This is a genomic window from Hymenobacter duratus (assembly GCF_014698995.1).
Classification (GTDB): domain Bacteria; phylum Bacteroidota; class Bacteroidia; order Cytophagales; family Hymenobacteraceae; genus Hymenobacter; species Hymenobacter duratus.
Genome location: NZ_JACWZZ010000002.1, coordinates 114939 through 172609 on the forward strand (window position 1 = coordinate 114939; position 57671 = coordinate 172609).

At 58.3% G+C, this 57671-nt stretch carries 45 protein-coding genes (2 of these 45 cut by a window edge); 22 read left to right on the plus strand and 23 right to left on the minus strand.

Annotated features, from left to right (window positions below; genetic code table 11):
- The 3 genes from IC231_RS08420 to IC231_RS08430 form a co-directional block, all read right to left on the minus strand.
- Positions 1-105, minus strand: the 5' end (the start) of a protein-coding gene (locus IC231_RS08420) for a bifunctional nuclease domain-containing protein (RefSeq protein ID WP_190784096.1). Its footprint begins 525 nt before the window's first position; only the first 105 of its 630 coding nucleotides appear in the window; it begins with the start codon at positions 103-105; the stop codon falls past the left edge of the window.
- Between the two features lie 97 nt (positions 106-202).
- A complete protein-coding gene (locus IC231_RS08425; protein ID WP_190784097.1) occupies positions 203-1180 on the minus strand; it encodes an electron transfer flavoprotein subunit alpha/FixB family protein in 978 nt (325 codons plus the stop codon).
- Between the two features lie 123 nt (positions 1181-1303).
- Positions 1304-2044 carry an electron transfer flavoprotein subunit beta/FixA family protein gene (locus IC231_RS08430; protein WP_073282728.1) on the minus strand — a complete coding sequence of 247 codons (741 nt, stop codon included), beginning with the start codon at positions 2042-2044 and terminating at the stop codon, positions 1304-1306.
- A gap of 77 nt (positions 2045-2121) precedes the next feature.
- Here IC231_RS08430 and IC231_RS08435 point away from each other — a divergent pair, with 77 nt between their 5' ends.
- The 8 genes from IC231_RS08435 to IC231_RS08470 all read left to right on the plus strand — a co-directional run bounded on the left by IC231_RS08435 (position 2122) and on the right by IC231_RS08470 (position 13900).
- Complete coding sequence (locus tag IC231_RS08435; protein ID WP_190784098.1) at positions 2122-2460, plus strand: tetratricopeptide repeat protein; 339 nt, start codon at positions 2122-2124, stop codon at positions 2458-2460.
- Positions 2461-2514: 54 nt separating this feature from the next.
- Positions 2515-3192, plus strand: coding sequence for a response regulator (locus IC231_RS08440; protein WP_190784099.1), 678 nt, complete (start codon positions 2515-2517; stop codon positions 3190-3192).
- A 52-nt stretch (positions 3193-3244) separates the two neighbouring features.
- Entirely contained in the window at positions 3245-4600 is a 1356-nt protein-coding gene (locus IC231_RS08445) for a sensor histidine kinase (RefSeq protein ID WP_190784100.1), read from the plus strand.
- A gap of 126 nt (positions 4601-4726) precedes the next feature.
- Positions 4727-6004: a TolC family protein gene (locus tag IC231_RS08450; RefSeq protein ID WP_190784101.1), complete on the plus strand. Its 1278-nt coding sequence runs from the start codon at positions 4727-4729 to the stop codon at positions 6002-6004.
- Positions 6005-6057: 53 nt separating this feature from the next.
- Positions 6058-7152, plus strand: a complete 1095-nt coding sequence (locus IC231_RS08455; RefSeq protein ID WP_211538961.1) for an efflux RND transporter periplasmic adaptor subunit — start codon at positions 6058-6060, stop codon at positions 7150-7152.
- 146 nt (positions 7153-7298) lie between these two features.
- Entirely contained in the window at positions 7299-10457 is a 3159-nt protein-coding gene (locus IC231_RS08460) for an efflux RND transporter permease subunit (RefSeq protein WP_190784103.1), read from the plus strand.
- A gap of 142 nt (positions 10458-10599) precedes the next feature.
- Entirely contained in the window at positions 10600-11454 is an 855-nt protein-coding gene (locus IC231_RS08465) for a transporter (RefSeq protein WP_190784104.1), read from the plus strand.
- 409 nt (positions 11455-11863) lie between these two features.
- On the plus strand, positions 11864-13900 hold the full coding sequence (locus IC231_RS08470) for a tetratricopeptide repeat-containing sensor histidine kinase (RefSeq protein WP_190784105.1): 2037 nt from the start codon (positions 11864-11866) through the stop codon (positions 13898-13900).
- Positions 13901-13907: 7 nt separating this feature from the next.
- Here IC231_RS08470 and IC231_RS08475 read toward each other — a convergent pair whose 3' ends face one another.
- The gene (locus IC231_RS08475) at positions 13908-15263 is read right to left on the minus strand and encodes a M20/M25/M40 family metallo-hydrolase (RefSeq protein WP_190784106.1); all 1356 of its coding nucleotides are present in this window, start codon (positions 15261-15263) and stop codon (positions 13908-13910) included.
- Positions 15264-15356: 93 nt separating this feature from the next.
- On the opposite strand from IC231_RS08475, the gene IC231_RS08480 reads away from it, so the two are divergent.
- Positions 15357-15833, plus strand: coding sequence for an META domain-containing protein (locus IC231_RS08480; protein ID WP_190784107.1), 477 nt, complete (start codon positions 15357-15359; stop codon positions 15831-15833).
- 75 nt (positions 15834-15908) lie between these two features.
- On the opposite strand, the gene IC231_RS08485 is transcribed toward IC231_RS08480, so the two are convergent.
- Positions 15909-19358, minus strand: coding sequence for a pyruvate carboxylase (locus tag IC231_RS08485; protein WP_190784108.1), 3450 nt, complete (start codon positions 19356-19358; stop codon positions 15909-15911).
- A gap of 291 nt (positions 19359-19649) precedes the next feature.
- Entirely contained in the window at positions 19650-20945 is a 1296-nt protein-coding gene (locus IC231_RS08490) for an OmpA family protein (RefSeq protein ID WP_190784109.1), read from the minus strand.
- Positions 20946-21201: 256 nt separating this feature from the next.
- Between IC231_RS08490 and IC231_RS08495 the strand changes: the two genes are divergently transcribed.
- The 6 genes from IC231_RS08495 (at position 21202) to IC231_RS08520 (ending at position 27083) form a co-directional block, all read left to right on the plus strand.
- On the plus strand, positions 21202-21915 hold the full coding sequence (locus IC231_RS08495) for an SDR family NAD(P)-dependent oxidoreductase (protein WP_190784110.1): 714 nt from the start codon (positions 21202-21204) through the stop codon (positions 21913-21915).
- Positions 21916-21963: 48 nt separating this feature from the next.
- The gene (locus tag IC231_RS08500) at positions 21964-23274 is read left to right on the plus strand and encodes a cryptochrome/photolyase family protein (protein WP_190784111.1); all 1311 of its coding nucleotides are present in this window, start codon (positions 21964-21966) and stop codon (positions 23272-23274) included.
- Between the two features lie 93 nt (positions 23275-23367).
- Complete coding sequence (locus IC231_RS08505) at positions 23368-24036, plus strand: TetR/AcrR family transcriptional regulator (protein ID WP_190784112.1); 669 nt, start codon at positions 23368-23370, stop codon at positions 24034-24036.
- A gap of 129 nt (positions 24037-24165) precedes the next feature.
- Positions 24166-25473, plus strand: a complete 1308-nt coding sequence (locus tag IC231_RS08510; protein WP_190784113.1) for an ABC1 kinase family protein — start codon at positions 24166-24168, stop codon at positions 25471-25473.
- Positions 25474-25589: 116 nt separating this feature from the next.
- Complete coding sequence (locus IC231_RS08515) at positions 25590-26447, plus strand: dienelactone hydrolase family protein (protein WP_190784114.1); 858 nt, start codon at positions 25590-25592, stop codon at positions 26445-26447.
- 147 nt (positions 26448-26594) lie between these two features.
- A complete protein-coding gene (locus tag IC231_RS08520; protein WP_190784115.1) occupies positions 26595-27083 on the plus strand; it encodes an Mpo1 family 2-hydroxy fatty acid dioxygenase in 489 nt (162 codons plus the stop codon).
- Between the two features lie 41 nt (positions 27084-27124).
- Here the strand turns inward: IC231_RS08520 and phhA are convergent, their stop codons facing one another.
- The 15 genes from phhA to IC231_RS08595 all read right to left on the minus strand — a co-directional run bounded on the left by phhA (position 27125) and on the right by IC231_RS08595 (position 41912).
- Entirely contained in the window at positions 27125-27880 is a 756-nt protein-coding gene (gene phhA, locus IC231_RS08525) for a phenylalanine 4-monooxygenase (protein WP_190784116.1), read from the minus strand.
- Between the two features lie 83 nt (positions 27881-27963).
- Positions 27964-28233: a hypothetical protein gene (locus IC231_RS08530; RefSeq protein WP_190784117.1), complete on the minus strand. Its 270-nt coding sequence runs from the start codon at positions 28231-28233 to the stop codon at positions 27964-27966.
- 45 nt (positions 28234-28278) lie between these two features.
- Positions 28279-29016, minus strand: coding sequence for a phenylalanine 4-monooxygenase (locus IC231_RS08535; protein WP_190784118.1), 738 nt, complete (start codon positions 29014-29016; stop codon positions 28279-28281).
- Positions 29017-29332: 316 nt separating this feature from the next.
- Positions 29333-30367 (minus strand): DoxX family protein, encoded by a 1035-nt coding sequence (locus IC231_RS08540; RefSeq protein ID WP_190784119.1) that lies wholly within the window; start codon positions 30365-30367, stop codon positions 29333-29335.
- 36 nt (positions 30368-30403) lie between these two features.
- Positions 30404-30793 (minus strand): hypothetical protein, encoded by a 390-nt coding sequence (locus IC231_RS08545; protein ID WP_190784120.1) that lies wholly within the window; start codon positions 30791-30793, stop codon positions 30404-30406.
- 117 nt (positions 30794-30910) lie between these two features.
- Positions 30911-32257 carry a helix-turn-helix domain-containing protein gene (locus IC231_RS08550; RefSeq protein WP_190784121.1) on the minus strand — a complete coding sequence of 449 codons (1347 nt, stop codon included), beginning with the start codon at positions 32255-32257 and terminating at the stop codon, positions 30911-30913.
- Between the two features lie 130 nt (positions 32258-32387).
- Positions 32388-33401, minus strand: a complete 1014-nt coding sequence (gene aroF / locus IC231_RS08555; RefSeq protein ID WP_190784122.1) for a 3-deoxy-7-phosphoheptulonate synthase — start codon at positions 33399-33401, stop codon at positions 32388-32390.
- A 54-nt stretch (positions 33402-33455) separates the two neighbouring features.
- A complete protein-coding gene (trpA, locus tag IC231_RS08560; protein ID WP_190784123.1) occupies positions 33456-34235 on the minus strand; it encodes a tryptophan synthase subunit alpha in 780 nt (259 codons plus the stop codon).
- A 43-nt stretch (positions 34236-34278) separates the two neighbouring features.
- Positions 34279-35475: a tryptophan synthase subunit beta gene (gene trpB / locus IC231_RS08565; protein WP_190784124.1), complete on the minus strand. Its 1197-nt coding sequence runs from the start codon at positions 35473-35475 to the stop codon at positions 34279-34281.
- A gap of 82 nt (positions 35476-35557) precedes the next feature.
- Positions 35558-36223: a phosphoribosylanthranilate isomerase gene (locus IC231_RS08570; protein WP_190784125.1), complete on the minus strand. Its 666-nt coding sequence runs from the start codon at positions 36221-36223 to the stop codon at positions 35558-35560.
- A gap of 11 nt (positions 36224-36234) precedes the next feature.
- Positions 36235-37047, minus strand: a complete 813-nt coding sequence (gene trpC / locus IC231_RS08575; protein ID WP_190784126.1) for an indole-3-glycerol phosphate synthase TrpC — start codon at positions 37045-37047, stop codon at positions 36235-36237.
- A 40-nt stretch (positions 37048-37087) separates the two neighbouring features.
- Positions 37088-38080 (minus strand): anthranilate phosphoribosyltransferase, encoded by a 993-nt coding sequence (gene trpD / locus IC231_RS08580; RefSeq protein WP_190784127.1) that lies wholly within the window; start codon positions 38078-38080, stop codon positions 37088-37090.
- An 84-nt stretch (positions 38081-38164) separates the two neighbouring features.
- Positions 38165-38731 (minus strand): anthranilate synthase component II, encoded by a 567-nt coding sequence (locus IC231_RS08585; protein ID WP_190784128.1) that lies wholly within the window; start codon positions 38729-38731, stop codon positions 38165-38167.
- A 39-nt stretch (positions 38732-38770) separates the two neighbouring features.
- The gene (locus tag IC231_RS08590) at positions 38771-40186 is read right to left on the minus strand and encodes an anthranilate synthase component I family protein (RefSeq protein WP_190784129.1); all 1416 of its coding nucleotides are present in this window, start codon (positions 40184-40186) and stop codon (positions 38771-38773) included.
- Positions 40187-40502: 316 nt separating this feature from the next.
- Positions 40503-41912 (minus strand): alpha/beta hydrolase-fold protein, encoded by a 1410-nt coding sequence (locus IC231_RS08595; RefSeq protein WP_190784130.1) that lies wholly within the window; start codon positions 41910-41912, stop codon positions 40503-40505.
- 1010 nt (positions 41913-42922) lie between these two features.
- Between IC231_RS08595 and IC231_RS08600 the strand changes: the two genes are divergently transcribed.
- The 3 genes from IC231_RS08600 to IC231_RS08610 all read left to right on the plus strand — a co-directional run bounded on the left by IC231_RS08600 (position 42923) and on the right by IC231_RS08610 (position 48486).
- A complete protein-coding gene (locus IC231_RS08600) occupies positions 42923-45967 on the plus strand; it encodes a SusC/RagA family TonB-linked outer membrane protein (RefSeq protein WP_190784131.1) in 3045 nt (1014 codons plus the stop codon).
- 11 nt (positions 45968-45978) lie between these two features.
- Positions 45979-47628 (plus strand): RagB/SusD family nutrient uptake outer membrane protein, encoded by a 1650-nt coding sequence (locus IC231_RS08605; RefSeq protein ID WP_190784132.1) that lies wholly within the window; start codon positions 45979-45981, stop codon positions 47626-47628.
- Positions 47629-47703: 75 nt separating this feature from the next.
- Positions 47704-48486, plus strand: coding sequence for a SusE domain-containing protein (locus IC231_RS08610; protein WP_190784133.1), 783 nt, complete (start codon positions 47704-47706; stop codon positions 48484-48486).
- 322 nt (positions 48487-48808) lie between these two features.
- Here IC231_RS08610 and IC231_RS08615 read toward each other — a convergent pair whose 3' ends face one another.
- A complete protein-coding gene (locus IC231_RS08615; protein ID WP_190784134.1) occupies positions 48809-49990 on the minus strand; it encodes a T9SS type A sorting domain-containing protein in 1182 nt (393 codons plus the stop codon).
- 427 nt (positions 49991-50417) lie between these two features.
- Here IC231_RS08615 and IC231_RS08620 point away from each other — a divergent pair, with 427 nt between their 5' ends.
- Entirely contained in the window at positions 50418-51263 is an 846-nt protein-coding gene (locus IC231_RS08620) for an N-acetylglucosamine kinase (protein ID WP_190784135.1), read from the plus strand.
- 96 nt (positions 51264-51359) lie between these two features.
- Here IC231_RS08620 and IC231_RS08625 read toward each other — a convergent pair whose 3' ends face one another.
- On the minus strand, positions 51360-54188 hold the full coding sequence (locus tag IC231_RS08625; protein ID WP_190784136.1) for a DUF4961 domain-containing protein: 2829 nt from the start codon (positions 54186-54188) through the stop codon (positions 51360-51362).
- Positions 54189-54382: 194 nt separating this feature from the next.
- On the opposite strand from IC231_RS08625, the gene IC231_RS08630 reads away from it, so the two are divergent.
- The 3 genes from IC231_RS08630 to IC231_RS08640 form a co-directional block, all read left to right on the plus strand.
- On the plus strand, positions 54383-55378 hold the full coding sequence (locus IC231_RS08630; protein WP_211538963.1) for a DUF2279 domain-containing protein: 996 nt from the start codon (positions 54383-54385) through the stop codon (positions 55376-55378).
- 137 nt (positions 55379-55515) lie between these two features.
- A complete protein-coding gene (locus IC231_RS08635) occupies positions 55516-56619 on the plus strand; it encodes a Smr/MutS family protein (protein WP_190784137.1) in 1104 nt (367 codons plus the stop codon).
- A gap of 619 nt (positions 56620-57238) precedes the next feature.
- On the plus strand, positions 57239-57671 hold the 5' end (the start) of the coding sequence (locus tag IC231_RS08640; protein WP_190784138.1) for a M1 family metallopeptidase. Its footprint extends 1430 nt past the window's final position; only the first 433 of its 1863 coding nucleotides appear in the window; it begins with the start codon at positions 57239-57241; its stop codon lies beyond the right edge, outside the window.

The window sequence follows — 57671 nt, forward strand, 5'->3', positions numbered from 1 at the left end:
CGGCAGACGCCGATTACCGGTTTTCTCGCCCAGAATGAGGGCGAAAGAGCCGGACTGCGACTGGCTGGAGGACAAGCCAAGAATTTCGAGCGGAATCTTCTTCACGAATAAGTGAATGAGTGGAGGAGTGAAAGGAAGGTCTAACGTGAAAACAGCGAATGAGTGAAGCTAACACTCATTCGCTGTTTTCCTCATTCACTTACTAGTTAAGTTCCTTTACGGCCTGAGTGAGTTTAGGCAGTACGTCAAATACGTCGCCAACGATGCCGTAGTCAGCCGCTTTGAAGAACGGAGCTTCCGGATCCTTGTTGATAACCACAATCACCTTGGAGCTGTTGACGCCGGCCAGGTGCTGGATAGCGCCCGAAATGCCGCAGGCAATGTATAGGTTCGGCGACACAGTGATGCCAGTCTGGCCCACGTGCTCATGGTGAGGGCGCCAGTCAACGTCCGACACGGGCTTGGAGCAGGCCGTAGCCGCGCCCAGCGCCTGCGCCAGCTCCTCAATCAGGTGCCAGTTCTCCGGGCCTTTCATGCCCCGGCCACCCGATACCACTTTGTCGGCTTCGGGCAGCAGAATGCCGCCAGCCTGGTCCTGCATCACCACCTGCTTGGGAGCATCAGCAAAGTCGGCATCCGACAGCTGGGCCGAGAAGGCCTCTACCTGAGCGGTTTTGCCGGCCTCGTGCAGCGCCTCAATAGAGTTCTTTTTAACGGCAATGATTTTCCGGTCGCCATCCAGCTTCACATCGGCGAAGGCTTTGCCCGAGAAGGCGCCGCGCTTCACCACGAAGCTGCCGCCGTCCGTTTTGGGCAGCTCCACTACGTTGGTAGCCAGGCTGGCCTGCAGCCGCACCGACAGGCGCGAGCCTACCGAAGCCCCAATGTTGGAGTTGGCCAGTACAATTATTTTCGAGTCTTCTTTCTGCGAGGCGGCGGCAATGAGCTTAGTATAGGCCCCGTTCACAAAGTCCTTCAGGCGGGGCTCGGCGTCGTGCAGCACCTTGGTGATGCCCTGCTCACCCAGCTTGGCCAGGTTGGCTTCGGTGGCTTCACCCACGGCTACGGCCGTAGCCGTGGTACCCAGCATCTGGGCTACCTGGCTGCCGTAGGAGGCTACTTCCAGCGAGGATTTCTTTACCTCGCCGCCGTCACATTCAACAACTACTAGTACAGACATTTTCTTCTTAATTAAGAATTAAGAATTAGTAATTAAGAATTGTTGGTCTTTACCACAAACTGCTCTTCGCGAGAGTATGCTAGGGCAACTACTCATTCTTAATTGTTAATTCTTAATTGATGTTTAGATGACTTTGGCTTCGTTGCGGAGCAGCTTGATCAGCTCGCCGGCGCTTTCGGCCGGGATGAGCTTTACGCCCTGCTTTTTGGGCGGCAGCGCGTACTCGGCTACTTCGGTGCGGGCCGCATCAGCGGTAGGCTCTACCACTTTCAGCGGCTTGGTGCGGGCCGTCATGATGCCGCGCATGTTCGGGATGCGGGGCTCGCACATCGGCTGCTGGCACGAAGCCACAAACGGCGTGTTCACCTCCACGATTTCCTTACCACCTTCGATTTCGCGCTCCAGCGTGGCGGTGTTGCCGCTCATATCCAGCTTCATAGCCGGCGCTACCGTCGGGATGCCGAGCAGCTCGCCTACCATGCCGTGCACCTGGAAGCCGTTGTAGTCGATGCTTTCCTTACCCATCAGAATCACGTCGTAGCCACCGTCTTTGGCGATGCTGGCAATCTGCTGCGCCACAAAGAAGGCATCTTTCGGATGCGCGTTCACGCGGATGGCATCATCGGCACCAATAGCCAACGCTTTGCGGATATTGGGTTCCGTGTCGGCTTCGCCTACGTTGAGGACGGTTACGGTACCACTGCCCTGCGCTTCTTTCAGCTCAATAGCACGGGTAAGGGCGTATTCGTCCCACGGATTGATTACGAACTGCACCCCCGCCTTATTGAACTCCTTGTTATCGGGAGTGAAGGTAATTTTGGTGGTCGTGTCGGGTACGTTGCTGATGCAAACGAGAAACTTCATCTACGGCTGCTTGAATGGAGGATAAACTACGGGGAAACTCCCAAATTTGGGGCGAAGATACTGAAAACTCCCACCCAATGGAAACGACACCCAGCCGTCTGCAGCAACTCCTCGCCTTCTATCAGGACGACCCGAACGACGCTTTCACGATTTATGCGCTGGCCACCGAATACAAAACGACAGAGCCGCTGCGGGCGCTGGAATACTTCCAGAAACTGCTGACCGAGCACCCTGACTACGTGGGCACTTACTACCACGCCGGCAAGCTGCTCGAACACTTGCAAAAGCCGGATGAGGCCGAGAAAGTTTACCGCGAAGGGCTGCGCGTAAGCCGAAAAGCCGGCCAGATGCACGCCGCCAGCGAACTGCAGCAGGCCCTGAACCAATGCCTAGGCCTCGATTACGAAGACGAATAGCACCTGTTCTGGCCGGCCCGTCTGGCCCGCGCAGCCTCCTGATTTCGGAAAACCATGAAAATACTGCTGGTAGAAGACGAGCCCAAAGTATCGGCCTTTATCCGCCGGGGCTTGGAGGAAGAAGGATTTGCCGTAGACGTGGCTTTCGATGGCGACATGGGCCGGCGGCTGGCCCTGGCCCAGCCCTACGACCTGGTGATTCTGGATGTAATTCTGCCCCTCTTCAACGGCTACGAGGTACTCACCGCTATTCGCAGGCAGGACCAGCAGCTGCCCGTGCTGATGCTCACGGCGCTGGGCACCACGCAGGACAAGCTACAGGGCTTTGGCGGCGGCGCCGACGACTACTTGGTGAAGCCGTTCGACTTTCCGGAGCTGGTGGCGCGGGTGCATGCCCTCACGCGCCGCCGGGGGCAGCAGGCGAAAAGCATGGTGCTGACCCTGGCCGACCTGCAGATTGATACCAGTGCCAAAACCGTGGCCCGCGCAGGCCAGCCCCTCAAGCTTACGGCTCGGGAGTTTGGGCTGCTGGAGCTGTTTATGCGCCAGACCGGCCGGGTACTCAGTCGCGCCGAAATTGCCGGCGACGTATGGGAAGACTCCTTCGATGCCGGCTCCAACGTGGTGGATGTGTACGTAAACTACCTGCGCAATAAGATTGATAAAGGGTTTTCTCCCAAACTCATCCACACGGTGGTGGGCATGGGGTACGTCATGCGGGTAGACGACTGAGGCGTCGTGCTTCCTTGCTCAACCGTCTGCCCGCCCCAAAGCCAATTCTAGTATGACAATCCGCAACCGTCTGACGTGGCTTTTTCTGGGAATCGTGGCGGTGATTCTGCTGGCGGCCATGTCGGCGGTTTACATTCTGCAGGCCGACTACACGCAGGAGGAGTTTCAGCAGCGCCTCCGCGACCGGGCACAGGTAACGGGCTACGTATTTCTGGAAGAGGACGAGTTGCGCGCCGTGGCTTTTCGGGCATTTCAACGGCGCTACATGCGCACCCTCACCAACGAAGTACTACAGATTTACGACGACAAGCTGCAGCCTCGTTTTATAGAAGAAGACGAACGAGTGAAGATAGCCGACCATATTCTGGCCCGGATTCTGGTGGAAAAGGAAGTGTATTTCCGGTTGGGAGTGCGCCAGGCCGTCGGCATCTTCTACCGCGACAACCAAGGCCAGTTCATCATTGTAGCGGCGGCAGAAAACCAATCGGGCAAAGCCCGCCTGCACTACCTGATTTCCATCATGGCCAGTATTTTCGTGGGAAGCCTGCTGGTGATTTATGTGGCCGGCCGCGTATTTGCCGGGCGTGCCCTCGCCCCTATTGCGGCCGTCAACGACCAGGTAGACCGTATCACGACTCAGGATCTGCACCTGCGGGTGGATGTAGGGCTTAGCACTGAGCAAGACGAAATTACGCGGCTCGCGCGCACTTTCAACCGGATGCTGGCACGCCTGGAGAATGGGTTTGAAACGCAGCAGACTTTTGTAAGCAATGCCTCGCACGAGCTGCGCACGCCCCTAACGGCAGCCATTGGTGAACTGCAGGTGTTGATGAGCCGACAGCGGGAGCCGGAACACTACCGGGAGGTCGTAACATCGGCGCTGCACGAGCTGACCGGGCTCAAAACCCTGATCAACAGCCTGCTCGAACTAACCCAAGCGGAAGACTCCACGATAGGAAAGGAAGAGCTACGGCTGGATGAGCTTCTTTGGGAAGCGCGTGAGGCTCTATTACCCGAGCAGCGCCGCCGTGTACAGATTGTGCTGGGTGCGCTTCCTCCCGACCCGGAACACTTGGTAATCCGGGGAAACCGCCAGCTACTGAGCCGTGCTCTTACCAACTTGCTCGATAACGCGCTAAAGTATTCGGGAACGGACCGCCCGGTGCTGGTGCAGTTCGACTTTCGCGGCGGCCATTCCCACATCCGTATTCAGGACCACGGTATTGGCATCAGTGAACAGGCGCTTCCCTTGGTTTTTCAACCTTTTTATCGGGCCAACAATGCCCGCGGAATTAGCGGGCACGGAGTCGGACTACCGCTGGCACGCCGCATTGTAGAGGCGCACGGCGGGCAATTGCATCTTACGTCCGAACTAGGCACAGGGACTCTTGCCGAGGTAGTCTTCTAACGATTTGGGGGCGGACAAACTACCTTTTTTCACTTATTTCTCCATTCTAATCGGTTTCTAATCCGCCTCTAATTCTGCCCTAATACGGCCGGCGTACTCTTGCATATCCAACTATTTAACCCGGATATGTCCCGCTTTTTTTCCTTGCTGTTTGCGGCCTGCTATCTGGGCCTGAACCTGCACGTGCAGGCCAGCCCCCTAGGCACCGATACGCTGCAGCTAACGCTGCCGGCCGCTGAGCAACGCTTTTTACAATATAACCTGGCGCTGCTGGCCCAGCGCTACAACGTTTCGGGCGCCGAAGCCCAGATTCTGCAGGCCCGGCTTTGGGACAACCCTACCGTTTTTCTGGAGCAGAATACCTACAACCCGCAGACGGGCAAAGTGCTGGACGTGACCCGCACCGGCAACTCCATTGTGCAGGTGCAGCAGCTGTTTGCCATTGCCGGGCGGCGCAAGGCCGCTACCAATGTGGCCAGGCAAAACGCGCTGGTAGAGCAATTCAACTTCGAGGATCTGCTGCGGACCCTGCGCTTCCAGCTCCGCAGCACGTTTTTCGACCTCTACTACAAGCAGCAGAGCGTGCTGGTGTATGACAAGGAGGTGAACACCTTTCAGCGTTCCGTAACGCTCTACCAGAGCCAGTACGAGAAAGGAAATATTGCTCTCAAAGAGGTGATTCGGCTGAGAGCCTTTCTGTTTCAGCTGCGCAACGAACGGCAGCAGCTACTCTCCGACATTGCCGCCCAGCAAACCGACCTGCGCACGCTGCTGCGCGACACCACCGGCACCTACTACGTGCCCGCCGCCGACCCCAACCGCCTGCGGCAGCTTTCCCTGGCCAGCTACACGGAGGGGCAGTTGATGGACTCGGCGCAGGTGAGCCGGGCCGATGTGAAAGCCCGCGCCGCCGACCTGCAGCAGCAAACCCAGAACCTTCGGCTGCAGCGGGCCCTGGCCGCCCCCGACCTGACGGTGGGCTATACCTACGACCGGGCCGGCAACTACATCCAGAACTACAACGCGCTGACGCTGGGCATTGCCGTGCCGGTCTTCAACCGCAACCAAGGCAATATCCGCACGGCCCAGAGCCAGGTAGCGGTAAGCCAGGCTGCACTCAGCCAGCAGCTGCTGCAGGTGCAGAACGAGGTGCAGGAAGCGTGGCGCCTAGCCCGCCAGACCGATGAGCTATACCGCACCACCAACCGGGAAACCTCCGACTTCGAGCAGCTTATGAAGGGCATTGATGAAAGCTACGCCAAGCGCAACCTCACCACGCTTGAATTCCTGGATTTCTACGAGAGCTACAAAAACAACCTCGTACAGCTTTACTCCCTGAGGGCCAGCCGCATCCGGGCCTTCGAGCAGCTCAACTACGCCGTGGGTCGGCCCTTGTTCAACTAAGCTCTCCTATTGCTCCTTCCTCACGCCTACGCAAGGTTAAGTACCTGATGTATATGAACCGTATTGCCCCGCTCCTACCCGTTGTCCTTGGCCTGTTGCTGGCCAGTTGCTCTACTGCACCCGAAGCCGATACCAAGCCGAAAGCCGAAGCCCGCGCGGCCCTCTCGGATGAGATGCTGCGCGACCTGAAAATAGATACCGTTCGCAACGAGCTTATCCGCAACGAGTTGAACCTTTCGGGCCAGATTGCCACCAACGGTGACAAAACCGTGCAGGTATATCCCTTGGTAGGCGGCGTGGTGGAGCAGCTTACGGTGGAGCTCGGCGACCATGTCACGAAAGGCCAAGTCCTGGCCGTGATTCGGAGCGGGGAAATAGCCGACCTGCAAAACCAGAACAGCAGCGCCCTCACCGACCTGGCTATTGCCCAGAAAAACCTTTCGGTGCTGGAAGACCAGTACGCCGCGGGCCTGGCCTCGGAGCGCGACGTGAGCCTGGCCCGCCAGGAATTGCGCAAGGCCCAGGGCAACGTGGGCAAAAGCCGCAAGCAGATGGCCATCTACGGCGTATCGGCGGATGGCACCTACACGCTGCGCGCCCCGATTTCGGGCTTCATCACCGAAAAGAACGTGACCAACCACATGCAGTTCAACGACGATAACGTGGGCAGCTTGTTCACGGTCAGCAACTTGGACGATGTGTGGATTATGGCCAACGTGTTTGAGGCCGACATCGCCAAAGTAAAGGAAGGCTACACCGCCGACGTCACGACGCTGGCCTACCCCGACCAGCACTTCACGGGCCGCATCGACAAGGTATTCAACGTGCTGGACCCGGAAAGCAAGGTGATGCGGGTGCGGGTGCGCCTCGAAAACCCCGGCTACCTGCTCAAACCCGAAATGTACGCCCAGATTAAGGTGCGCAACACCGAATCGGGGCGCATGCCGGCCGTGCCCGCCAACTGCGTGGTGTTCGATAAGGACCGCAACTTCGTGATGGTGTTCAAAGACCGGCACCACATTGAAACCCGCGAGGTGGAAATAGCCAAAACCGTGGGTGACAGGAGCTATGTGCACACCGGCCTGCGCGAGGGGGAGCGAATTATTGCCCAAAACCAACTGCTGATCTACGACGAGTTGAACGACTAGGGCTTTGGCTATTAGCTGATGGCTGTTAGCTGTTGGCTTCTCCAATTTTATCTGCAAACACGGCGGTTTTCTAGCCGCCAGGGCTGCGCTTTGCCCACTGAAAAAGCTAATAGCTAACAGCCATCAGCTAACAGCTTATAACCGCCATGAACAAATTCATCCAGGGCATTATTGCCTTTTCGCTCAAGAACCGGGGCTTCGTGTTCCTGATGACGCTGGTCGTTGTCGTGGCTGGGGTGATAAGCTACCGCCACACGCCCATTGAGGCCTTTCCGGACGTTACGAATACGGAAATTACCATCATCACGCAGTGGCCGGGCCGCTCGGCCGAGGAGATTGAGAAGTTCGTGACGGCCCCGATTGAAATTGCCCTCAACCCGGTCCAGAAGAAAACTAACATCCGCTCTACTACGCTCTTCGGGCTGTCGGTGGTGAAGGTGATTTTCGATGACGGCGTGGACGATGCCTTTGCCCGCGTGCAGGTCAACAACCTGCTCAGCCAGGCCGACCTGCCCGAAGGCGCCGAGCCCGACGTGCAGCCGCCCTACGGGCCCACCGGCGAGATTTTTCGGTACACGCTCCAGAGCAAAGGCAAAACCACGCGCGAGCTGAAAACCATTCAGGACTGGGTGGTGGAGCGCAACCTGAAAGCCGTGCCCGGCGTGGCCGATGTGAACAGCTTCGGCGGCGAGGTAAAAGCCTACGAAATCAGCGTGAACCCCGGCAAGCTCCAGACCTTCAACATCACGCCCCTCGACCTCTACAACACGATTCAGCGCTCCAACATCAACGTGGGCGGCGACGTGATAAACCAGGGCCAGCAGAACTACGTGGTGCGCGGCATCGGGCTGCTCAACAACATCTCCGACATCAACAACACGGTCATCAAGAACGTGAACGGGGCCCCGATTCTGGTGAAGGACGTGGCCCAGGTGCAGGAGTCGGCGCTGCCGCGGCTGGGCCGGGTGGGCCGCGGCCTCAACGACGACGTGCTGGAAGGCATTGTGGTGATGCGCAAGGGCGAAAACCCGTCGGAGGTAATTGCCCGCCTCAAAGACAAAGTGACCCTGCTCAACGAGAAGATTCTGCCCGCCGGCGTGAAAATCCAGACCTTCTACGACCGGCAGCAGCTAATCGACTTCTCCACTGAAACCGTGATTCACAACCTGCTGGAAGGCATTGTGCTCGTGACGGTTATCGTGTTCGTGTTTATGGCCGACTGGCGCACCACGGTTATCGTGTCGGTGATAATTCCGCTGGCGTTGCTGTTCGCCTTCATCTGCCTGCGCCTGAAAGGCATGAGCGCCAACCTGCTCAGCATGGGCGCCATCGACTTCGGCATCATCATCGACGGGGCGGTGGTGATGGTGGAAGGGCTATTCGTGGCCCTCGACCACAAAGCCCACAAGATGGGTATGGAGAAGTTCAACAAAGTGGCTAAGCTGGGTTTGATTAAGAAAACCGGCCGCGACATGGGCAAAGCCATTTTCTTCTCTAAAGCCATCATCATCACGGCGCTGCTGCCCATCTTCTCGTTCGAGAAAGTGGAAGGCAAGGTGTTCAGTCCGCTGGCCTGGACGCTGGGCTTCGCCCTGCTCGGCGCGCTCATCTTCACGCTCACGCTGGTGCCGGTACTCACTAGCATCCTACTGAAAAGGAACGTGGTGGAGAAAGACAACTTCTTCGTGCGCGGCATCAACCGCGGGGCGCAACGGTTCTTTGCCTTCACCTACGCCCGCAAAACCGCCAGTTTGCTGGTGGCCACGGTGGCGGTGGTGCTGGGTATGGGGTCGTTTCACTTCCTGGGCTCCGAGTTTCTGCCCGAGCTCAACGAAGGCTCCATTTATGTGCGGGCACAATTGCCGCTGAGCATTTCGCTGGAAGAAAGCAACAAGCTCTGCAACGACATGCGCCGCGTGTTCCTCAGCTTCCCCGAGGTGGGCGACGTAGTGAGCCAGACCGGCCGTCCCAACGACGGCACCGACCCCACCGGCTTCTACAACAACGAGTTTTTGGTGCAGCTCAAGCACACGCCCGAGGTGCAGGCCGAAATGAAGCATAAAGACAAGCGCGCAGCCCTGATTGCCGGCATGAAAGTCAAGCTCAGCCACTTTCCCGGCGTGGATTTCAACTTCTCGCAGCCCATCACCGACAACGTGGAAGAAGCTGCGTCCGGCGTGAAAGGCTCCATTGCGGTGAAAATCTACGGCCAGGATCTGAAGCTGATGGAAGAAAAAGGCCGGCAGGTGTACGGTGTGCTCAAGAATATTGAGGGCATCGACGACCTGGGCGTGCTCCGCAACATCGGGCAGCCGGAACTGCACGTGGAGCTGGACGAGCGGCGCATGGCCAGCTACGGCGTGAGCAAATCCGACGCAAACGCGGTGCTGGAAATGGCTGTGGGCGGCAAACAGGCCACGCAGATGTACGAGGGCGAACGGAAATTCCCGATTCGGGTGCGCTACCAGAAGCCCTTCCGCGAGTCCAATCAGCAGATTGCGGCCCTAATGGTGCCCACGCAAAACGGCAAGTCGGTGCCGCTCTCCGAAATTGCGAAAATCGAGGACGTTACAGGCCCCTCGCTCATCTACCGCGACGACAACCAACGTTTCTCGGCCGTGAAGTTCAGCATCCGAGGCCGCGACATGGGCAGCACGATTGAGGAGGCCCAGCGCGAGGTGGATAAGGTGGTGAGTTTGCCCAAAGGCTACAGCATGAAGTGGACCGGCGACTTCGAAAACCAGCGCCGCGCCACCGAGCGCCTCACGCAGGTGGTACCTGTTTCACTGGCCTTGATCTTCTTTATCCTGTTCATCTTGTTCGGCAACCTGAAAGATGCCGGGCTGGTGCTGCTTAACGTGCCGTTTGCCATCATCGGGGGCATTGCGGCGCTGCTGCTCACGCACACCAACTTCAGTATTTCGGCCGGTATCGGGTTCATTGCCCTCTTCGGCATCTGCATCCAGAACGGCGTAATTCTGATATCGGTGTTCAAGCAGAACATGGTGCGCCGGCACAGCCTCGATTTCAGCATCTCCGACGGCGTCACCAGCCGGGTGCGCCCCGTGGTCATGACGGCCCTGATGGCCACCATCGGCCTGCTGCCTGCGGCCATGAGCACCGGCATCGGCTCCGAAACATCCAAGCCGCTGGCCATTGTGGTTATCGGCGGCCTTATTACGGGCACCCTCCTGACGCTGTTCATCTTCCCCCTGATTTTTGAGCGGTTCTACCGCGCCGAGCACTCGAAGTACGTACCGCTGCCGCTGCCCGAATCGGAGCGACGTGAGTTGAGCGCTGTCTGAAAGTTTTTGAGTTGGAATGGATAATGTGAATGAAAACCCTTCGTGCTTCACGGAGGGCTTTTTGCGCTTTACAGGACATCTACCCCGCCCATCAGCAGCCTCCCGGTTTGAACCATTCCGATACAAGGATTGTCGAAAAACCATGCGCAAGACCACTCTGCTGACCGCCGCCGGGCTTCTGCTCGCCGGCCCGGCCTGCACCCTGGCCCAAACCATTGACCCCAACGTCAACAATACTGACACCCCGTTTATCCGCAATATCAGGCCCGACCGGCCCGGGCAAACCATTACGACCAGTATGCTCCGGCCCGGCCAGGTGCAGCTGGAAATGGGTACCCAAAGCCAGCTGAACTCGGCTCCCGGCACCATGCCTGCCTTTTCTACCGGCCTGCTTCGAGTAGGATTTTTTGGACTCATGGAGTTGCGCGCCCAGCAGAGCTACCTGCCCCGCGCCGGCAGCGGCTCCGATACCAGTCCTGATTCCGGCATCGGAGGAGTTGGGCGGCCCACTGGTTTCGCGCCCCTCACACTGGGAGCCAAAATGCTGGCCTCCTCCAATCAGGATACCCGTTCGCAGGTATCGGTGCTGGCCGAGCTGACTTTGCCCGGCACGGGTGCTGCCTCCTTTACCAACAAAGTGTACGAGCCGGCCGCTCGCTTGCTGGTGTCGCAGCAGCTTGGCAAGCGGTTTGGGCTGGAAGCCAACCTGGGGTTCCGGCAGCGTGGTTTTAAGGCTGCCGATACCAGCCGGGGCCAATACCTGGGCACACTGGCACTGAACGGCCCGCTTGGAGACCATTTCGGCTTCTTCGCCGAAACTTACACGACCTGGCAGCGGGCCGCAGGCTGGCGGCCCGGCCTGAGCACCGGGATATACTGGCGCCCGGCCCCTGGCCTGCGCTTCGATGTCACAGCCGGCGGAGGCCCCGGCACTGTTCCTTACGCTCCCAGCGGCCCGTATGTGGGAGGCGGGCTAAGCCTGCGCCTTCCTCACTGAAGCCACGGCATGGCATCACATGTTTATGTGATTGACGGCGGGGTGTAGCATTCGGTAGATTTGACACATCGGGTTGGGTTGGCTGCCGTCTGATGGCACACGGCAACCTCTTCGATCTGTCTGCTCCCTTACCCACACCTCTGCTACATTACCGCCAGCCGCCCCCTCCTTTGCACTACGCCGAAACGCCCCGAACCGTGAGTTCGGGGCGTTTTATTTTGTTTCGTCAGCGGCCTGATGCTACATCCGGTACCGCAGTTGCGCTTGCAAAGCCTCCAATGTGTCCAGCCCTGCATTATTTCCAGAAGCTTGAACTATATATAGTCTTAAAAAAATATCGATTTGAATATTTTTGATAAAAATAATTAGGTAGGTTTGGGGTGGGAGTTGAAGGTTGTCACGTCTGGGTATGACGATACGTTTATTATTATTACTTGTGCTGGGATGGCTGTTGCCAGGAGCTTTGTCGGCTCAGAACGCCCATCCCACAGTTATCGATAGTCTGAAGCGGCGGCTGGCAGCCGCACCCGCCAACGATACACTACGCGTGTATCTGCTCGATGAACTGTGCTGGAACCTGAGTCGCTCTGATTTGCCCAAAGCCCGCAGCTACGCTGAGGAGGGCATTGCCCTGGCGCAGCGCATTGGGTATACCCGTGGCGAAGCCCGTTGCCATCAGGATCTGGGCACCTGCCTGTCCTTCGTGGGGGCCGCCGACGAAGCGTTGAAGCACCATTTCCTCGCGTTGCGCCTGTTTCGGAAGCTGGGCATGAAAAAGGCGATGGGCTATGCCTACAATGGCATTGCCAACTGTCACAACCTACGTCAAGACTTCACTACAGCCGAGAGCTTTTACCTCAAAGCCCTGGTTCTGGCCGAACAGCGGCGCGACTCGGCCGACGAAGCCCTGTTTCTGAGCAGTCTGGCCGACCTTACCTGGCAGCACAACCAGTTGGGGCGGGCCAGCCGGTATATCCGCCGGGCGTTGGCACTTTACACGGCTCTCAACAACCTCCCCGGGCAGGCCAATAGTCTCTACACGCTCGGCAATGTGCATCTGCAGCAGGAGCATCCTGACTCCGCCCGGGCCAGTTTGCGGGAGGCGCTGGTGCTCTACCAGATGCTGGGCGATGACTATGGTATTTCGGGTACGTACTCCAACCTGTCGGCCGTGATGCTTAAGCTGCGCCAGCCCCGGCAGGCACTCACCAACTCGCAGCTGGGGCTGCGCTATGCCCGGCGTGTAGGCTCGCCGGACCGGGTGCAGAATGCTTACCAGCAGCTTTCTGACGCGTATGCCCGGCTGGGCCAGTATCAGATGGCCTACCAGATGCAGCAGCGTTTCCAGCACCTGCGCGACAGCCTTATGACCGAGGCAAACACCCGCGCAATGGCCTCTTTGCAGAGCCGCTACGATGCCCATGAGCGCGAAAGCCGGATTCGGCTGCTCACGCAGCAGCAACGCGTTACCAGACTGCGCGCCGAACGGGATGAGCAGCGGGTCCGGCTGCTGGGCGTTATTGTGGGCGGATTGCTGTTGCTGGTGGTAGCGGGCAGTGTGCTGTATGGCCAGCTCCTGCGAGGGCGCGAAGCATTGGCCGCCCGCAACCAGCTCATTGCTGATAAGAACACGGCGCTGGAACGCGCGGCACACGAACTGCAGGCCCTGGCTGAATCCAAAGCGCGGCTTTACGCCATCATTGCCCACGACCTGCGCGGCCCGATTACGGCTTTTGCCGGAGTAGCGCAGCTGATAAATTTCTACCAGCGCACCAACGACCAGGACAGCCTGCATCACCTGCCCGCCATGGTGCACGATTCGGCTCAGAACCTGAACAGCCTGCTCGACAACCTCCTGAACTGGGCTGCCAGCCAGACAGGTGAGCTGCGCTGCCAGCCCGAGCGGATACCGGTCCGGGAGCTACTGGCCGAGTGCTACGAGCTGTTCCAGACCTCAGCGCATGCCAACCAGGTACAGCTGCAATTTGAGGCCGACCCCGATTTGCTGCTCTATGCCGACCGGAATATGGTGCGCACCATTCTGCGCAATCTGGTCAGCAATGCCCTCAAGTTTACGCCTGCCAACGGCACGGTCCGCTTGCATGCTGACATCGACACGACGGACCCGACCCAGATTCACCTGGCGGTAACAGATACTGGTCCTGGCCTGCAGGCCAGCCAGATGCAGCAGATTATGCACCCGGAATCGGCCCGGATGCGTGCCGCGGGCCTCAACCGTACTACGCAGGGCACGGGATTGGGCCTGCAGCTCTGCCGAACTTTTTCAGAGTTCCACGGCGGCTCACTGGGTATGCGCAACAGCGCGGAAGGTGGCACCGAGGTATGGGTGACGCTGCCATCCGCCGGCATGCGCACTACTGCTGGCACGCCGTCTCAGCCTCAGCCCGATGCCGCGCACGCCAAGGCGGCTTATACAGCGGCATAAACGCCACTCAGGGCTTTTGCGGCGCTACTGACTCCGGAGCAATGCGGGTAGGCGTCTGCTGGCCGGCCACGATACCAGCCGCGCTCCGCCCAATTGCGGTTACTACGGCCGTCATGTTGGGCAGGTCCAGGCTTTCCACTTCGTCATCGACCGAGTGGTACAGCTTATCGGTCGGAATCTGGTCGGTGCTGATGCTGTGGGCGGGCACACCCAGCCGGGCCAGAGTAGCATTATCGGAGCGGTAAAACAGGTTCTGCTCGGGATACGGGTCGGCCTCGAAGCGAAATGGAGTACCGGTGAGGTTGGTCTGCAGCAGCTTCCCGAAATCAGACCGCTCAAAACCCGTAATGAATGCGGTATTGGGGCCGAATTTGGCCGGCTTGCCAATCATTTCGATGTTAAACATTGCCACTACCTTGTCGGCCGTCAGCTGGCGGGAGAAATACTGCGAGCCGAACCCACCGATTTCTTCGGCGGCAAACGCCACGAACACCAAGGTGCGCGCATTGTCATTCTTCTTCTTGAAATACTCCGCCAGGGCCACTACCGCCGCCGTGCCACTGGCATCGTCGTCGGCACCGTTGGCAATGGAGTCGCCGGCAACGGCAGGCAGCACCCCGATATGGTCGTAGTGAGCAGAGAAAAGGACCTGCTCGGTGGCATACGCCGGATCTTTTCCCGGCAATACAGCCACCACATTGCGCAGTTCTACGGTTCGTAGCGTGGTGTTGCCGGCTACCCGGAATTTCACTTTCCCATCTGCCGGAGCCGGCGCCAGCACAACGAGGCTGGAGAAAGGATTGCCGGCTTTATCGAGACGCAGACCACCGTGGCTCAGGTATTCCGCAACCCGCTTGAAGTCCTTTTCATGCACTGGGTCAAGCACGACCACCAGGTTTTCGCGGGGACGCATAATATCCCGGATGTGTGGCTGCAGCTTGTCTTGTGGCCCTACTACCAGAGTGCGTGTAGCCGGCTCATCTTCATCGGTCCAGTTCAGATGCGGCTGCGAAGAGTTCAGGATGACTTTCTCCTTCACCACCGGAATGCTGTGGAGCATTACAAACAGAGCCGCTACCTTCGACTCATAAGCCGGAAAAACCTGCTCGTAGCTGGTCAGGCCAGGAAACATTCCCAGTTCCAGGCGTTGAAATTCAGAGGCCAGGTACTGGGCGGCTTTCAGGCCGCCGGGCTTGCCAGAGGCCCGGCCTTTCAGCTCATCAGAAGCCAGGGTTTTTACCACCCGCTCAACTGTAGCCGCCGATACGCCCGGCGTGTTGGGCACGGATTTTGGCTTTTTCTGGGCGTGCAGGGAAAGGGAGCAGAATACTAAGGACAGAACGAAGAGAGGGAATTTTCGCATACCGCAAAATAACCATTTTGTTCTGTCTTCTGTACAATTCCCAGTGCACCGCGCACACTTTTACCGTATGATTTTGATCCTCAACTTTCTCCGATGAATTCTCTTTTTCGTGCCGCTCTTGCTTTCAGTGTGCTGGCTTCCGGCTGCCAGACTGCAGCTCCCCGCCTCGAGCCTGATGCCAACGCGTCAGGTGCTGCTACTACTCCCGATGCCGAACTGCGCAACACCCGGTGGGTGCTACGCATGCTCAACGGCCAGGCCGTTGCACCGCCTACCAACGCCGAGCCGTACCTACTGCTCCGGGCAACTGAGCTGAATGCCGAAGGGAATGGCAGCTGCAACCGGTTCCGGGGCCCATTTGAGCTGCCTGCTGCCGGCCAACTCCGCTTCGGGGCCCTGCTTTCCACCCGTATGGCCTGTGCCAGCCCTGACGGTAACGCCACAGAAAGCGGCTTTATGGCGGCTCTTACCAACACCCGGACCTACCGCATCAGCGGCGACACGCTCCGGCTCTATGGCGAAGCGGCGGCCATACCAGCGGCGGTACTCCACGCCGTATATCTGCGGTAAATTTCGCCGCCGCAAACGCACGCAGGCCCATTCTACAACTGAGTAGAATGGGCCTGCGTGTTTTCTCAGGACCTTCTAGCCTAACGTGAGCACAAGGTCGTCGGCGTTTACCAGGGTTCCTTCCGATAGGTTCACGGCCTGCACCGTGGTATTGTCGGGCGCCGTGATGGTGGTTTCCATCTTCATGGCTTCGATGATGAACAACGGCGCATTTTTGGGTACCTGCTGGCCGTTTTCAACCAGCACCCGGGAAAGTAGCCCTTGCAGCGGGGCCCCAATCTGCTTGCCATTTGCCTTATCAGCCTTGGGGTTCTGCACTTTCTTCACTTCCACCGCCGTATCCCGAATTTCGATGTTGCGGGTCTGGCCGTTGAGGTTGAAGAAAATGGTACGGCAGCCATCTTCATTCACCGGGCCGATGCTTTGCAGCCCCACGATGATGTTTTTGCCGCGCGCAATTTCAATCAGGGTTTCGTCGCCGGGCTGCAAGCCATAGTAGAAGGCTTTGGTAGGAATGACGGATACGTCGCCGAACTCCTGCACGTGTGCCCAGTACTGCTCGAACACCTTGGGGTACAGCAACCACGACAGCACATCCGTGAACTTCCCCCGCTGCCCGAACTTCGCCTCAAAGCTCTGCCACTCCTGCTCGAAGTCGATAGGCGCCAGGTGCTCATTCGGCCGATCCGTGAAGGGCTGTTCGTCCTTCAGAATGACCCGCTGCACGTCCTGCGGCCAGCCGCCCTCAGGCTGGCCAATGTCGCCGCGAAACAGTTCCCGCACCGATTCCGGGAAGTTCAGGCCCTCCCCTTTCTGCAGCACATCGGCCGTCGTGAGGTTGTTGGAAACGAGGTACAAGGCCATGTCGCCTACCACCTTGCTGCTGGGCGTCACCTTCACAATGTCGCCGAAAAGCTGATTGACATCGGCGAAGGTATGCTTGATGGTTTCGAACTTGTCGAGCAGGCCCAACGCCGCCGCCTGGGGCCGCAGGTTGGAATACTGGCCGCCCGGAATTTCGTGCTGAAACACCTCCGATGTACCCGCCTTCAACCCGGATTCGAATGGGTAGTAGTACTCGCGCACCGTATCCCAGTAGTTCGAAAACTCGTTCAGCGACTCCTGGTTGAACTCCCGGTGGCGCTCCTGCCCGCGCAGCATCTCCACAATGGAGTTGAAGTTGGGCTGAGAGGTAAGGCCCGACAGACTGCCCAGTGCCACATCAACCACATCTACTCCGGCTTCCACGGCTTTCAGATAAGCAGCTGATTGCAAAGAAGATGTATCGTGCGTGTGCAGGTGTATCGGCAGGCTGATGGTGTCGCGCAGGGCCGTAATCAGCTCCTGGGCCGCATAAGGCTTCAGCAGGCCCGCCATATCCTTGATGCATAGTATATGCGCGCCGGCTTCCTCAATCTGTTTAGCCAGCCGCAAATAATAGTCGAGGCTGTATTTCCGGTTGCGCTTCGGGTCCAGAATGTCGCCGGTGTAGCAGATGCTGGCCTCGGCCAGCCGGTCGGTTTTGTTGCGCACAAACCCGATGCAGGCTTCCATGCCCGGCATCCAGTTCAACGAGTCGAAGATGCGGAACACGTCGATACCGGTTTCGGCCGCCTGCTGCACGAACCGCTCCGTGAGGTTGTCGGGGTAGGCTTTGTAGCCCACGCCATTGGCCCCGCGAATCAGCATCTGGAGCAGAATGTTGGGGACGGCGGCGCGCAGCTTGGCCAGCCGTTCCCAGGGGTCCTCGTGCAGAAAGCGCAGGGCTACATCGAAGGTGGCACCGCCCCAGCACTCCAGCGAGAAAGTCTGTGGATGCATGCGGGCGTAGCTTTCGGCTACTTTCAGCATATCAAACGTGCGCATGCGGGTAGCCAGCAGACTCTGGTGGGCGTCGCGCAGGGTGGTATCGGTGTAGTGGATCTGCTTCTCGGCGCGCAGCCATTTCGCAAAACCGTCGGGGCCAAGTTCCGTGAGCTTGTCTTTGGTGCCGGCCTGCAGCGGACTGGCCGCATCAACTTCCGGCAGCCGGGGCTTGCGCAGGTCGCGCTTGGGGTCTAGTTGCCCTTTCACATCAGGATTGCCGTTCACGATGACGTTGCCGAGGAAGCTCAGCACCTTGGTGGCACGGTCCTGCCGGGCCTTGAACTTGAACAGCTCGGGGTGGTCCTTGATGAAATCTACGTTGGCCTCGCCCGCCATGAAAATGGGGTGCGCAATGATATTCTGCAGAAACTGAATGTTGGTGCTTACCCCACGTACCCTAAACTCGTCCAGCGTGCGGGCCATTTTGGTAGCGGCTTCTTTAAGCGTAGGTGCCTGCGCCGACACTTTTACGAGCAGCGAATCGAAGAAGGGCGACACTTTTACGCCGGTATACACCGAGCCCTGGTCGAGGCGGATACCGAAGCCGCCCGCCGAGCGGTAGGCCGTGATGGTGCCATAATCAGGCTTGAAGTCCTGCTCCGGGTCTTCGGTGGTGATGCGGCACTGAATAGCTACTCCGATTTTAGGCGGCTTCTGCCCCTCGCCCAGCCCGATTTCCGGGTCGGAGAGGCGGCGGCCATCGGCTATGTGCAGCTGCGTTTTAATCAGGTCCACTCCTGTTATCATCTCCGTCACGGTGTGCTCCACCTGAATTCGGGGGTTCACCTCAATGAAGTAGATGCGGTCATGCTCCGGGTTCACCAGAAATTCCACGGTGCCCACGTTGTTGTACTGCACCGCCCGGCCCAGCCGCAAAGCATAGTCATACAGTAGTTCGCGTAGGTGGTCCGGCAGGTGCAGCGAAGGCGCTACTTCCACTACTTTCTGGTAGCGGCGCTGCACCGAGCAGTCCCGCTCGTAGAGATGCATCAGCCCGCCGTAGTTGTCGGCTACCAGCTGCACTTCTATGTGCTTGGGCTGCTCCACAAACTTCTCCAGAAACACGGTATCGTCGCCGAAGGCTTTCAGGGCTTCGTTGCGGGCCTCAAAAAAGCCGCGCTCCAGCTGCTCATCGTCGCGGATGACGCGCATGCCGCGCCCGCCGCCGCCGCTGGCCGCCTTCAGCATCACGGGGTAGCCGATGCGCCGGGCTTCGTGTTTGGCTATGTCGATGTCGGTCAGGTCCTGCTCGCTGCTCTCGATGATGGGCACCTGGCACTCCACTGCTACCCGCTTGGCCGCCACTTTGTCGCCGAGGGCTTCCATTACTTCCGGCCGGGGCCCCACGAAAATAATGCCCTCCTCGCGGCAGCGCCGGGCCAGGGTGGCGTTTTCGCTCAGGAACCCGTAGCCGGGATGAATAGCATCGGCACCGTTGGCTTTGGCCGTCCGGATCAGTCCCTCAATGTCCAGATACGGCTTCAGCGGCTCATCGTCGCGGCCAATCTGGTAGGCCTCGTCGGCTTTGTAGCGGTGCAGCGAGTAGCGGTCCTCGTACGTGTAAATGGCTACCGTCGTGATGCCCAGCTCGGTAGCAGCGCGCATCACACGGATAGCAATTTCGCCCCGGTTGGCGACCAGCAGTTTGCGGATATTCATCAGGAAAGCGGTGTAAGGGTGGCGAAATAGTGCGGATGCCAAGCTACGGAAACCAAAAAGAACTTTCAGCGAAAATTCGCTAAAAGTTCTTCCGGTAATTAAAAAGTCTTGTTTATCAATGCCCTAAACTCCGGCAGTCCATGCCACATCCTCCCGAACCAACTCTTGGCACGTGTTTGGAAATTGTCATGCTGAACTTGTCGAAGCATGACGTAAACGACGTTTATAAAAATTCCCGAACCAACACTCACTGTTCGGATTTTTGCCTGACGTTTAGCGGATTACAGTAGCTTACTTTTGCAGCACTTTCACGCTGAGCCGGCGGTTCATGGCACGGCCTACTTCGGTTTGGTTGGAGGCTACCGGATAGTTGGAGCCGTAGCCGCGGGCATCGAGGCGGGCCGGGCTGACGCCCATTTCTACCAGTGCCGTCCAGGCGGTGCGGGCGCGGGCTTCGCTCAACTGCCGGTTCATTTTGTAGGTGCCGGTGCTATCCGTATAGCCCCCGATTTTCAACCGGATATTCGGGTAGGCTTTCATCAGGGCCGCAATGTTCTGCAGCTGCGGCATCGACCCTTTGGTCAGGGTGGCTTTCCCAACCTCGAAATAGACCCGGTCGAAGCTCATCCAGCCGGCCGACAGATTGACGGTATCAACCTGCGCTTTGGGGTCGGCAACGAACTTGTAGAGGAAGCTTTCGGTAGAATTGGTGCCTACGCCGGCCAGCTTATGGCCGTTGGGCAGTTGTAGCGTGGTAAGTGCTCCGGTATCGTAGATGTAATTCCCGGACTTCGCGTCGTAATGACCACTGACGGCAGGGGGAGCAATGCGGGTAGCAGGGCGACGGGTAGCCGCGTAAGTGCCCGTTCGGCCGGCCGATGGCGTAGCGGGGCCGGTAGCCGGAACACCCGTGGTTGCCGGCGGGCGTGTTGCGGCTATGGCAGCTGTAGCAGGCACGGCAACCGGAGGAGCCAGCTTCGGATTCGGGCCCGAACCAGAGGCCGGCGCAACTGACGCTGCCGAACCTGCAGACGCCGTTACGGGCATGGTGCGCGGCACCGAGGAGGATGTGGTGCGAGCAGCTGGCGCCGAAGTAGACGGAATAATCTGGCACTGCTGTATGTACGTGAGGTGGTTGCGGGCGAGAACTGGCGCCGACACGGCGGCATTGCCCGTAGCAGCGGGTAGCTTTTGCTCTTTGCTGTCTGCTGCCCCGCGAGACTTCCCTTTTTTGCCCGCTACCTTCTTCTCCTCCGGATGCAGCACAAAGTTGCCATTGGCTGTTTTGCCGGTCAGCAGGAATATGTCGTTGACGGTTTCCGTCTGGTAGCTGGGCTGGCTGACCTGCACCGTGTAGGGCCCCCCTACTGCCAGCTCCTCCACCACAAAGCTGCCGGCAGCATCGGTCGTAGCGCTACGCTTCACTCCTGAAGGAATGTGCACCACGGTTACGGAAGCCCTGGCCAGCAGCTGGTTGTCTGCTGAGCGCACTACCCCGACTATCCCGGTAGTAGTCTGCACCTGCCCAGCTACCGCGTATAGCAGCGAACAGCAGAAAAGCAACACGGAGGTAATAAAGTGCTTCATGAGGGGAAATTGAATAGCATGTACAAAATGAACGTATAAATGTAATATTTTTTCTAAAAACTATTCAAATAATACCAGTATCTAACCCATTTATTTCTGGATTATAGCGCGTTGATACTTTACAAAATAATACTTATCTATCAAAAAATCAGCAAATTATATTCTGACAACAGCAGCAGAAGCCGCTCATCATGGAGTGTAAAAACCTTATGCATAAGGTTGAGTTGTGATGGGAACCTACTCCAACCCCTGTTCCATGGATTTTGCAGATAAGAACATCCTCATCGTTGGTGCCTCCTCTGGCATCGGGCTGGCCACCGCGCAACTACTTCAGCAACTCGGTGCCCATCTCTACACTGCCTCGCGCCATCGTACGCCCGCGCTGGAGGAAATCGGGGCTGACTTTATCGAGCTGGATTCCACGCAGCCTTTGGGCACCGCGCTGGATGGGTTGCCGGAGGTGCTGCACGGTGTGGTGTATTGCCCGGGCAATATCCGGCTGCGGCCTTTCGAGCGGATTTCGACTGATGACTTCCGGGCCGACTTTGAGCTGAACGTACTGGGCGCCGTACAGGTGCTGCAGGCAACCATGAAGCGGCTAAAAAAGGCCAACGGCGCTTCGGTTGTGCTCTTCAGTACAGTTGCCGCCGAAACCGGCATGGCGTTTCACACCAGCATTGCTACCGCCAAAGCGGCCGTAGAAGGCCTGACACGCGCCCTGGCGGCCGAATACGCGGCCAGCAACATTCGGGTGAATGCCGTGGCTCCTTCCCTTACCAACACTCCGCTGGCGGCCACCCTGCTCAACACCCCCGAAAAAATCGATGCCAGTGCCAAGCGGCATCCGCTGCAGCGTATTGGCGAGCCAAAAGACATTGCCTACATGGCCTCCTTCCTGCTCTCCGACCATAGCTCCTTTATTACTGGCCAGATATTGCCGGTAGATGGAGGCATGAGCCGATTGAAGTAGCCCCTTCCCGACAATTCACCTGATCCTCCGGTAGTTCATTCAGACTTTATGGCAACTATTTCCTTATTCTGGCACCGCCGCGACCTGCGCTTCGAGGACAATGTGGGCCTGGCGGCCGCGCTGCAGGCCGAGCATCCGGTTGTGCCCCTTTTTATCTTCGACCCGGAAATTCTGGATAAGCTGGAAAACCGGCAGGATGCCCGCGTGACCTTTATTTATGATGAGGTGGAGCGTCTGCGGCAGGAAGCCAAAGCGGCGGGCGGCAGCTTTCTGGTCCGCTACGGCCACCCCGTGCAGGTGATGCAGCAGCTACTCAAGGAGCTGGATGTAGCGGCAGTCTACACCAACCACGATTACGAGCAGTATGCCGCCACGCGGGAAGCGGCCGTGAAAAAGCTGCTCGACCAGCATTCCGTGGCGTTCCATACCTTCAAAGACCAGGTTATCTTCGAGAAAGACGAGCTGCTGACCAAAGGAGGGCTACCGTACAAGATTTACGGGCCCTACAAGCGCAGTTGGCTGGCAAGGCTCACGGAGCAGGACTATCAGGCCAGTCCATCGGCCAGCCACCTTGAGAAGCTGGCCGCCGTGAAGGCCGGTCACCACCCAACGTTGCAGGAGCTGGGTTTTGAGCGGAGCCAGGAGCCTTTTCCGGACCGGAAACTAACCCAGCACACCCTGGAGCACTACGCGGCCACCCGTGACCTTCCCGCCCGCGACAGTACCAGCCGCCTAGGCCTGCACCTGCGCTTTGGTACGGTCAGCATCCGGAAGCTGGTGCAGCGGGCACTGGCCGCCCACTCCGATATCTGGCTGAGTGAGCTGATCTGGCGCGACTTTTTTATGCAGCTGCTCTGGCACTTTCCCCACACCGCCACCCAGAGCTACGACCCCAAACTGCGCGACATCCGGTGGCGCAACAACGAAGCCGAGTTTCAGGCGTGGTGCGCAGGCCGAACCGGCTTCCCGCTCATTGATGCCGGCATGCGCCAGCTCAATGCCACGGGCTTCATGCACAACCGGGTGCGTATGGCCGCCGCTAGCTTTCTGATCAAGAATCTGCTGATAGACTGGCGCTGGGGCGAGGCATATTTCGCCGAAAAGCTGCTCGACTACGAAATGGCCTCCAACGTAGGCAACTGGCAATGGGTGGCCGGCACTGGTGCCGATTCGCAGCCTTGGTTTCGGGTGTTCAGTCCGGATGCCCAGCTGGCCAAGTTCGATAAACAGCACGCGTACGTAAAGCAGTGGGTGCCGGAGTTCGGCACAGCGCGCTACCCAGCTCCTATCGTAGAGCCAGCGGCCTCGCGCGACCGGGCGCTGGCGGCCTACCGTGCTTCCCGCGAGCGGCACTCCTGAGCCGGTGTTGTAGCGCGGAGGCGGGTGTTCTTTTTCAGCTTTCACAAGTTCAGATGCGCAACTTTGCGGGGCACCGGCGGTTATAGATGCACTATGGAACAGCAACCTACGCCTGCCACCGGGGCGGCCCCCTCAACCAAGGCCCGTATTAAACAGGCCTATCTGGAGTATGTGCTGCGTAAGGGCACACCACCTGCTTCAGTCTACAAGCTCACGCGCAAGCTCAACCTGCCGGAAGAAGAGTTTTACCGCTCCTATGCCAACTTCGATGCCATTGACCGGGAACTGTGGGCCGACTTTGGCCGGGAGGCCCGCGCCACGGCGGAGCGGGAGCCGGTGTGGGAGCAATACGGCAGCCGCGAGAAGCTGCTGAGTTTCTACTACACGCTGCTCGAAATCCTCAAGCGCAACCGTAGCTATGCGCTGCAGGCGTTGCGCCGCTCGTTGCACCGCATGCCCGGCCTTACGCCCCGCGTGCTCGACGATTTCCGGCAGGAGTTTGAGGTGTTCGTGGCCGATATTCTGCGCGAAGGCCGCCGCACCGAGGAGGTAGCCAGCCGGCCGCTGCTACAGGAGCAGTATCCGCGGGCTTTCTGGCAGCAGATGCTGTTTGTGCTCGGCTTCTTTGCCAAAGACGATACGGTAGACTTTGAGCGCACCGATGCCGCCGTGGAAAAGGCCGTCACGCTGAGTTTCGACCTGGTAGGCCGCAACACGCTGGATTCCGCCGTCGACTTCGTGCGCTTTCTGGTCCAGCGCTAGCATTGGTTCAGACCAGCAGGAAGGCTGATATATCACCTGCGGCCGAGCTTACCATTTCACCTTACCACTTCTTCTCCAGCCCGCGCGGTGCCCAGCCAAAGCCTGCGCACCTGTGTTTCCCTGCTTTTCATGGACGAAGCTCCCCATTCTCTCAACTCCCTGCCTACTACCAAGGTGGCGCGGGCCGCCCGGTTCGCCAAAACCGGCCTCAACGTGGGGGCCAACTACGTGAAGCACTATGCCAAGCGGGCCGTAGGGGCCGAAAGCACGACAGCTGACCTGCACGCGGCCAATGCGGCGGAACTGTACGGCACTCTCAGCGAAATGAAGGGTTCCGTGCTGAAAGTAGCGCAGATGCTGGCCATGGAGAAAAACCTGCTGCCCACTGCCTACGCCGACCAATTTGCGCAGGCGCAGTATCAGACGCCCCCCCTTTCCGGGCCACTCGTGGTAAAAGCCTTCCGGGACTCGTTCCGCAAGTCGCCATTTGAGGTGTTCGATGAGTTTGATATCAACGCGCGGCAGGCTGCCAGTATTGGGCAGGTACACTTTGCGCGTAAGAACAATAAGCCCCTGGCAGTCAAAGTGCAGTATCCCGGCGTAGCCGATAGCATCCGCTCCGATATCCGTTTGGTAAAGCCGGTGGCGCTGCGCATCCTGGGGCTTGATGAAGCCACCGTGCGCCCCTACATGGAGGAGGTCGAAACGCGTCTGCTGGAGGAAACCGACTATGTGCTGGAGCTTCGCCGCGGCCAGGAAATAGCGGCGTCCTGCGCCGGGCTGGCGCATCTGCAGTTTCCGCAGTACTACCCGGAGCTTTCTTCAGCCCGCATCCTGACGATGGACTGGCTGCCCGGTCAGCACCTCAAGGAGTTTCTGGCCACCAACCCGACCCAGGAAGTTCGCAACCAGCTGGGGCAGGCACTCTGGGACTTTTATATGTACCAGCTGAATACGCTGCGCCGCGTACATGCCGATCCACACCCCGGCAACTTCCTGCTGCAAGCCGAAGCCGGCGGCACCGTGGGTGTGCTGGATTTTGGCTGCGTAAAGGAAATTCCGGCCGATGTGCACCGCCTCTTCACGGCGCTGCTGGCCCCGGAAACGCTGGCCGATCCGAACCGCCTGACCGAACTCCTGACCGAAGCCGGCGTCGTGCGCCCGGAGGATGCACCGGCCAGGCGCGCTTTTTACGTGGACACCATGCACCAGTCGCTGGAGCTGGTTGGTCGCCCTTTCCGTCAGGATACGTTCGATTTCGGCGACCCGGCCTATATGCAGAGCCTGTATGCCCTCGGCGACGACCTGATGCAGCAGCCGGAGCTACGCCAGCAGCGTGAGCCACGGGGCTCCGAACACTTCATTTACCTCAACCGCACCTATGTCGGGCTTTATGCGCTTCTGACTGAGCTGGGGGCCCGCATCCGAACCAGTTAGCAGATAGTGGCTGGCTTCAAAACCAAACTGTGTCGTGCGGGTTTACTGGCTCCCGGCGCATCTCATGTAGCTACATAGGTAGGCAACGGAGGTTTCACTTCACTCTTTTTCTTCCCATGAAAAAACTCTGGACTCTCTGTGCCGCACTGTTGGGCATGGTATCGGTGGCCTCGGCCCAAACGCTCAGCTGCTGCGCCAAAGCGCCTGCTGCCAACGCTACTGAAGTGTTTGCAATGCTGGCTACCAACGAAGACTTTTCCGGTGGCCACGATGCCCCACTGCCCTTCACGTACCAGGGCGGCGGCAACATGATTCAGTTTAAAACTGCCGATGGGCAGACCGGCAAGGCCTTTGAAATCAAAAGCAGCAAGCCTTCTGACAAGTACCTGTTCGTGATTCATGAGTGGTGGGGCCTGAATGACTATATCAAACAGGAAGCCGCCCGGTTCGCGCAGGAGCTGCCCGGTGTGAATGTTATTGCGCTGGACTTGTATGATGGGCAGGTAGCCACAGATGCAGACCAGGCCGGCAAGCTGATGCAGGGCGTTAAAACCGAACGGGCGCAGGTCATCATCAACGGGGCGCTGGGCTATGCCGGCCCCAAGGCCCAGATAGCCAGCATCGGCTGGTGCTTTGGTGGCGGCTGGAGCATTCAGACTGCACTGCTGGCCGGCCCAAAAGCCAAGGCCTGCGTGGCATACTATGGCATGCCTGAAAAGGACGTAGCCAAACTCAAGACGCTGAACACAGATGTGCTATTCGTCTTTGCGAAGCAGGACAAGTGGATCAACCAAGAAGTAGTCAATCAATTCCAGAAGGATATGGCCACGGCCAAGAAAGGCCTTATGGTGAAAACCTACGACGCTGACCATGCTTTTGCCAATCCTTCCAATCCCAAATACAGCAAGGCTTTTGCCGAAGATGCGCATGCGGCATCGGTGGCTTATCTGAAGAAGAACCTGAAGCTTAAATAGTGCAGTCTTCCATTCGCTCCAATACAAAAAGGCTACCCAGTGGGTAGCCTTTTTGTATGCAGCCAGCACCTTAATGAGCAGAGGCGTGGTATTTAATTATGCTGATAATGCCCTATATTTTAGCATCCTCCCACTTACCACATGGCTATGTATCCTGCTGCCAGTTCTGCTGTTCAAAGCTTGCTAGATGAGTACGGCGAAAGCCACCAGAACCCGACCAACAAGCTGGTGCACTGGATATGCGTGCCGCTGATTATGTTTTCGATACTGGGGCTGCTTTGGTCGGTGCCGGTGCCGCAAGCCATACGCAGCATCAGCCCCTGGCTGAACTGTGCTACGCTGGTCATGGTGCTGGCGCTGGTTTATTATGTCCGCCTCTCCGGGCGGTTGGCGGTGGGTATGGTACTGGTTTGGGGGCTGATGGCCGCCATGCTGCGGCTGGTGGCGGCCGAGGCCCCCCTCCCGATGTGGGCTATCTGCCTCCTGATTTTCGTGCTGGCCTGGGTCGGGCAGTTCTGGGGGCACAAGGTGGAGGGCAAAAAACCATCTTTTCTGAAGGATCTGCAGTTCTTGCTCATCGGGCCGCTGTGGCTGCTGCACTTCATCTATCGGCAGCTGGGCTGGCGCTATGCGTAAGGCACCTCGGCAGCAGCTTCTGGTAGTGCCAGAAGCTGACTTCATTCCAGCAGGCGTTGCAGCAGCTCCTGCAGGCTACCCGGCAGTTGCTGCATGTCGTTCAGCACGAAATAGAGGTCCTGAAATTTATCCTTTTCGAAAGCCGTATCAAGCACTCCATCGAGGCTGAACGGCAGCCGCGTGGGGTTGTTGCCAAGGCTGAACTGCACCTCTCCATGCGAAGAAAGCAGACCCGCTCCGTAGATGCGAAGCCCTGCCGGCTCCTGAATCAGGCCAAACTCGGCCGTGAACCAGTACAGGCGGGTAAATAGCTCCAGCCTGCCGGGCCAGCGCTGAAAATGGTGTACTGCCGCCTGCCCCAATTCCTGCAGAAACGCCGCAAAACCCGCATCAGTCAGCAACGGCACGTGCCCGAATACGTCATGGAACATATCGGGCTCCTCCAGGTAATCAAGCTGCTCAAGCCGCCGAAGCCACGTGGTAGCCGGAAACTTTCTCTCGGCCAACAGGCCGAAAAACGTGGCGTCGTCCACGATACCCGGCACCACCACCAGCTCCCAGCCGGTAAGCTCGCGCAGCAGTGGGTTTACCTCCCGAAAATCAGGAATTGCGTCGCGCGTAAACCCCACGCGCCGCACTCCTTCCAAAAAAGCGTCGGAGGCCCTGCCCGGCAGAAGTTCCATTTGCCGGTCGAAGAGCAGCTGCCACACGTGCTGGTCGGCGGCGGTGTAGCGGCTGTAGTGCTGGGTTAGAAGTTGTGGAGGGGCAGCGGCCGGGGAAATGTGTGTAGAAACCATGGGTTCTGGAAAAATGGTAAAAAAGAAAAGCCTGCCTCCGCATCAGCGGAGGCAGGCCTTGAGAAAGTGTCGAAGGATTTGCTTTACTCCTCATGACACGCCGCAGCCGCTCCGCTTCGTTGAGAAGCGTAATAGGCGTAAGCGTAATAACGAGTGGTATGCAGCATCAGAGTTTGATCAAAAAAGTAAGCAGTAAGTAAACAAGCCAGAAGCGCAGAAGCGTATTCTGCCGTCAGCCGCGAAGCATCCCCACCACCCAGAAACAGCAACAGTAGCATCCCACCCCCACCTGTTGCGTTTCTGCTATTCGGGTAGCCACAAAACAGCTTCCACACCCTGGTTTGTTTTTCCATTCTGCGAATTGCAGTAAAAAACAAGCTAGAAAAGCCGCATTCCCACTATTTTTCCACCGGTTGCAGCTGCCAGCCCGAGGCGAACAAGGCCGCCAGGTCGGCTATGCTTTCCGTGAGCTGGTCCCAGCTATTGAGCAGGAAGTATTGATCCTGCAGATGCGCCTCGCTATAGGGCGTCTGCAGCACCGTGGCCAGATCGAAAGGCTGGCGGCGCGTCACGTCACTGATGAAATGGTGAATTTCGCCGGAGGACGACAGCAGGCCCGCGCCGTACATCCGGGACTCGCCCCGCTCCTGCACCAGCCCAAATTGTACCGTAAAGCCATAGAGCCGCTCCAGACGGCTGAGCGCTACGGCGTCCTCAAGATGCTGCACCGCCATCTGCCCCAGGAAGTGCAGGAAATCAGCAAAGCCTTGGTCCATGAGAAGCGGCGCGTGCCCGAACACCCCGTGGAACAAATCGGGCTCCTCAATGAAGTCAAATTGCTCCATCGACCGAATCCAGACAGTTGCCGGAAACTTGCGCTGTGCCAGCAGCCCGAAGAACTCGGCATCGTTGAGCATGCCCTTCACGGGCTGCAGCTGCCAGCCAGTGGCCCGGAACAGCCGCTCGCTCACTTCCGCAAAATCGGGAATGGCATTGCGGTGCAGGCCCACGGCTGCCAGGCCCTGCCAGAAGGCAGCGCAGGCCCGCTTGTGCAGCAGGGCGGTCTGGCGGTCGAACAATACTTTCCAGACCAATTGATCCTGGGCAGTGTACCGGTCGTAGTGTTGCTGTAGCATGAGAATTGGGCAGAAAAAAAGCCCGGCTCCTTATCGGAGTCGGGCTTGTTTGAGGTCTTTCAGAGAAGAAGTAGCATGTTGCGCTTCTAGCTTCCGTACCGGCAAAGCAGCCCGACTCCCATCTGCACGGGGCAGATGAAATTCAGATAGGCGCGCTTTGTGGTCAGTTGCATCATGATTGGCCAAATATATACAGGTTTACGAATAAGTTGTAGCTCTTCCTCCTATATTTTTTTCACGCATCGGAGCCTCCGGCTTCTATTTTCACCCACGCCCCTGCCCTAGCCGCACTTCACCGGCAAAGGGCAGGTGGGTGTCAGCGCTGGAAATGGTAGGTGTTGCGCGTCAGAAACGCCGGGCTTCCGGCATACTTCACTTCTTTCACCACCGAAATCTGCTGTGGACCTAACAGTAGTGTGCGACGAATCAGACAGGCTCTGTTGTCATCCTGGCCGGGCCCTTCAAACTTCAGCCGCAGCGTCTGATTGGGAAGCGGCGTTTTCTCGACCAGTACCATTGGCACTCCGTCCCACTGCAGCTTTGTGCCGGTGACATCAAGTGTAAGCTTATCGTAGCCCTTCACCTGCTTTCCTTCAGGCTCCTGGTACACGAAGTCGAGGACCAGCTCATTGGAGCGGGGCCGCATTCCATTGAGGTAAGTGGGCAACGTGACTGTCTTTCGGGAGCTATAATCCAGATACGTAAGAGAACCCCGCTCCCACTGCTGCGCCAGCCCGGCCAACTCTTGCATGGTCAGGCGAGGAGTTGCTGCCTGGGCGCATACATCACCATTTCCCAGCAGCAGCAGTAATGGCAGAAGAAAAGCTGGCTGCAGCATACCAGCATTGCTCTGACTACGAATAGGCTGCGGCCGGCTTAGGAGATAGTCGAGCGAGTACCGGCCGCCGCCTACGACGGCCACCAGCACGAAAGCCCAGAAAAGCAACTGCTGGTAGTACATGCCCAAGAGTGGCTCCGGACTCTCGTACCACAGAAAGGCGATAACCAGAAACTGCAGTGCCAGCTGCAGGCTGCTCCAGCGTGTAAGCAGCCCTACTGCTATCAGCAGGCCACCAGCAAATTCGCCCCAGGCTGCCAGCCAAGCCCACACGTAGGGCGAAGGATACACAAACCCAAGCTGCGCCACCTGCTGCACAAACCAGTCGGGTGGGCCCAGCGCGGCGGGCCCCGGAAGCAGCTTGGCAACCTCGGAGGCGGTGGTCAGGTTGACGAGCTTGGACCAGCCGGCGCCAACAGCAATAGACAGGCCCAGGTGCAGGCGAAACAGAAGCCACGCTACATCTGCAAAGCGCGACGAAAAGGGACGAGCGAAAAACAGCCATTTTTTCATGATGACACGATAGCAGAAAGTGAAATATGATTTCGCTTACAGCTTCCCGTTGGGCTCATAGCCCATGCTGAGTTTCGTATCGCCGCTGATGGTGAGGTTCAGGCTGGCTTCTTCCTTAGATGGATTTAGAAGCAATGCTGAGGAGCCCGCCATAAACCGGACAGTACCTCTGGCGCCGGGGGCCAGGGTAGTTTTGCCGAAAATGCCCCCACCGCGCGGCCGCTCCTTGATTTCGACAGATACCTTCCCTACGTTGTGGGCCTCTACCTTGAAGGCGCCGAGTTGGCTTCCGCCTAATACGAATTGCTTGCCGGGCTCAATGCGCAGCCCAGAACGGATACCAGCCCAGCAGACCGTAGCCAGCAACAGCCCGAGAATGAATGCGGCTACCGCAGGAGCCGAACGGAAAATGGAAAAAGTACGCATGACAGGTTGGGGGTTGAGGTGAAACAATGGTTCAAAGGAACCGCCGCTTAGCCTCCCAAACGCCCCGATTTACAGCCTGGCACGCCCCAATATATAATCTGACACCTTCGGGCACGCCTATTCTTCGCGTGCTACCTCACTGGGGGTGAGCCCGCGCAGCTTCTTGAACACCCGGTTGAACGTGGACTTGGAATTGAAGCCGGCTTCCAGCGCCACGGCCAGCAACGTGTAGTGCCGGAACTTCGGGTCACGCAGGCAGCGCTCGGCTTCGCGCACCCGGTACTCGTTGATGAAGTCGTTGAAGTTCTGCCCGCAGCCCGTGTTAATGACTTTGGAAAGCCATGAGGTATTGGTGCGAAGCTGCGCCGCCAGCTCGCCCAGCGTTAGCTCGGGCTCCAGATAAGGATGCGCAACTTGCATGTGGTGCAAAAGACGTTTCGTCCACCGGGCAAGCTCGGCATCGGCTTCCGCGGGCTCCGGGACGGGGGCCGGAATCGGGGAGCCGGTACTATCTGCCGTTGCAGACGTGGCAGCCGTCGGCTGGGCGGCGGGCCCGTAGGTCTGCGGCGGGCCGGTTGTGTTAAAGGACTCCGAAACCAGTGCGGCCGGTATCTGCTCGGGATGGGTGGCAAGGGGGGTGTCCGTCAGGTCAGTTGGGGAGGTGGGCTGAAACCGCAGTGCCGCCAACCGGTGCCCGGTGAGCAGGCCCGCAATACTGAGGTAGTAAATCAGCAGGCCCGTAAACAGGTAGTCATACCAGGCCTCGTAGTAGCTCAAGGGGCTGACGAAGCTACCAATAAGTCCAAACGCCAGCGTGATGCCCGTGCCCACCACCACAGCCACCAACACATTGCGCAGCCAGCGGAAGCGTATTTTCTCGGTGTCGGAAAAGTTGTCGTTGAGGTAGCGGGCGTACGCGCGGTATTCGCGCAGGCTACGCACCGCATACGCCAGCACCGACAGGTAGCCCAGCGCATCGGCCAGATAGTACACGGGCTGCTGGTCGGCCCAGAAAGCCAGCGGGCCTTTGGTGCCAAAATGCTCCGGCAGTGGTTGGTGCTGCACCCCATGCCACCAGCCAATATCGTAGCCGAACACCAGCAGACGCCACAGCAGCAAGGCCAGCGCCGGCCCGAAATGCCAGCCGTGCCGGCATTCCAGCCGAAACTCCTGGTTGGTAAGGCTGCGGAAGTAGAAGTATAGCCCAGGCCCTACGGCCAGCCAGTTGCTGAACGGCCAGTAGAACATGAAAGTAGTGCGGGCATCGTGTGCGTCGTACCAGCCTGCAAAGCCCAGCATCCACTGCGCCAGCCGCCCCGCAAACAGCAGCAGCAGCAGGGCCAGCCAGCCGTCAGCCGCCGTTCCTTCCCGCCGCCGGCGCGCCCACAACACCGCCGCCACCACGAGGCCCTGCACAAAAAACGGCAGCAACACCCCGCTATACATATTGAAGCCGAACCACATACCGGCAAGGTAGCAGCAGATCCGCTTTCGACTATATAAAAAACTACCCCGACTCGGTTGAGCCGGGGCAGTTTGCAGGGAAAGCAGCAGACACAGCAGCTCTGAGTAGTGCGTTTTCGCTTTTAGTGGCTTACTCCAGCTCTTCCCGCAGCTGATACACTTTCCGCAGGTTGCGGATCAGACGGGCCGACTCCTGAAAATTCAGGGTCTGCGCCCCATCGGAGGCCGCTTCTTCCGGCTTCTCATGTGCTTCGTAGATGATACCATCGGCCCCGGCCATCAGTCCGGCCAGGGCCATGGTGGGCACGTATTCCCGGATACCGATGCCATGCGAAGGGTCCACGATGACCGGAAGGTGCGTTTTCTCCTTTAGGATGGGCACCGCATTCAGGTCGAGGGTATTGCGCGAAGCCGTTTCGAAGGTTCGGATGCCTCGCTCGCAGAGAATTAGCTTCTCGTTGCCACCCGAAAACACGTACTCAGCCGAGGACAGCAGCTCTTCGAGTGTGCCAGAAATGCCCCGCTTAATCATCACTGGCTTGTCTACTCCGCCCAGCGCATCGAGTAGGTTGAAGTTCTGGGTGTTGCGGGCCCCTACCTGAAAGACGTCCACGTAGTCGTGCATTTCCTCCACCTGCGACACTTGCATTACCTCTGTCACGATTTTGATGCCGTGGGCACGAGCCATCTGATGAAACAGCTTCAGCCCGTCCATACCCAGACCCCGGAAAGAGTACGGCGACGAGCGAGGCTTGAACACACCTCCCCGCATGATGCGCACGTCGTTTTCAACGAGGTGCTGCATAATCAGCTCCATCTGGGCTTCGCTCTCGATGCTGCAGGGCCCGGCCGCCAACGTAAGGCTGCCCTCACCGATACACACTCCGTCGCCGAGGTCGAGGACGGTGGGCCGCACACGCCACTTGCGGCTCACCAGCTTGTAGTCGTCCGAAACGCGGTGAATGTCCAGAATACCAGGTAGCTGCCCAATGGTACGCAGGTCGATATCTGCTTTGCCAATGGCCACCAGATAGTGTGCCCGCTGAGTTTTCACCTCTGTGGCTTTGTATTTAAGGTCGTTGATGCGGGCCAGAATACCAGCCTTGGCGGCTTCTGAAATGGCGGGCTCGAGTTGAATGATCATACTGGAAAGAGAAATAGGGAATCTGGCCTGCGGTGCATTACTACTGCCGCAGGCCTAGGCTACTACTGACTGCACAAACCGTTGGGCCGCGGCCGGAACATCATCTACCCCATCGAGGGCACGAATGAAGGCGGAGCCGATGATAGCACCTTCGGCGTAGCGGCAGGCATGCTGGAAAGAGGCTTTGTCGCCGATGCCGAACCCGATAAGGCGAGGGTTACGCAGCTTCATGTCCTCGATGCGCTGAAAATATGCGTCCTGCACGCCAGCTGCTTGCGTGTTGGCGCCGCCCGTGGTGCCAGGGCCCGACACGAGGTACAGAAACGAATCGGTTAGCTCATCGATGCGGCGGATACGTTCGGGCGCCGTTTGGGGTGTAATGAGAAACACCGGCCGCAGTTTGTGGCGCCGAAATACGTCCTGGTATTCCTGCACATAGTCATCCAGGGGCAAATCGGGCAGAATTACCCCGTCCACGCCCGCGGCGGCGGCTTCACGGCAGAAATTTTCCACTCCAAACTGCATCACCGGATTCAGATAGCCCATCAGCAGAATGGGCGTATCCGGCACCGACTCGCGGATTCCCTGCAGTTGGCTAAACAGCACCCGCATATTCATGCCATTGTGCAGCGCCGCCGTGCTGCTGGCCTGAATCACCGGGCCATCCGCCAATGGGTCAGAGAATGGCATCCCGATTTCAATGAGGTCGGCGCCAGCGGTAGCCAGGGCTTGCAGCAGCGGCACCGTATCGTGTAGGCGCGGGTAGCCGGCCGTGAAGTAAATATTGAGCAGGCCTTTCTGCTTTTTTTGGAAGGCACTTTTGATTCGGTTCATTGTGTTGTTCCGGTCTTCTGGGTTAAGCGGCTGATAGGGGGCGTTACATGATAGTGTCAGCGTACTTGATGTACGTTTCCAGGTCTTTGTCGCCGCGGCCCGAAAGGTTGATAACCACTACTTCCTCAGGCCCAGCTCCCAGCTGGCCGATGGCAGCCAGCGCGTGCGCCGTTTCCAACGCCGGAATAATGCCCTCCAATCGGCTGCACTCCGATACTGCCTTCAGCGCCGGCTCATCCTCGATGCTGATGAAACGCGCCCGGCCCGATTCTGCCAGAAACGCATGCAGCGGCCCGATGCCGGGATAGTCGAGCCCCGCCGACAGCGAGTAGGGCTCCGTAATCTGGCCATCTTCGTCCTGCATGAGCAGGGTGCGGGAGCCATGAATGATGCCGGGCTTGCCGAGTACCGAGGTAGCCGCCGAGTGCCCGGAATGGATGCCGTGCCCGGCGGCCTCTACGGCCACCAGCTGTACCGAGGGTTCTTCCAGAAAATGGTAGAACGCGCCGGCCGCATTGGAGCCGCCGCCTACGCAGGCCACCACGTAGTCAGGTAGTTCCGAGCCGGTTTTTTCCAGCAGCTGCTTGCGCATTTCCTCGCTGATAACGGCCTGCAGCCGCGCCACTAGGTCGGGGTAGGGATGCGGCCCCACTACCGAGCCGATGATATAGTGCGTATCCACCGGGTTGGAAATCCAGTCCCGGATGGCTTCGTTGGTGGCGTCCTTCAGGGTGCGGCTGCCGCTCATGGCGGCGCGCACTTCGGCTCCCAGCAGCCGCATCCGGTACACGTTGGGCTTTTGGCGCTCCATGTCGATTTCGCCCATGTACACAATGCACTCCATGCCCATCAGGGCGCAGACTGTGGCCGTGGCGACTCCGTGCTGGCCGGCGCCAGTTTCCGCAATGATGCGGGTTTTGCCCAGCCGTTTGGCCAGCAGAATTTGTCCTACCGTGTTGTTTATCTTGTGGGCGCCCGTGTGGCACAGGTCTTCGCGCTTGAGAAAAATCCGGGTGTTGTACTTCTCAGAAAGACGCCTGGCCTCAAACAGGGGCGTGGGCCGGCCCACATAGTCGCGGAGCAACTGCTGGTATTCGCGCTGAAACTCGGGGTCGGCGAAGATGGCCAGGTAGTTATCGCGCAACTCTTCCACGTTGGGGTAGAGCATTTCGGGGATGAAAGCGCCGCCAAACTGACCGTAGTAGCCGCGTTCCGTGGGGTGTTGGTACGTAGGATTCATGTGTTAATGGATTTGAGAGTGGCCAATGCAGCGCTTATATCAATTGCCGCAAGCACACGGCAACGCACTGTAGTACACCACGTCAGGCTCGCAATTCAGTAAACATCTGCGCCAGCAGTTCTGGATCTTTCACGCCGGGCGCCGTTTCGAAACGGCTGTTCAGGTCCAGCGCAAACAGGCCAGGCAGGTGCAGGTTTCGGAGCGTGGCAGCCTGCGCCAGTTCTAGCCCACCGGCCAGAAAGTAGGGCACCGCCAAAGAGTAGGCTGCCAGCACATTCCAGTCGAAGGCCGTGCCATTGCCGCCGGGCTGCGGGCCTTTGGTATCGAAGAGAAAGTAATCTACTTGCTCTACGTAGGGCAGCAACTGCGCGAAGTCGAACGTTTCTCCTACTCCGAAGGCCTTGATAACCGGAATACCTACCGCCCGAAGCTCGGCGCACTGCATCGGACTTTCGCGGCCATGCAGCTGCACCAGGTCCAGCCCAAACGCTGCAACCTGCTCCTGTATCTGCGCAGTCGGCGCATCTACGAACACGCCTACTTTACGGATGGAAGCCGGCAGAGCCAGCAGCGCAGCCCGGCTCAGCTTCTCGCCTACGTAGCGGTTGGATTTCGGGTAGAAGATGAAGCCCAGGAAATCTGGCTGCAGCGTCGCCACAGCTGCCAGGTTGTCGGGCTGCGTCATGCCGCACACCTTGATCTGAGGCGCGGCGGCACTAGGAGGAACAGGGGCAACTTTGGCGGACATAGCAGCAATCATCAGATCAGGGTGACGGCCTCCGTGGCCCGAAGCTGCTGCACCAGGGCAGCGCAGGCTTTTTCGGGGCGGCTGTGGCGCATGAATGTTTCGCCGATGAGGAATCCCCGGTAGCCAACGGCCCGCAGCGCCTCAATCTCAGCGGCGGAGCTCAAGCCGCTTTCCGTCACTTTCACATACGCCGCCGGAATGCGCTGGGCCAGCTCGCCGGAAGTATCGAGTCGGACGCTGAAGTCGTGGAGGTTACGGTTGTTGACGCCCACCAGCGTCACGGCATCGGGGTGCAGGGTGTTTTCCAGCTCTTCGGCGTTATGGATTTCGAGTAACACTTCCAGCCCCAGGCTCTTGGCGAAACGCCCCAGTTGCAGCACTTCTTCTGGCTTCAGGGCGGCCGCAATAAGCAACACGGCATCGGCTCCGATACTCTTGGCCTCCAGAATCTGATATTCGTCTATCACAAAATCTTTGCGCAGAATGGGGCAGAAATTGTAGCGCCGCGCCGTGGTGAGGTCCTCGTTTTTGCCGCCGAAAAACTCCGTATCGGTCAGGATGGAAAGCGCCGAGGCGCCGGCCTGCATGTAGCCCAGCGTGGTACGCTCGACGGGGGCGTGCGGGTTGATGAAGCCCTTGCTCGGCGACTTGCGCTTGAACTCGGCAATAATGCCGCTCAAATCGTCGCGGAGCAGGTACCGGCTCAGGCTGAGCGGCTGGGCATTCATATACAGGCTCTGTTCCAGCCGTTTGGCAGGCACCAGGCTCTGGCGCTCCGCTACTTCCTGGCGCTTGTGGGCAATGATGTTATCCAGAATGGTCATAGTCGAAAAAGATGTGGTGGCATTCATGCGCGAATCCTGATTACTGCAACGCTACCAGCTGCCGTAGCGCCTGCCTGGCCCGGCCCGAGTCCAGTGACTCTTGCGCGGTGGCTAGTGCATCTCCCAAACCCAGCTGCGGCTCCAGGCACCGAATGGCCAGCGCCGCATTGGCTGTCACGACGTCGCGCTGGGCACGGGTGGCCCGGCCCTCCAGCACGTCTACGAAAAGCCGGGCCGACTCGGCGGGGGTGCGGCCACCGGCCAGCTCGGCCGGCTGCGTGGCGGCCAGCCCGAAGTCGGCGGCTGTCAGCAGCTGCTCGCCGGCTACGGTAGCCAGCTTGGCCGCACCTGTCAGCGAGAGTTCATCGTAGCCATCCAGCGCATGCACCACGGCATAGCAGGTATCGGTTTGCTGCAGTAGATACTGGTAGAGGCGCAGCAGCTCCAGGCTGAACGTGCCGGCTACTTGGTAGCGCGGCCGGGCCGGATTGACGAGCGGACCCAGAATATTGAAGAACGTGCGGACGCCTAACTCCCGCCGCACCGGGCCCGCATGGCGCATAGCCGGATGGAACGAAGGCGCATGCAGAAAGCAGATGTTGGCGTGCTCCAGCTGCCGCTTGAGCAGGTCATTACTCGCCCCAAACGCTACCCCCAGCTGCGCCAGCACATCCGACGAGCCACACACCGATGACACACCGATATTGCCGTGCTTCGTGACCTTGTAACCCGCCCCTGCCACTACGCAGCAAGCCAGCGTACTGATGTTGAGCGTGTCCTTGCCGTCGCCGCCGGTACCTACTATGTCTACTGTTTCGCGTGTGCCTAGTTCCGGGTCTCGGCTGAGGCTGAGCAGCGCCTCGCGGAAGCCTGCCAACTCTGGCACCGAGATGGGGCGCATGCGGTACACGGTCATAAAGGCGGCCATTTCCGACGCGTTGGCCTCGCCCTGCCCAATGCGCAGCATGGCCTCTCGTGCTTCGGCGTGCGTTAGGATCTGCTGGTTGAAAAGCTGATTGAGAAGATGTTTCAAAACTGTTTCTATTGCTACTTGGGTGCCTGTAACCGACTGTCGTTCTTTATAAGTGGAGGCTGAGGATTTCCTCTCTCGGGACCACTAGCTGAGCCAGTTGCGGAGCATCTGGTGGCCGTGCTCCGTCAGAATAGACTCGGGATGAAACTGCACGCCACGCACATTGTAGCGGCGGTGGCGGAAGGCCAGCACCTGGCCATTTACGTCCAGCGCCGTCACCTCCAGCTCCGCCGGCACCGACTCGGGGCGTACGCTCCAGGAATGGTAGCGCCCTACTTTAAACTGCTGGGGCAAGCCTTCGAACAGCAGGTCGTCGGCCACCACATGAGCGTCAGTAGCAACGCCGTGGAGCACCTCGGGCAGATTATACAGTTCGCCACCGAAACTTTCGGCCAGCCCCTGGTGGCCCAGGCATACGCCCAGTATGCGCTTGGTACTGGCATAGCGCCGGATAATTGTGGGCATCAATCCGGCCTCCGATGGCAGCCCCGGCCCCGGCGACAAAAGCACGGCATCATAAGCCTCTACATCTTCCAGTGTCAGCTTGTCGTTGCGGATTACCGTCACCGTATCGGTATGCCCCAACTCGCGCAGTACCTGCACAAGGTTGTAGGTGAAGGAGTCGTAGTTGTCGAGAACGAGAATTTTCATGGCAGAAGTCATTAATCAGCGGTTCAGGTCCAAGAGCTACTACACCTGTTCTGCCTCTTTCAGGGCGCGGCGCAGAGCGGCCAGCTTGTGGTGCACTTCCTGCAACTCGGAGTTGATGTCGGAAGCGGCTACCACGCCGGCACCGGCCTGGAAGTAAAGCTGCCCGGCCGTGCTCAAAAACGAGCGAATCATGATGGCGTGGTTGAAGTCGCCGTTGAAGCCCAGGTGCCCGATGGCTCCGCCGTAGTACCCGCGGGCTGTTGGTTCCAGTGCATCAATGAGTTGCATGGCACGGTGCTTGGGTGCGCCGGAAAGCGTACCGGCCGGAAACGTATCGGCCACCACCTGCAGCGGACTGGCCTGCGGGCTGAGCGTGGCATTCACCTCGCTCACCAGATGAATGACATGCGAGTAAAACTGGATTTCGCGGAAGGTTTTTACGCGCACATTGTCGCCGTGCCGGGCCAAATCGTTGCGGGCCAGGTCTACCAGCATGGTGTGCTCGGCGTTTTCCTTGGGGTCGTCGGCCAGTTTTTGGGCCAGCGCAGCATCTTCGGCATCGTGGCCGGTGCGGCGGAAAGTACCTGCAATAGGGAACAGACTGGCTTCGCGCCCTTTGATAAGCAGCTGCGTCTCGGGTGAGGACCCAAAGATTTTGAAGTTGCCGTAGTCGAAGTAGAACAGGTACGGCGACGGATTGATGGAGCGCAACGCCCGGTACACGTTGAACTCGTCGCCCAGAAAACCCTGCTGAAAGCGCCTGGACAGCACAATCTGGAACACGTCGCCGCGGTGGCAGTGCTGCTGGCCGGCCGCCAGTATCCGCAGGAACTCCGCATCGGTTTGGTTGGTCTGCTCCTCACCGGCCAACTCGAAGCTATAGTCGGGCAACGAAGGGTTGCGAATGAGGTGGGCAAGACGCGTCAGGCCATCCTCGTCCAGTTCCTCGCCGGCCAGCGTGTGCTCAAACACATACAGCTCGTTGCGGAAGTGGTTGAGGGCAATAACGTAGCGGTACGTTCCGTACAAAATGTCCGGAATTTGGCCCGCCGGCTGTTTCTCCGGGTTCAGGGTCAGGTCCTCAAAGTACTGCACGCCCTCGTAGCCGATATACCCGAATAAACCGCCAGTAATGAAGTCGAAGCCCGTTTCTGTAGTCTGAAAGCTATTGGCAAATTCCTGCAGTCTAGCCAGGGCGGCACCCGGCTCCGTCAGGGTTTCTCTCGTCGTGGTGTCGTCTGGCAGCGTCAGGGTCAGCTCCTTGCCGCGTAGCTCAAACCGGGCGAGCGGGTCGAAAGCGAGGTAGCTGAAAGCGTTCTGCTGCCCGTGGTAGTCGGAGCTTTCTAGGAGCAGGCAGTTGGGGTACCGGTCGCGCAGCCGCAGATAAAGGCCAACGGGCGTCACGGTGTCGGCCAGTACGCGCAGGTGGCGGGTATGAAGCTGGAAGGATTGCATAAGTGGGCTGCTGATATGTGAAAACCAAAGCTGCAGCGCCGGGAAATAAAAAAGCCCGGCGAGCTGGCCGGGCTTTCTGTTGAGTCAGTGCGAAAGAGGAGTTTCGATACCTTAACGCACGCACAGGTTGTCCCGTCCGGATTCTCCGTAGGGCCACCACCAAGCTTGCTGCGTCATCGAAAAAATCATTGCCAGAGTATTGTTGAGGCGTTGAACGGCACAAAGGTAGGCCTGGTTTTCAGAAAATCTTGCATCAGCAGCACATTTTATCTGCCATTTCGGTAAACGAGCCTTCTTTTGACTGAAAATCTGGCAACTACTTATTTGCCGCAGGCTCCGGCAGAATCAATTGCTGCTGGCATGTTGCCGGCTGCTGCGCCCCGACAACACGCCCCGTCTGCTCCATCATCAGCCGGTAGGTGCCAGCCGGCAGCCGGCTCAGGTTGAGGCGCGAGCCAGCAGCCTGTTTGCTTCGTTTGACACGCTGCCCGGCTGCGTTATAAAGCGTCAGCTCAATTTTTCGCAAGCCGGCCTGCTCCTGACTGGCCGCTATGTGCAGCTGCCGGGGGCCGGGCTCCAGCCACGCCGCCCAGCGCAGTTCCTGGGTGCCTGGGCGGCCGGTGTGCTGGTCTTTCAACCACCGATAAGCCGCCGGAAACTCGCGCTTCCAGAACCATTCGGCGTGCTGGCCATCCGCCTGCACCAGCGTCTGCACCTTGTTGGCAAGAGAATCGGGACGCCGTAGCCCCTGAGCCATCTGCAGCAGGAGTGGCACCATGGTTTCGCCTTCTTTGCTCCCGGCTACCAGGTAGTAGGCTGTCGGTGCACCCTGCGGCTTGGGCGGCACTTGCCGTATATAGCTCCGCAGCGAGTCTTCAGCGAACCAGAAGGCCGGCGAAAACACGCCTACTCTGCTGTACGTCAGCGGGTATTTCAGAGCGGCGTAGGTAGAAATGAGGCCGCCCATGCTACTGCCCGCTACGCCCGTAAACTCCCGCCCCGTAAGAGTCCGGTAGGTTGCATCGATGTACGGTTTCAGGGTTTGCACCAGGAAATCGACGTAGGCGTCGCCCTGGCCGCCGCCGTATTGGGGGTTGCGCCACGGCGAGAGTTCGTTGAGCCGTTCCTGGTCGCCGTGAGCCACCGCTACTACAATGCTACCGGTTGCATCCAGCCCCTGCTGCTGCAGCTGGCTCAGCGTTTCGTCGACTCCCCACTCCCCCGAAAAGCTGGTACAGGCATCAAATACGTTCTGCCCGTCGTGCATATAGAGCACGGGGTAGCGCTGGCCAGGGCTGGTAGTGTAGCCGGCCGGAAGATACACCCACACCCGGCGTGCGCGCCCCAGCTGCGGCATCAGGAATGCAGGATTTACAACCTGCACATTGGGCTGCACTGCCGTGCTGGCGCAGGGTTTGCCTGCCTGTCCCAGGTCTTTCCAGTTGGCCACCTGCACATCAAGGTAGCCCGGTTTACCCGTAAGTTCTGCACGCCGGTTCTCTATCTCATCATGCTGGGCACTGGTTTCAGCACGCTGCCACGAGCCGCGCGTCAGCTTAAACTCTAGGGCCCCTGTAACAGTGGCTGGAAACGTGAGCTGGTAGGTGCCATCCGACTTACTGACCAGACGGTAGCCCTCGCTTCTGGGGTTCCAGTTGTTGAAGGTCCCAGCTGCATACAACGTATCGGTGGGCGGGGTAGTGGGAGGCACTTGCGTAACGCGCAATGTAACCTGAGCAGATGCGCAAAAGGGAGCCAGAAGCAGGGCTCCCAGGAGAACTTTTATCATGAGGCAAAAATACATGGTGAGTAGATACTCACTCTATCTGGCATAGCCTGACCGATCTAGAGCGAGCAGGCTGTCCGAGCGTTGAAAAGGAGGTAAAATTCAGATTTATCCCATTTTACCTATCTGTACTTTTCCGGGAAAACACTGAGTGAGCCCTGACTTTCCCGGCTGGTCTATGGCCGTCGGTGCCAGTGCCAAGCCAGCCTTTAAGAAGTACTCACCCAGTGAGAATCAACAGAGCTTTACAGGTGAATACCCGACTAAGATATATACAAAAAAAATTAAAGGATTATCCGAAATCAGAGCCAGCACACCTTGTACTGTATTGACTTCCGCACACAAAAGAGACCCGTAAGCTGGAAACAGCACTTGCGCCGGCTTCCATGAACGTCATCTAATTTCAGTCCTATACAGAAGAGAATATGCGCATATTTGGCCATCTGCAGCGCAGCAATATTGCCTCGCACCGGCCTGGCACTCTGAATAACCGGACTCCCACCCGGCAGCAGCGCTCTAAGCTTGCAGTCAATACAGCACCATTAAATTTTTCGCCGGGAGCATTTTTATCTTATTGAAATTACCGTGCATCCCGGCATTTCAACCGGCAGAGGGCTGTTTTACAGACGCCGTTTACACTGCCTCACCATATAAATTAGCAGGAGTAGTGTCCGGAGCCAAAACGACAGGCTTTGCTGCAGCAGTTTTGCGCACACATAATCCAATTATCACTATACCTCTTTCCTTCGTTTGGCTCGTTGTTTTTGTGGGATATACCACTTTAACTTGCGAAGTTTATTAACGATTTGGTGATGTTGGACGGACTAAAAACGTACTGCGGAAAGCCCTGGTGGCCCCTGCTGTTTTGGTCAATTTTTCCGTCAATAATCTCCACTAATTCCCACTCCGGCCAAGCTGGAAAAATCCATTTCACCCCTAACCATTTTTCAATGAAACACCCATACCTAGCGAAACTACTGTTTCTGCTACTGTTCGTCTGTGCCGGCTTCACCGGAGCATTCGCTCAGACTGGTTCCGTGAGTGGCCGTGTCGTCGACGAAAAGAACGAAGGACTGCCCGGCGTAACTGTTCTGATTGAAGGCACCTCGCTCGGCAACTCCACCAACTCGGATGGCACCTACTCTGTCCAGAACGTTCCGGCCGGAAGCAATACACTGGTAGTGTCCTTCGTAGGCTACACCACCAGCCGGATTCCGGTAAACGTAGCAGCCGGCCAGAATACGGCCGTTGGCAACATCACGCTCAACGAGAATACTACCCTGCTCAATGAGGCAGTAGTAGTAGGCTACGGTACCCAGCGCCGCCAGGATGTAACGGGCTCTATTGCGACGGTGCAGGCCAAGGATTTTGTGCCGGGCCAGGTAACGAACCCTGAGCAATTGGTGCAGGGCAAGATTCCCGGCGTGAGCATCACGACTGGTGGCGGCGCCCCTGGCGCAGCCAACACCATCCGGATTCGTGGCAACTCTTCGCTCAACGCCAGCAACGATCCGCTGTTTGTGATTGACGGAGTACCAGTAGATAAGAACAAGCCAGACGGCACCAGCAGCATCAGCGGAGCCAGTAACCCGCTTACGCTCATCAACCCCAATGATATTGAGTCGATAACGGTTCTGAAGGATGCTTCGGCACTGGCTATCTATGGTAACCGTGCCTCCAACGGCGTAATTCTCGTCACGACCAAGCGTGGTGTGCAGGGCGAAAAGCTGACGGTAAACTTCTCGTCACAGACCTCCGTCTCGCGGCCGTTCAAAACCTACGAGGTACTGGGAACCGACGAGTTCCGCACGTTGATTCAGGCCAATGGTTCGGCGTCGCAGGTGGCTACGCTGGGCGCGGCCAACACCAACTGGCAGGACGAAATCTTCCGTACTGCCGCTACCTATGACAACAACATCAGCCTGACTGGCAACCTGGGTAAAGTGCCTTTCCGCGTTTCCTATGGCAATCTGTATCAGGATGGTATTGTCATCACCAACAACCTGAAGCGCAACACCGGCTCCGTGAGCCTGTCGCCTGTGCTTCTCGACGGCCACCTGCGCATCGATGTGAATGCCAAAGGCACGAAACTGAAAAACCGCTTCATCGACAACGGCTCTATCGGAGGCGCTCTGTTCTATGATCCGACGCAGTCTGTACGCTCGTCGGAAGCGCAGTACGCTCCCTACGGCGGCTATTTCCAGTACCTGACTTCTACCGGCGTGCCCCTGACGCTGGCTCCCGGCAACCCGGTTGCCGCCCTGCAGAACACGACCAATATCAGCAACGTGGACCGCTTGATCGGCAACGTGCAGTTTGATTACAAATTCCACTTCCTGCCGGAGCTGCGCGCCAACCTGAACCTGGCCACTGACATTTCGCGTGGTTCCGGCTCAACCACCAACTCGGTTACTGACTTCGGCAACTTCAATAGTGCGGCCACCAACGTCAACCAGAATGGCCGCTTCTCCCAGTACAAGCAGGACAAAGACATGCGTCTGCTGGAATTCTACCTGGCCTACAACAAGCAGCTGGGCGAGAATACCCGCTTTGACATTCAGGCCGGCTACTCGCACCAGGACTTTGAAACCCAGGGGCCGCTGTACCTGCCCTACCGTTTCGACCGTACCACGCTGTTCACGGCCGGCCAGGAGCAAACCGTAGCCGGTTATTATGAGCCCTACCGTCTCATCTCTTACTTCGGCCGGGCCAACCTGTCGGTAAAGGACCGCTATCTGCTGACGGCAACTCTGCGTAACGACAACACGTCGCGCTTTGGGGAGGACAACCGGAGCGGCTACTTCCCAGCCCTGGGCTTAGGCTGGCGTCTCAAAGGCGAAGAATTCCTCGCCGACAACACTTCCATTACGGAGCTGAAGCTGCGCGCCGGCTACGGCATCACGGGCCAGCAGGAAATCGGCGGACCGTTCGATTACCTGCCCCGCTACGTAACGAGCCGGTCTACGGTACAGTACCAGTTCGGGGTGGACGCCAACGGTGCCCCCATCTTTGTTACGGCACAGCGCCCCGCCGGCTACAACCCGGACCTGAAGTGGGAAACCACCACCACCTTCAACCTAGGTCTGGACTGGGGTATCCTGGACAATCGTCTGTCTGGTAGCATCGATGCCTATCAGCGCGAATCCAATGAGCTGCTGGCTAACGTATTTGTACCAGCTGGCGGCCTGAGCAACCAGCTGAACCGCAACATTGGCTCGCTCCGCAACCGCGGGGTGGAAGTGGCGCTGAATGCCGTGCCGGTTCGGACGGAAGATTTCACCTGGGACATGAACTTCAACGTGGCCTACAACAAAACTGAAATTACCGACCTGGGTACGCAGCAGGAAAACTTTCCTGGTTATCTGACGGAAGGCGTACCAGGCGGTACGGGCACTACCATCCAGATTAACTCGGTAGGCTACGCCAACAACGCATATTACGTTTATCAGCAGGTATATGGCGAGAACGGCCGTCCGCTGGAAGGTGTTTACGTGGACCGCAACGGCGACCAGAGAATAAACGAGCAGGACTTGTACCGCTACAAGCAGCGCGCTCCTCTGGCCACGTACGGCCTCACGACCAATTTCATCTACAAGCGTTTCTCTCTGAACGCCGTACTGCGGGCCAACACCGGCAACTACGTGTACAACTCGCTGGCAGCCAATCTTGCCAACTTCGCCAACGCCAACACATCGACGGGATTCGTGGGTAACCTGCCCGTAGGCATCCGCGACACCGGTTTCCGTTCGCAACAGCTTCTCTCCGACTACTATGTTGAGAACGGCTCTTTCCTGCGCGGCGAGAATATCACGCTGGGCTACAATTTTGGCAAAATTTTCACCGAAGGTTCGAATCTTCGTCTTACCGCCGCTGTTCAGAATGTATTCCTGATTACCAAGTACAAAGGCCTGGATCCGGAAATCTTCAATGGTGTGGATAACAACTTTTATCCACGCGCCCGCACTTTCACTTTCGGCCTGAACGCCAGCTTCTAATTCCCCGACCAATGAATAAATTTTTGATTCGTGGCTTAGCAGTAGCCACCGCGAGCATGGCCCTGAGTGCAGGCCTTACTTCTTGCAACGACCTCGACCTGCAACCCAAGTACGAGACAACGCCGGACCGCGTGTACGTAGACCTGAACGGCTACCGGTCGGTGCTGGCCAAAGTGTACGGTGGCTTTGCCGTGACGGGCCTGGGCTCAGATGACGGTGGCGCCTCCGGTGGCGGCGACGTACAAGGCATCGACGAGGGCACTTCCGACTACATTCGTCAGCTATGGAGCGCTCAGGTACTGTCCACCGACGAGGCTATCCTCGCTTGGGGTGACGCTGGCGTCCGCGACTGGCACAACATGAACTGGACGGCTTCCAACCCGCTTATCCGGGGTCTGTACTACCGTATCTACTACGAAATTGCCGTTGCCAACGAATTCATCCGCGAGTCGAGCGACGAAAAGCTGAACTCCCGTCTGAGCGGCGGCGACATTGCCACGGCCAAACGCTACCGTGCCGAGGCGCGCTTCCTGCGCGCGGTGGCTTACCAGCACATTCTGGATCTGTATGGCGGTGGCCCCTTCGTAGTAGAAACCGACCCTGCCGGCGTGTTCACTCCTCCGTATCGTAACCGGCAGCAGCTGTTTGACTACGTGGAAAGCGAGATGCTGGCCCTGAGCACTGATGCTGACTTCGCGGAGCCCCGTTCCAACGAGTATGGCCGCGTAGACAAGGCGGCCGCCTGGGGTATGCTTTCCCGTCTCTACCTAAACGCGCAGGTGTACACCGGCACTCCCCGCTACACTGACGCGGCAACGTATGCCAAACGTGTAATCGACGCTGGTTACGCCCTGTCGACTGCTCCGGCCGGCAACGTGGCTTCGGCATACGGCCGGCTGTTCTTGGCTGATAACCACACCACACCTGCGCGCAACGAAATCATCTGGCCCGTTACCTTCGATGCGAACAATACCCGCAGCTTCGGTGGCACTACGTTCCTGGTGAATGGCTCGACCAGCCCAAGCAACACTGCCTGGAAAGCCAGAAATGGGATGCCACAGGGTGGCTGGGGCGGTATGCGTGCCACCAAAAACCTGGTCAACCTTTTCGGAGCAGATACTGCCCGTGACACCCGCGGCCGCTTCTGGACGCAGGGTCAGACTCTGGAAATTGCTGATGTCGGAAATTTCAATGAGGGTTTGGGAGTAATTAAATTCCGCAACGTTACCTCTACTGGAACGCCTCTCGGTGGTTCGCAGAGCCAGTCGAGCGTAGATTTCCCAATGATTCGTCTGGGAGAAATGATGCTCAACTACGCTGAAGCCGTGAAGCGCGGTGGTTCAGGCGACGCTAATCTGGCCCTGACTTACGTTAACCAGCTCCGGGCCCGTGCGTACGCCGGAGCCCCCGGCAGTGCCATCACAGCGGCGCAGCTCACCACCGACTACATTCTGGACGAGCGTGGCCGTGAGCTGTTCTGGGAAGGCTTCCGCCGTACGGACCTGATTCGCTATGGTCGTTTCGTGGAAGGCTCTTACCTGTGGCCCTGGAAAGGCGGCGTGCAGAATGGCCGTGGAGTGGATGCGTACCGGGTGGTGTATCCCCTCCCTGCTTCCGACCTTTCAGTCAACAAGAACCTGCGTCAGAACGACGGATACTAGCATTTTTCTTAACGGGCCGACTTGCCTTCCGGGAAAGTCGGCCCACTCTGGTTCACACTTCATTTCACTTCCCACATGAAAAACTGGTTATCTTCACTGGTGGGTCTGTGTTCCTTGCTCTTCGTGTTTTCGGCCTGCGAAAAAGACGAAACCCAAGCTACACTCACTCCTTCTAATGCCCCTACCCTCACCACGACTACCAGCAATGTAGTACTGGTTCAGGCCAATGAAACCCAGACGGCCATTACCTATTCCTGGACGCCGGTAGCTTCTTTTGCCTGGTCCAACGTCGAGAATAAGTACAATCCGGCTGTTACTTACTCGCTAGAAATAGACAAGCAGGGCAACAACTTTGCCCGTCCGGTTTCGGTGGCAGCAGGCAATGGTCCTACCACGACGCTGCGCGTTGACACGCTCAATGCCGCTCTGAACGGACTAGGTCTGACGCCGGGCACCCCTACTCCCGTGGAAGTTCGCCTGAAAGCTGTTTATGCCGCCAACACGCCGCTTTATTCGGCTGTGCTGCCACTCACGGCCACTTCTTACCGCGTTTGCCTGCCTCCTAATACCGACCGGTGGTCTATCATTGGCCCGGCTGGGGTCGACTGGAATACGGATGTTCCGCTGCGTTACGACTGCGACACTCGCACGTACAAGATTACGCGCGTTCTGAATGCCGGCGAGTTTAAGTTCCGTAAAAACAGCGACTGGGGTGTAAACTACGGCTCCGACAGCCCACGCAACGCTGGCGGCACCGGCCCTCTTAATGCCAATGGTGCCAACATTCCGGTTCCTACAACCGGCACGTACACCATCACGCTAAACCTGACTGCTCAGACCTACACACTGAGCAACTAAGTAGAGTAAAAACAAAAGCAAAAAAGGGCCGTCGGATACCGATGGCCCTTTTTTCGTGCCTAATTGCATTAGCTGCCTGAGTACCATGGAGCTACATTGGTTTGCCCTGTTATGCTGCTTTGGGGTTTTCTGCCTTGCATCAGTACGGTGTCATTCTGCGCTCAAAATCCCGGCTCTGCCACAACCTGTTCCTTCCGAATCAGGAACAAGCGTCAGAAGCGCCCGGAGGCGTCTGGTCAGCCGCCCCTCACTCGCATATGCCAAGAACACAAAAAAGCCCCGCCATCAGATGGCGGGGCTTTTTGTTTCAGGTGCAGCAAGCTTACAGCAGGGAAACCCGGCGAGTAGAGGCCTGGTCGCCTACCTGTACCTTAATGAGATAGGAACCGGCGGCAATATTCTGGCGGCTCAGCTCTATGCTGCGCGTACCAACCGGCTGCACACCGTTCAGCAGCGTCCGAACCGGACGGCCCAACAGGTCCATCAACGTAATATCCACTTTCTGCGCTTTGTCGAGCACCCGGTACGAAACGGTTGCCTTGTCCGAAGCCGGATTAGGATACACCGCCAGGGCCACTGCTGCTGCTTCAGCACGCTTGCTGCTAAGCACCGTCAGGCCCGTAGCCGTCACGACCAGGGTAGCGGCCTGCGTGCCGGGCACGTTGGCAAAGTTGGCAGCGGCAGCATCGCCAATGTTAGTGCCGGTGGTAGGCACTGGGTTAATCTGAGGGATGAAGTCAGTGGACAGGAAGCCACCATCCTGGTTGTTCTGCAGCGCAAAGATCTGCACGTTGCCACCAGCAGCCGGCAGCCCCATGGCTGTACGGCTCACCGCTATTTCCAGGCCATTGCTTGGCGCGCTGCCATTGCTGGCAAAGCCCGGATTAGAAGACAGGTTGGCACTGCTGGTATAGGCTACCTGCGCACCGGCAAAACCAGCCAGCGCACCCGTTGCGGCGCTGGCCGGCACGGTTCCGGCAGTTCCGTTAGCAGTCAGCGGAGTGGTGCCGGTCAGGACGGCGGCAGTACCGGCCGTAGCCGACGTGTAGGCCACCCCTTCCACCTGAATCTGGTTGGCGGTGCCATTACCTCTGATGGCTACGGCAATGTCGGCGGCCAGATCAAGGCGGGCAGTCATGCCATTGAAAGAAGTAGCTGCAGCGCCGGTGGCCACCGGCAACGCAGTACCTACCGGCACACCTGCCACCCCTGGCCGGTCGATGAACAGCTGCAGAGAATTTTTAACACCGGTTGAGTTATTCTCCAGGGTACCGGCAACAAAGAAATATAGATTGTTGGCATCCGAGGCGGCATACAAGGCCAGCAGCCCGGCATCACCAAAGCCCCGAGGGCTGGTAAAACGGCCTACCAGCTGGTAGCCATTGGCCGCTACTTCGGTAGCAGCGAGCTGGCCGTTGATGGTGATGGGAGCCTGTGCCTGTGCGCTGTTGAAAGCGGCTGTAGCCAGTGCTCCGACTGCGGCCAGAGTAAAGATTTTTTTCATGGTTAGGGATGAAAAAAGTGTGGAAAAATTGGTTGGGCAGACACGCTGCAACAGCTCGTGCGGCTTCCAGGTATCTGTAGTAAATATAAGCACTCACTAAGCATTAAAAAAACAGTATAAATGCTTTAAACCGGCTTTTACTGCAAATTTTGCCGCGTTATTTTGGAAATTTGCTTGGTGTTTTTCCGATTCCTTGCTAAGGCGTTACTGCGCACCCGCTGACTCTCTCGAATTCTGCCGGATGCGGGACATGTGTGGCAGCGTTGGCGCGGTATGCGGCGCGGCAGTTTTGCTGGTTTGCCGGCCTTTCGGATGATAGTTTAGGCCATTGATGGTTGCGAAAGCGCCCACTTCCTGTACTTTCGTAGTTCCCCTAACCTGAAGCCGCAGGCCCGCCTGGCGGCGGTTTCTTTCTAACCAACCTTCTATGATTCTCATTGCCGACGGAGGCTCGACCAAGAGTAGCTGGTGCCAGCTTGATGAAACTGGCAACCGGGTGTATTTCAACACCGAAGGCTACAATCCTGACTTCATCAAGACGGCAGAAATAGCCGCTTCGCTCGACAAAAACCTGCCGGAAACGCTCCCGCGGGCAGAAATAACCGAGGTGCATTACTACGGTGCGGGCGTATCCACTGCTAAGAAGGCGGAAATCATTGCGGCCGCCATGCGCCAGATCTTCCCGAACGCCAAAGTGAAGGTTGACCACGACCTGCTGGCAGCCGCCCACGCGCTACTCGGCGACAAGCCCGGTTTTGCGGCTATTCTGGGCACCGGCACCAATTCCTGCCTCTACGACGGGGAGAAAGTGATTCACAACGTTGATTCGCTGGGCTATTTCCTCGGCGACGAAGGCTCCGGCTCGTTCATTGGCAAGCGGCTCCTGCGCGACTACCTGCGCGGCCTGCTGCCCGATGGCCTGCAGGAAATCTTTCAGAAGGAATTCAACCTCACCCGCGAAGACATCCTGGACCGGCTCTACAACCAGCCGCTGCCGAACCGCTTCCTGGCCAGCTTCGGCAAATTCACCTACGACCACAACAACATCAGCTACTGCCGCGAAATCGTGCTGCAGGGTTTTGAAACCTTCTTCACCAACATTGTAGCCCACTACCCCAACTACCAGGACTACACCTTCAACTGCGTGGGCTCGGTTGGCTACAACTTCCGGGATGCGCTGGCTCAGGTAGCCCGTGCGCACAATATGGAGGTCGGCAAAATCATCCGCTCCCCCATCGATGACCTGGTAAGCTACCACGAAGGCAAAGCCTAGTATCGCACGCCTCATTCAGGCATTCAGGCACAGAAAAGGGCCGACTCCATCTGGAATCGGCCCTTTTCTGTGCCTGAATGCAGGCTTACTTTCCGCTTAGTGCTGCACCACCAAGCGGGTGGTTTGCATCAGCTGGCCCGTGCTGACCCGCACAATGTATATCCCGTTCGCCAGGTCCTGTACCGGCAGCTGGAGCTGGTGCGCACCAGCAGCCTGCTTGGCACTTACTGTGATAGTCCGTACCGTAGAGCCCAGCATGTTAACTACCGCCACAGTAACAGGGGCCGCCGTAGCCAGCTCGTAGCGCAGGGTAGCGGCGGTGCTGGTAGGGTTGGGCGAAGCTGTCAGGCGCAGTGCTTCGGTAGCGCGCGGCTTGGTGCTGAGCACGCTGGCCTTTTTCACGAGCCGCGAAGTGTACACAGCATACTGGCCCGGCTGCAGTGCAACAGGCGCTGTGGTATTCGTGACCGTGATACTGTCGCCGGTGAGGTAGTTATACCACTTGCCCACGCTCTGGAAAGCCGGGTTAACGCTCTGCGTTGTCACGTCGAAGTTGCCAATAACGGTGATATTCTGCGCAGCGCTGCTGAGGTGAATCGTTTTGGTGGCACCGCCCACGCTCTGCGTAAACGTGCCGGTTTCGAACACCGGATCCGCCTTTTTGAGCGCAATCAGATAGCGGTAGGTGTCGTAGAGCTTGCGGCGCGCCGGGTCTTGGTAGTAGTTCCACCGAATCGGCTTGTTGCCGGTGCGGCCGTTGAAGTCGATGTTTACGTCGTAGCCTACTTCGCCAAACTGCCACACCATTTTGGGGCCGGGCACCGTGAAGAAGAAAGCGGCGGCGGCTTCGCTACGGGCCAATGCCGTATTCAGGTCGCGCGGGTTGTACGCCGGGTTCAGCTGGTTGCCGAACGTGAGGTTCTTGTACATCTGGCGCTCCTCATCGTGGCTTTCCATATAGGTCACCAGATGCGGATTGTTCCAGGTGCGGGCGCCGTAGTAGCCACCGCTCAGGTCGGAGCTGCCCACGAAGCCCATAGTGGCCTCGCTGTAGTTGAAGTTCATGTTGCCCCACAGCATCATGCCTGCATCGGCCAGCACCTTTTCCTCGGTGTTGTCGGCAAAGTGCTCCAGAATGCAGTACACAGTGGGGTCAATGGCCGTCAGCTGGCCGTATATGCGGTTCCAGATGTTGACGCGCGACTGGTCGTACTGGCCCCACTGGCCAACATTGGAACCGGAGTTTACCTGCGTGAAGCCTTTGCTCAGGTCGAAGCGGTAACCGTCGATTTTGTATTCCTGCAGCCAGTGCGCATTCACTTTCTCCACGAAATACTGCGTGAACGGGCTTTCGTGGTTGAAATCGTAGCACACATTGAAGGGGTGCGTGGCATCCTGGTTGAACCAGGGCGAGTTGGCAGCGGGCTTGCCGGTGGTGCCATCGAAGTACATCTGCACCATGGGGCTCTGGCCGCAGCTGTGGTTGAGCACCATGTCCATGATGACGGCAATGCCGCGGCGGTGGCACTCATCGATAAATTGCTTCAGCTCGTTTTTGGTGCCGTAATACTTGTCGGGAGCAAAGTAGAAAGAAGGGTTGTAGCCCCAGCTTTCGTTGCCCTCAAACTCGTTGAAAGGCATCAGCCCGATGGCATTCACGCCCAGGCGCTGCAAGTAGTTCAGCGTGTCGCGCAGGGTCTGGTAGTCGTGGCGGGCAATGAAGTCGCGCACCAGCAGCTCATAGATTACCAGGTCGGTTTTCTTGGGCTTCTGGAAGTTGTTCACCTGCCACTGATACGCCGTCTGGGCGGTTTGCAGCACCGACACAATGCCCGTGGTGCGGCCCGTTGGGTAGGGCTTCAGGTTCGGATACGTGACGGCCGGAATAAACGAGTCGTTGTTGGGGTCGAGCACCTTCTCAGTGTAGGGGTCGGCGATGCGCAGCGTGCCGTCCACGAGGTATTGGTAAGCGTACTCTACTCCGGGCGTAAGGCCATTGACCTGAATCCACCAGCGGGTGCCGTCGGGGGTTTTGTTCATATAGGCCGCGTTTTCAACCTGCCAGTTGTTCCACTCGCCGAGAGCATACACAAACTGCTTGTTGGGGGCGGTCAGGTTCAGAATTACTGAGGTGCCACCGTTCAGATAAGTCACGCCATCTTTGGCACCGGCAGGCAGCGCGGCTACGTTTACGGCGGGGCGCACCACAAACAGTAAGGAGTCAGACACCTGCTGGGCGCCGCTGCCGGCCACCAGGCGCACTACGTTGCGGCCGGTTTGGGCAGCCGTAACGGTTCCAGTGAGCGTGGTGGCGTTGGCCTGCTGCGTCACCAGCGTATTGTTCAGGTACAGCGCCAGCGCGGTACTGGCCGAGGCCGTGCCGGTTACGCTCAGCTGGTCGTTAAGATTCAGAAACAGCGGATTGCCGCCGCCGGGCACTACCGGATTGGTGATGCGCACGGTGAGAGCCGAGCTCTGCTGCACATCCACGAAAATGTCGGAGCCGCCGTTGCCGCGGCCCACCACGGAGCCGTTGGCATTCTTGAAAATCATGGCCAGCTTCAGAATCTGCTCGCCGGCCGGCACGCCGTAAAAGCTACGGGGCGTGAAGCTGATGGTGTACAGATTGGGGTTGGAAGAGCTGCGCGTCATCTGGGCCGCCGGGTCGGCGGTATTGAACGACGGGCTTTTCACGTATTTCCAGTCCGAGTTGTTCGTGCTGTTGTTGGTGATAACGCCCGTCCAGATATAAACCGGCCCCGTAAATCCGGCTAATGCTGCATTGCCTTGTGAGGCGTCAAAGGTCAGCGTGATGGGGGTAGTATCCTGAAAGAATACGGGTTGAGTGCTCACTACCTGGGCCTGCAAAACCGGCATTCCGGCCAACAGCGCCACAAGACTGAGTAACAGTCGAAGTGTTTTCATGAAAAGTTGAATTGGGAATTTTTAGAACAAGGACAAGAACCAGTGGTGCTGCATTAACCGATTTAACAAAGCAACCTCCCCATTTCAGTGCAAAGGGGCATTAAAGATACATTGCACGTCGGTATTTATACAAGCCACAAAAGGCTTTTATCGTAGCTTTAAGCCCATTTTAACCTGCTGCCGCGCCTGCCCTGATGCTGTTCTTTTCTCTGCTTTCCTGGTTTGGCTTGCGGTTCCGCAGAAACGGGTGGCTGGTGAGTGCTGCCTTACTCGTGGCAACAGCACCGACGCTGGCACAACCAGGCATGCCTGCAGGGCCCGACACCGCACAAATCCTGCGGGCGCCTTCCATCGCCTCTGCCAGCAACGCTCTTGACAGCAGCCGCCTGAACCGGCGGCTCCCACTGCTGGCGGGCGGGCTGGCCGTGACCTATACAGGATTAATGTATGGGCTTAGCAAGAGCTGGTACACCGGCGAACGGGTGCCACTGCACTGGTTCAACGACCTGCCGGAGTGGAAGCAGATGGACAAAGCCGGGCACTTCTGGGGCGCGTTTCATCAGAGCCGGGGTGCGGTGGATATGCTGCGCTGGGCCGGCGTGCCGGAGCGGCGCGCCCTCTGGTACGGTGGCTTCGTGGGGTTTCTGCTCCAAAGTCCCATTGAGCTGCTGGATGGCCGCGACCCAGCCTATGGTGCTTCGGCCACTGATCTGGCAGCCAATTTTCTGGGCTCAGCGGGCCTTATTGGGCAGCAGCTGGCCTGGGGTGAGGTGCGCATCATGCCCAAATACTCGTTCCACACTACCCGCTACGCTCCCATGCGCCCCAACGTGCTGGGCCGCAGCCTGGCCGAGCAGCACCTGAAAGACTACAACGGCCAAACCTATTGGCTGTGCGCCGATGTGGGCGCCTGGCAGCCGGCTACCTCGCGCTGGCCCCGCTGGCTGCAGCCGGCCGTGGGCTACGGCGCCCAGCAGATGCTTTACAACGACCCGGCTACCAACGCCGCTGCCGGTCTGCACGCGTATCGCCAGTACTATCTGAGCCTGGACGTTGACCTGCGCCGCATCCCGACCCGTAGCAAACTGCTGCGGCGCGTGTTCTACGTGGCCAGCATCTTCCATCTGCCCGCCCCCGCCCTCGAATGGAACCCGCGGCGCGGCCTGGTGATGCACGGGCTTTATTACTGAGCGGCCGGCAACGAAAGGCGCGGGCAGACACGGCGTTTCGCGGTGGGGCGGCGTAAGCAGGGAAATAACCGTAGGCCGGAGCCAAGTCCCGGTTACCTTTGTTGCTTTCCCACACTTGACCTGATACCGCTACCACTATGAACGTAGGAGACCGAGTGCGCCTGTTAACTGGCCGCGAACAAGGCATTGTTACCCGTCTGCTCAGCGACGAGCTGGTGGAAGTAGCCATTGATAACGATTTTACTATTCCGGTGCTGCGCCGCGAAGTGGTGGTAGTAGCCGCCGAAGAAGACAAGGCTTTCGGCCGCCAGGGCCCGGCGCCCGTATCGCCGCACCGTGCCAAGGCCGGTAAGCACAAGCCCACCAAGCAGGCACCAGTTGCTGCTCAATCGGAACGACCGGCTGCTGCCAGTGCGCCCGAGCAGCCCGCGCCGCCCAAAGCCACTGTGCCCCAGCCCGCCGCCAAAGGCCTTTATCTGGCTCTGAGCCATCAGTCGCCGGAGCTGCTGTCGGTGCACGTCATCAACCACACCGACCGGGACGTGCTCTACACCTACGGCGAGGAAAACCAGGGTCGCTACCGCGGACTGCGTTCCGACAAGCTGGGCGCCAAGGCCGTGAGCGGCGCGCTGGCCCACCTGCACCTCAAGGATTTCGACCAGTGGCCAGCCGTGGTAGTGCAGCTCCTCCCTCATCAGGTGAACGGCGACACGGCCTACGAGCTGCTAACTAAGCGCACCCAGTTCAAAGCCGCCAGCTTCTATAGCAGCCGCCGCGAAGCCCCGGTGCTGGGCCGCGAGGCCTATCTGTTTCAATTGGATGAGAAGCCCGCCGCGCCCGTGGCTATTGCGCCTGAGAAGCTGGCCGAAACGCTCCAGGCCCAGCTCACGGGCAACGCGCCCGCCAAACCCGCTGCCATAGCCCCGACACCCGAGCCCGCCAAAGCCATCAAGGCCCCGCCCCACGAGCTGGATCTGCACCTGGAAGCCCTGCGCCCGGAAGGTGGCGAGGAACTGAGCAACACGGCCATCCTGAAGCTGCAGCTCGAAGCCTTCGAGGATGCACTGAGCCGTGCGCTGGCCACCAACATGCACGAAATCGTGTTTATTCACGGCTCGGGTAGCGGTACGCTCCGCAAAGAAATTCATAAGCTGCTCAGCCGCAACAAGGACATCAAGTTCTTCGAGGACTCGCAGAAGGAAAAGTTCGGCTACGGCGCTACGCTGGTCCGACTGAAGTAAGCAGAAATAATATAATTGTGCCTTGAGAAGCTGTTTTTGGATAGTTTTTCAGGGCATAATTATTTGTAATACTCTCTTGCTTATGCATACTGGTTTTCGATATTCTACTCGCCACATACATTTTCATCTTTTATTATTCCTGCTCCTAATCAACTGCCTCCTGCCTGGCTGTATGGCGGTAAAGCATTACTCAATAGTATCACCGAAGCAATTGGGCCTCAATCAAATTCAACTTCGGCGGCTCAAAAAATTTGTAGGCCAGCAAGACAGGGATAACTGCCGCGACACTAAGCGTTACAACAGCGCTTCTTTTTACTTTTTTTCGCCCAAAGTAACATCAGCAGATTATATAGGCCTTGTATCCGTCAATCCGCGCAACAGTTCCCACAGTTCCACGATGTACTTCATAAATGGAAAGCGCCGTATGACCCCGCTTGACTTGAAGCTAACCAAGTGCGGGCCAATAGATTACATTGCCTCTGTTGACACTACGGCAGAAAAGAGAAGACGAGTTCAGGTTGTTGAAACTGCGCTACTACGTCACACGAATGAGTTACCGGATAGTCTTCAGCAGCAGATTAGACAATATTTTCAGTTTTTCTACCGATAGTTTCCTCGCATGAGATTTCCTGCGCTTCTCGCCGCTTCCCTCCTTTCCATTTCTGCGCTGTCTCAGCAGCTGCCGGTGCCGCTCAACCTGCAGGCTACCTACGCCAAAGGCACCCGCTCCGAAACCGGCGCGCCCGGCCCCAGGTACTGGCAGAACACCGCCGACTACGATATAGCGGTGCGTTTCGATCCGGCCACCCGGCGCGTGGCGGGCACCGTGGATATCAGCTACCAGAATGCCAGCCCCGACTCGCTGCGGCAGCTGCAGTTCAAGCTTTACCCCAACTACTACCAGAAGGGCGCGCCCCGTGCCGGCCGCATTGCGCCGGAAGATGTGAATGAGGGCGTGCAGATAGAAAGCCTGAGCCTCGACGGACAGCCGCAGGACGTAAGCAAGCTGCGCATTCAGGCCACCAACCTGCCCGTGCGGCTGCCGAAAGCTC

Excerpts from the sequence above, each read along its gene's own strand:
- IC231_RS08425 (WP_190784097.1), bottom strand. The coding sequence starts at position 1,180 with ATGTCTGTACTAGTAGTTGTTGAATGTGACGGCGGCGAGGTAAAGAAA.
- IC231_RS08430 (WP_073282728.1), bottom strand. The coding sequence starts at position 2,044 with ATGAAGTTTCTCGTTTGCATCAGCAACGTACCCGACACGACCACCAAA.
- IC231_RS08435 (WP_190784098.1), top strand. The coding sequence starts at position 2,122 with ATGGAAACGACACCCAGCCGTCTGCAGCAACTCCTCGCCTTCTATCAG.
- IC231_RS08440 (WP_190784099.1), top strand. The coding sequence starts at position 2,515 with ATGAAAATACTGCTGGTAGAAGACGAGCCCAAAGTATCGGCCTTTATC.
- IC231_RS08445 (WP_190784100.1), top strand. The coding sequence starts at position 3,245 with ATGACAATCCGCAACCGTCTGACGTGGCTTTTTCTGGGAATCGTGGCG.
- IC231_RS08450 (WP_190784101.1), top strand. The coding sequence starts at position 4,727 with ATGTCCCGCTTTTTTTCCTTGCTGTTTGCGGCCTGCTATCTGGGCCTG.
- IC231_RS08455 (WP_211538961.1), top strand. The coding sequence starts at position 6,058 with ATGAACCGTATTGCCCCGCTCCTACCCGTTGTCCTTGGCCTGTTGCTG.
- IC231_RS08460 (WP_190784103.1), top strand. The coding sequence starts at position 7,299 with ATGAACAAATTCATCCAGGGCATTATTGCCTTTTCGCTCAAGAACCGG.
- IC231_RS08465 (WP_190784104.1), top strand. The coding sequence starts at position 10,600 with ATGCGCAAGACCACTCTGCTGACCGCCGCCGGGCTTCTGCTCGCCGGC.
- IC231_RS08470 (WP_190784105.1), top strand. The coding sequence starts at position 11,864 with ATGACGATACGTTTATTATTATTACTTGTGCTGGGATGGCTGTTGCCA.
- IC231_RS08475 (WP_190784106.1), bottom strand. The coding sequence starts at position 15,263 with ATGCGAAAATTCCCTCTCTTCGTTCTGTCCTTAGTATTCTGCTCCCTT.
- IC231_RS08480 (WP_190784107.1), top strand. The coding sequence starts at position 15,357 with ATGAATTCTCTTTTTCGTGCCGCTCTTGCTTTCAGTGTGCTGGCTTCC.
- IC231_RS08485 (WP_190784108.1), bottom strand. The coding sequence starts at position 19,358 with ATGAATATCCGCAAACTGCTGGTCGCCAACCGGGGCGAAATTGCTATC.
- IC231_RS08490 (WP_190784109.1), bottom strand. The coding sequence starts at position 20,945 with ATGAAGCACTTTATTACCTCCGTGTTGCTTTTCTGCTGTTCGCTGCTA.
- IC231_RS08495 (WP_190784110.1), top strand. The coding sequence starts at position 21,202 with ATGGATTTTGCAGATAAGAACATCCTCATCGTTGGTGCCTCCTCTGGC.
- IC231_RS08500 (WP_190784111.1), top strand. The coding sequence starts at position 21,964 with ATGGCAACTATTTCCTTATTCTGGCACCGCCGCGACCTGCGCTTCGAG.
- IC231_RS08505 (WP_190784112.1), top strand. The coding sequence starts at position 23,368 with ATGGAACAGCAACCTACGCCTGCCACCGGGGCGGCCCCCTCAACCAAG.
- IC231_RS08510 (WP_190784113.1), top strand. The coding sequence starts at position 24,166 with ATGGACGAAGCTCCCCATTCTCTCAACTCCCTGCCTACTACCAAGGTG.
- IC231_RS08515 (WP_190784114.1), top strand. The coding sequence starts at position 25,590 with ATGAAAAAACTCTGGACTCTCTGTGCCGCACTGTTGGGCATGGTATCG.
- IC231_RS08520 (WP_190784115.1), top strand. The coding sequence starts at position 26,595 with ATGTATCCTGCTGCCAGTTCTGCTGTTCAAAGCTTGCTAGATGAGTAC.
- phhA (WP_190784116.1), bottom strand. The coding sequence starts at position 27,880 with ATGGTTTCTACACACATTTCCCCGGCCGCTGCCCCTCCACAACTTCTA.
- IC231_RS08530 (WP_190784117.1), bottom strand. The coding sequence starts at position 28,233 with ATGGAAAAACAAACCAGGGTGTGGAAGCTGTTTTGTGGCTACCCGAAT.
- IC231_RS08535 (WP_190784118.1), bottom strand. The coding sequence starts at position 29,016 with ATGCTACAGCAACACTACGACCGGTACACTGCCCAGGATCAATTGGTC.
- IC231_RS08540 (WP_190784119.1), bottom strand. The coding sequence starts at position 30,367 with ATGAAAAAATGGCTGTTTTTCGCTCGTCCCTTTTCGTCGCGCTTTGCA.
- IC231_RS08545 (WP_190784120.1), bottom strand. The coding sequence starts at position 30,793 with ATGCGTACTTTTTCCATTTTCCGTTCGGCTCCTGCGGTAGCCGCATTC.
- IC231_RS08550 (WP_190784121.1), bottom strand. The coding sequence starts at position 32,257 with ATGTGGTTCGGCTTCAATATGTATAGCGGGGTGTTGCTGCCGTTTTTT.
- aroF (WP_190784122.1), bottom strand. The coding sequence starts at position 33,401 with ATGATCATTCAACTCGAGCCCGCCATTTCAGAAGCCGCCAAGGCTGGT.
- trpA (WP_190784123.1), bottom strand. The coding sequence starts at position 34,235 with ATGAACCGAATCAAAAGTGCCTTCCAAAAAAAGCAGAAAGGCCTGCTC.
- trpB (WP_190784124.1), bottom strand. The coding sequence starts at position 35,475 with ATGAATCCTACGTACCAACACCCCACGGAACGCGGCTACTACGGTCAG.
- IC231_RS08570 (WP_190784125.1), bottom strand. The coding sequence starts at position 36,223 with ATGTCCGCCAAAGTTGCCCCTGTTCCTCCTAGTGCCGCCGCGCCTCAG.
- trpC (WP_190784126.1), bottom strand. The coding sequence starts at position 37,047 with ATGACCATTCTGGATAACATCATTGCCCACAAGCGCCAGGAAGTAGCG.
- IC231_RS08585 (WP_190784128.1), bottom strand. The coding sequence starts at position 38,731 with ATGAAAATTCTCGTTCTCGACAACTACGACTCCTTCACCTACAACCTT.
- IC231_RS08590 (WP_190784129.1), bottom strand. The coding sequence starts at position 40,186 with ATGCAATCCTTCCAGCTTCATACCCGCCACCTGCGCGTACTGGCCGAC.
- IC231_RS08600 (WP_190784131.1), top strand. The coding sequence starts at position 42,923 with ATGAAACACCCATACCTAGCGAAACTACTGTTTCTGCTACTGTTCGTC.
- IC231_RS08605 (WP_190784132.1), top strand. The coding sequence starts at position 45,979 with ATGAATAAATTTTTGATTCGTGGCTTAGCAGTAGCCACCGCGAGCATG.
- IC231_RS08610 (WP_190784133.1), top strand. The coding sequence starts at position 47,704 with ATGAAAAACTGGTTATCTTCACTGGTGGGTCTGTGTTCCTTGCTCTTC.
- IC231_RS08615 (WP_190784134.1), bottom strand. The coding sequence starts at position 49,990 with ATGAAAAAAATCTTTACTCTGGCCGCAGTCGGAGCACTGGCTACAGCC.
- IC231_RS08620 (WP_190784135.1), top strand. The coding sequence starts at position 50,418 with ATGATTCTCATTGCCGACGGAGGCTCGACCAAGAGTAGCTGGTGCCAG.
- IC231_RS08625 (WP_190784136.1), bottom strand. The coding sequence starts at position 54,188 with ATGAAAACACTTCGACTGTTACTCAGTCTTGTGGCGCTGTTGGCCGGA.
- IC231_RS08630 (WP_211538963.1), top strand. The coding sequence starts at position 54,383 with ATGCTGTTCTTTTCTCTGCTTTCCTGGTTTGGCTTGCGGTTCCGCAGA.
- IC231_RS08635 (WP_190784137.1), top strand. The coding sequence starts at position 55,516 with ATGAACGTAGGAGACCGAGTGCGCCTGTTAACTGGCCGCGAACAAGGC.